Consider the following 57,671-nt stretch of genomic DNA (forward strand, 5'->3'; position numbering starts at 1 on the left):
GATCGCACCAACAATTACTCAAAATCCAGCGCCGGTCTCAAATTTGCCGATCGCACCAACAATTACTCAAAATCCAGCGCCGGTCTCAAATTTGCCGATCGCACCAACAATTACTCAAAATCCAGTGGTTGCGCCTGCTGCTACGCCAATAAATCTCGCACCGATAGCGACACCGGAACTCGCAGCCAACCAGCCACCCAGCACAAATCCTTTATTCGTGCCCAGCTTGGAACAGCAAAACCAGATATCTAATTCCTTGCAACAGCGCAATTCACTTCCCGCGTCTGGGAATATTGACGCTTCCAAGTTGCCAACCAACCTCGACTCCGTTATTTTTCCCGTAGAAGAGAGATTCACCTGGGAGTTTGTCGATTACCTAAATTTGCCATCAACAAATACGATCGCCACCTTAGAAGATGCCCAAAATACCCTTCGCGGTGTCCAACAAGCCACAGGCATCAAACCAGCTCTCATCTATATCGGCTTTGTACCCAAGGGTTCTACAGTCGATCGGCCTTACAACAGTTCGCGCATCTTGCGCGTAGAACAGCAAATTCAAGCCTCTGACGAACTGGAACTGATAACGATCGCCCCAGAAGGCGTACCCGTTCGCCAGCGCATCCCTGGAACCTCTCGCGCCCAGGTAATGGAAGCTGTTCAGAGATTTCGCGATGAACTGACTAATCCGGTAAAGCGCAAAACTAAAAATTATTTGCCCTTGGCTCAGCAACTCTACCAATGGATAGTAGCGCCGCTCGAAGCAGAGCTGCAAGCCCAAGGCATTGAGAATTTATCTTTTATCTCCGATAGGGGGTTGCGATCGATACCGATGGGCGCGCTGCACGACGGCAAAGGCTTTCTGATAGAGCGTTACAGTGTTGGCTCGATGCCGAGTCTGAGTTTGACCGATACCAGCCCCGCCAATTTCAAAAATTCCCAAGTTCTGGCAATGGGGGCGTCGCATTTTTCAGATATGAGTCCTTTACCTGCGGTGGAAATAGAAGTATCGACAATCACGCCGCAGCAGTGGCCCGGCAAGTCTTTCTTGAACGAAGCTTTCACCCTGGCTAATTTGAAATCGCAGCGCCAGCAGCAGCCTTTTGGGATGATTCACTTGGCTACCCACGCCGAATTTCGATCGGGAGATCCCAGCGAATCCTTTATTCAGTTGTGGGATACTAAATTGCGTTTGGATCAGTTGCGGCAAATGAATTGGCACAGTCCGCAAGTGGAAATGTTAGTTTTGAGTGCTTGCAGGACTGCTGTGGGCGATCGAGAAGCCGAGTTGGGCTTTGGCGGGTTAGCCGTGCAAGCCGGGGTTAAATCGGCTATGGCGACTCTTTGGTATGTCAGCGACGAGGGCAGTTTGGGATTGATGTCGGAGTTTTACGCGCAGTTAAAAACTGCTCCGATTAAAGCAGAAGCACTGCGGCAAGCGCAATTAGCGATGTTGCGCCAAGAGGTGCGAATTGAAGGGGGGATGCTGCACACTTCTGGTGGCAATCTGCCGCTACCCCCAGAATTGGCAAACGTGGGGAGTCAGAATTTTTCTCATCCTTATTATTGGTCTGCTTTTAGAATGATTGGTAATCCTTGGTAATGAGGTTTGTTTTAGTCGATCGACTGTTTGACTTTGCGGGCGATCGACTGTTAGCAAATTTTGCGCTATAACTGTCGCATAATCTTCGAGCGACAGTATTATAGTATTATAAAAATCTTGACTTATCGGGAGCGGGAGTATGAGCATTGTTCCACGTGGCATGACAGTCACTGAGGCTTATCGGCTTTATCGGTCAGGTAACTTATTGGTGAACAGAAAGTATCAAAGAAAATTAATTTGGTCGATTGACGAAAAAGAAAACCTGATGGGAAGCATTTTAAAGGGATACCCAATTCCTTTAATTCTATTAGCTGAACGTCCTTTAATTCATGGAAGTGGCAAGTATGAAATCATAGATGGTATGCAGCGACTTAATGCTATTTGTGGTTTTATTGAAAATTTGTTTTCATTTAATAACAGGTATTTCGATCTTAACGAGTTCTCCTATGCTAAACAATTAGCTGATGAGCAAGTATTTGATACTGTAGAAAATTTTGATACTTTATCTAGAACAGAATGTGCAGACATTTTAGATTATCAGCTTGCAGTAACTATCTATAGCGCAATGGATGAAAGCGACATAACAGAGGTTTTTGGTAGAATAAATTCCGGTGGTAAACATTTAAGTAATCAAGAGAAACGACAAGCAGGTGTAACCACACCATTTGCAGAAGTGGTTCGTACAATTGCTATGAAGTTGCGCGGTGATGATAGTCCGAAAACGCTTCGCCTATTTGATATGCCGCAGGTTAGTATTGATTCCAAACCCAATAATCAAGGGTATGGGATTCAAGCAGAAGACACTTTGTGGTGCAAGCAAGGAATTCTTACAATATCTCAACTGCGTGACAGTAACGATGAAGATATGATCGCAGATATTTCAGCATCGATATTACTTAATGAACCCCTCCCAAGAAGCAGAGAGAGGCTAGATAATCTGTACGATGAAGAGAGTAGTTACTTCCAGTCCATAGAGAATGCTCTTGCCATTTATGGCTCAAATAGACTAGAAGAAAATATTGTAAAAACTTTCTCCGTTCTGGCAGAAAGTATTGAAACATATAGCCAGGGTAACAAGTGCTTGGTAAATATCGTAAACTCAGGCAGTAGTAATCCCATTCCCCAGGCATTTTATACAATTTTTATGGCTTTTTTTGAATTAGTAATTGAATCAGAGCTTCTACCTGCTAATCCTCAAGGGATTATGGAGGCACTCAAAAATCTTCAAAATAAGTTAGATCTAAGCCATCGCTATGCAAAGATACAAGATCGTAGAAATAATATTAATCAAACCAAGGGATTGATACAAGACTACTTCGCAAAGCAAGATTCATCAACTTCGGGATACGGTGCAGAGTTGATACAAAATTTCAAAAATTCCTTACTTCGTTCTCGTATAGAAACTGCTAAGTACGAGTGCAAGCAAGGTTTCCTCGATCTGTCACCAACAAGTAGAAAACTAAATGATGGTTTACCCCAGAGACTTGTTGAGACAATTTGCGGAATTGCCAACTCCGATCCCGACACTGATGGATATATTTTCATTGGAGTAGCTGATAAAAAGGAAGATGCAGAAAAAATTAAAATTTTAGATGCAATTAATCCTATTGAAATCAATGATAGATATGTTGTAGGAATTGATAGAGAAGCTAAGGTTTTAGGTAAAACACTAGAGGATCATGTTGGGATATTAATTAATGCAATCAAAAAATCTGCTTTGACAGACCTCTTAAAAACTGATGTTCTGAGGAAAATTGATACTATATTCTACAAGGGATTCTCTGTGATTATCATTAATATTCCATCTCAAAAAGCTGTTTCATTTGTGGGCAAAAAAGCTTTTCTTAGAGAGAATTCTTCAACGGTAGAAGCTGAAGGACCAAAACTACTTGCTGTTTTTGAATGTTTCAAAAAAAGTAGTTGACGAAGATTAGAAAAGTACGATCGCCCAAAACATCTTCCACCATCATCAATCCGCTTCTAATCCGCCGGAATCATCACCGATCGCACCCTTAATATCCTCTCAGCAACGGCGGATGCACCAAAAGAACCCTAAAACCCAGGAAGTAGAGGGGGAGTACGTTTGATGTGTTTGTGCGCGTAAATGGCGCGATCGCCCCCTCAAGTGCAATTCCTAACCTCGTATCAATCTCCCTGCGGCAAATTCTCCAGCCAAACCTCTAAATCCTCGATCGACTGAAAATCTAACAATTCCTCTGCTAGAGTTTCAATTTGCTCGATCGACAAATCAGCAATTCTAGTGGTGATAGATTCCGGTAATGTTCCAACTCGCCGATTTAACAGACGGCGATTTAACTGACGTAAAATCAAGGCTCTTCCTTCTTGTTCCCGCCCTTGCACAATGCCTTGCACAATGCCTTGTTCAATGCCTTGTTCGATGCCTTCTTCCTTCGCTTCCCGATAAAACCGAGTTTCCTCAAGCGTAATCCCTAACATCGCCTCTGCCTCCCTTCGGTTCAAATTTGTAAACTTGTAAACCAGTATTGTCGTCAGCATCTCTATTATGGCGCGACTTGCTGCCTCAGATTCCTCCCGCTGCGATCGCGCCAGCAACAATCGCGCCGCTTCGGGCGTACTCGCTTCGTCGATAGTCGTCAACGCCATCAGCGCCACCCCCAGCGGCAACTGTTCAATCTCCCCCAACTCATCCAAATATACCCGATGCACCTGATTGCAGTTCAAGAGCGATCGATACGGATGGGTTTCTGATTGTTCAGTCGATCGACTCGGATAAATTACCACCGCTTCCCAATCTGTAAATCGCTGACGGTTGCGATAAAAATATAAAAACGACTCACCAAACAATCGCTCATAAAGCAATTCATCCCGCTGAAACTGCACCTCACAGAAATATACAACTCCAGGCTCAGCATCCGGCGGCAAAAACACCCCATCAATTTCAAACTTCGGTTCCTTCACAGCAACGGAGTCAAATCGATACTGTTCCGCATTCGATGGTGACTCTTCCAATAGCTCAAACAGCAGCGTCGGAGCTTCTTGAAATAACTTGTAAAATATTGAATCTCGACGCATTAACCCAACATCTCCTCTAGCCTATGCAACTGCTCGAACCGTCAGTCGATTTTAGATTTTAGATTTTAGAATTGACTCGCCTTGATAAATCTGGGAGGTTGAGCTTTAGTCTAAAATTTGGGGAGTATCCACAACGATTGTCCGGGGCTTCCGTTTTTTTGCTGGTTGCAAAAACAGCAAGTCGGTAATCTGCTCAGTCAATTCTAAAGGATTCCAGATAGCCCCAGATCAAAAAACATCCTATATTTTCAGTCCTAGACGCACTCCCGACAAAGAAACCGGCTTTTTTACTTAATCTTCGAGTACGAACGAAGGATTTTCCTAAAAAAACCCGGTTTCTGGCCCCCCGTGCGTAAGTCCTAATTTTGTTAATGGGCGATCCAATTTCGCCCATCAGCATTCCGTGTTTCCTTACTTTCAACTCGTCCAACCTCAAGCCGTCAGCCAGAATCAACAAGCGTGACTTGACGGGGTGACACTCGTCTGGTGGGTCAATAGTAGCTTGTTTGATGGGTCCGCGCGATCGCCCACTCGCACCTCAACAACTGCCAATCACTCATAATTGCCACAAAAATTCAAAATCCCAAACCCAAAACTGCCCAACCCCAGTACGATCGATCTAGTTAGCAAAAATAAGTAAAAACATTACCGGAGTAATTTTTATGGATCTGGTCGTACTCCAGAACTGGCTGGACAACATCTCCTTTGCCATTTTGTTCTCAACAATGCTCGTTTACTGGGTTGGCGCAGCTTTCCCCGGCATTCCCTACCTGGGGGCCCTAGGAACCGCAGGAATGGCAGTTGCCAACCTATCCATCGCCGCTTTACTCGGTTCTCGATGGATAGAAGCCGGCTACTTCCCCTTAAGCAATCTCTACGAATCCCTATTTTTCCTAGTTTGGGGAATCACCGCCATCCACCTAGTCGCGGAAAACATGAGCCGTTCCCGCTTAGTAGGAGTAGCCACATCCCCCGTAGCAATGGCAATTTCCGCCTTTGCCGCCCTGACTCTGCCCGCAACCATGCAATCTGCAGAGCCCCTAGTACCCGCCCTCAAATCAAACTGGCTGATGATGCACGTTAGCGTCATGATGCTCAGTTACTCAACTTTAATGGTAGGAGCACTACTGGCGATCGCCTTTTTAATCGTCACCCGCGGCCAAAAAATCGAACTCACCGGTAGTTCCTTCGGCACCAACAGCAACCGCAACGGCAACTACCGCCTCCAACGCCCTCAAAACCCCGAATCTCAAATTGCAGAAACCAGCGCCGACAGCGCATTAGCTTTCAGCGAACCCTCTTTCAACTCAAACAATAACGGTTTGGGCACCACCGCAGTGCTCGAATTAGCAACCGTTCAAACCGCATCAACCTCCCAAACTCAAACTGCAAAACTTCTTTCGCCCCAGCGCTTGAATCTAGCAGAAACTCTTGATAACATTAGCTATCGCATCATCGGTTTAGGATTCCCCTTACTGACAGTTGGCATTATTGCCGGTGCAGTTTGGGCTAACGAAGCTTGGGGATCTTACTGGAGTTGGGACCCGAAAGAAACTTGGGCGCTAATTACTTGGTTGGTATTTGCTGCCTACCTGCACGCCCGCATTACTCGCGGCTGGCAGGGAAGACGCCCAGCAATTTTAGCCGCCACAGGTTTTGTGGTAGTTTGGATTTGCTATCTAGGCGTTAATCTGTTAGGCAAAGGTTTACATTCCTACGGTTGGTTTTTCTAATTCCCGATCGACTAATCAGCCACAGAAGAGTATCAATCACAGAACATGGATTAATATCATCTCCGGTTGTAGGGTGGGCTATGCTCACCTTACTGAACTAGCGAGACTGCCAAACTTTACTCCCTATTCTCTCTTCCTGCTTCTCTCTTTTTTCTTCCTTAATTAAAATGACAATTGATATGGACAATTCGCAAATATTTCTCACAGAAGACGATGTGTTGTCAGCTCCTGCCAGCGCTTTGATGTATCAATGTACATTCAAAGTCAGCGAATTTATGACCATTATGCAGTCAAGATTGGTAGAAGAAAATTTATTCTCAGAGGGCATGGACTGCGAGGTGTTAAGTGCCGGGAAAGCCTGGACTAAAGGCAAACTTAGGATGCGTCTGGAGTTTTGCCCTATCGAATCTGAACAAAAAGAACAAAAAGCCCTTCCAGCAGCCCTGGAAGCCTCTGAAACCGACCAAAACTACGGTGAAAATACCTCCGAACAAACGGATACAAATGACGAACCAACTGTCAGCGACTCAACACAAATAAGTAATAATTTTCCTATTTCTAGGTATCCAGATAGCAACCCTCAAAGTCTAGGAATGTGGAGCTAAGCTGCTACTTAGGGGAGAGGGGAAGGGGAATAGTTGAAAGTTTAAAGTTGAGAGTTTTGAGGTGAGGAGAATATGACTGCATCCTTCATACTAATGACTGCTGACTAATGATTTCCCGTTCTTAATCAAAAACTGCCCTTATGGCTGAATCTTCCAATTGGACGCACCTCCACGCTCAACTGCACCGGACGCTGCTTTACAGACAAATATTGCCCTCAAATCAGCGATTGTTAGTAGCAGTATCCGGGGGACAAGATTCTCTGTGTTCGCTCAAATTACTGCTCGATTTGCAGCCAAAATGGCACTGGAATCTAGCGATTGCTCATTGCGATCACCGCTGGCGTTCTGACTCGGAAGCTAACGCAAATCATGTAGAAAATATAGCTAAAAACTGGGGAATCTCATACTATTTACAAACAGCCTCGGACATCCCCAAAACAGAAGCAGCCGCCAGACAGTGGCGATATCAAGCTTTAACCGAAATTGCGATCGCCCACAACTATCCCTACATTGTTACAGGCCACACAGCCAGCGATCGCGCCGAAACTCTCCTCTACAACCTGATTCGGGGCAGCGGTGCCGACGGACTGTCTGCCCTCACCTGGACGCGGCCTCTCGCCGATTTTCGATTGCCGATTTTAGATTTTAGATTGGGGAATTCCGGCGAAAATCCCAACTCCCAAATATCTGCCGATTTTAGATTGGAAAATCAGGATGAAAATTCCCCATCGAAAATCCCAAATCTCAAATCTCAAATCTATTTAGTTCGTCCGTTGCTGGAAATAACCCGATCGCAAACAGGGAAATTTTGTCAAGAGCAAAAACTACCTATTTGGGAAGATGCCACAAATCAAGACTTCAAGTATGCTCGCAACCGCATTCGATCGGAATTATTGCCTTATTTAGAAACTCATTTCAACCCAAAAGCCCAACAAGCGCTAGCTCAAACAGCCGAACTCCTCCGCGCCGACGTAGAATATCTCGAACTTGCAGCCAGCGACTTGCTACAGCGAGCAATGTCTCCAATTGCAGACAGCCCGCAGGTGAATTTTCAACTTCCCGTCAAGTTAAATCGCCCGATTTTGCGCGAAGCACCCCTGGCTTTGCAGCGACGGGCAATGCGGCAGCTACTGCAACAAATATTGCCCTCAGCACCCAGCTTTGAAAGCGTAGAAAAACTAACCAGCTTAATCCCAGCCCCCAACCGATCGCAAACCGATCCATTTCCTGGAGGAGCGATCGCCCGAGTCGAAAACCCTTGGATCGTTATAAATATTTAATTTTAGGCTAAGGCAGATTCAACAAACCCGAAATAACTTGCCGCAACTGAGCTATATCCAGATCTTGCTGCTCTCCTGTCTGCTGCACGCGATCGAGTTCACCCCCCACCGCTTCCAGCTTTTGGCGCAGCCCCTTCAAATTATCCTGCACCGGCTGCAACATTTCTTGATAAACATTCACCCGGCCCCAGAGTTCGGCCACTGCGCCTTTCTGGTTGAACAAATTCTGTTCTAACTGCTTGAGTTCGTAGCGTTTCGCCTCATTTTCCCCATTTTTGCGGTTGACATTTGCCTCAATTTGAGATAAAGCATCCCGCACCTGTTGAATTTCGTTTTCCAATCTTTGCAATTCTTCGCCCTGCTGCTGGCGCTGAGTATTGAGCTGTGCGACGAGCGGCCCCAAATCAATATCTGCTCGATCTTGTTTTGGAGCATTGGCAGTACCCAAGCGACGCCACAGCACCGCCTGATGCTGCTTCAAAACATCTTCCCGTTCCTGCAACCGGAGGCGCTGTCCCACCAAAGTTTCGTTCAACATTTGATAACTTTCGAGTTCATCTGCCATTTCATTTTCCAAAGCCATGCGATCGTACTCGCTAGCAGCTTGAATTTTCCCTTGCAAATCCTCAATTGTCTCCCGCTGCAGAGTCAACTCCTCCTCTTGATCGTTAACAAACCGGAACACCTTTTCCAAATCCTGTTGCAGGTGTTGCACCAGCCCCTGCAACTCCTCAACCGGCATCTTTTCCAGGGCTGACACATCTACTTTTTGCTCAGTACCTGCTGCACCCGAAGCAGATGCGAGCCTGGAAAGTTGCTGGTACAGGTCCTCAACAGCCCGCACCTGAAAAGACACCGACTGAGCCTGCTCCTGCTTAGCGCTGAGGGTACTTTGCTGACCCTTAAGATCTGCCCGAGCTTGCGCCAAAGCATCTTGAGATTGATACCACTCCTGCCAGAGGTTTTGGAGGTTCTGATTTTGTCGATCGACCTCTTCTTGCTGCTGCTGAGCGTTGGCGCGTTTTTGCTCCAACTGCTGCCAGTGAACGTCCAGAATTGCCTGCTGAGCACCCACAACACCAAAAGACTGATTCAGTTGTTCCCGCACCCCTTGGGCCGAAGCAATTGCCCCTCCCAGCTTGTTCATCAACTCCTGAATCCTCCTCGCTTGCTGCTCGTCAACCACCGCGCCCTGTGGAACCTGAGACTCCTGCTGGCTCATCTGCTGCTGCTCGCCCCGCAACTGTTCCCAAGCCGTCTCAATTTCGGCGCGGCTGCGATCGACCTCTTCTCGCAGTCGGTTAGCTTCATCTCGAGTATTTTCAATTTCCGAGCGCTGAGCCTCCAGCCGCTCCAACTCCTCTTCCATTTGAGCCAATTGCTCTTCGCGGGCTTGCATTTCCATTTCCCGGCGATTGAGTTCCTGACTCGAAAACGTCAGAGAAGCCTTCCACTGTTCAATTTCCTCTTCCTTATCCTTAAACTTGTCCTGCAAGCGCGAGAAATTTTGCAGAATGCTCACCAACTGGCGCGCCGCCTCCTGAATGCGCTGCACTTGTTTGCTAGCGCTCAACTCCACCAGCACCAGCGTGCCGTCGTTAAACTTATTAGCTTCCTCAACAGGGATCACGTCATCGCCTGGTACGGCGCTCCAATTGTGTTCGCCCCGCTGACAAGCTAGCAGTTTCAGTTCAGCCTTACCGCCACCGAGACCAAAGCCGCTTCTCTGTTTTTGTACTTCCGCTAGATACAGCACACTAATAGTCCTCTCTTTGGTGTCGTTTGCCCGATCGGGGGATAGCATCCTTTCCCAACTTTAGCAGCACTCATGCACAGCACTGCCTCACGGGGGAGCGTTCAAAAAGCACTTTCGCTGCCCGCTTTCTAGACGAAGGAGAGAGCAGTGTCAATGCCGCTTAATTAAAGACTAGCAAAACTGCGGGGACTGCCATAGCCTAAAGCCGAAAAATGTCAGTCAGTTAAAAACTTTTTCTATTGATTGTACCAGGCTTTAGTTGCTGGTCGATCGCCATCTAACCCCAAGATACGCCAAGGGCGCGCCATCGGCAGGCGGACTAGGGATTTGAACCGCGCTGCCTTAGAATAGGGGAATGACGCGAGCCTGTGACTGAGCTGCGGGCGAGCAAAAAGGTCGATCGGCAGTGAACGTATTCCTGACAATTGCTAACAAATGTTCGTGTTTGAGTGCACGTAATTTTAGGGTTTAAGACACCACTCAACCTACAAGACCAACAGCGCACGGCCACTGTCCAAACACGCCGACACTGCTTGTCACCCTTGGAATTGGGGGCTGTGACCAACCCTAAAAACCTCGCTGGCAACTCATCCAACCCAACATACTAGCCTCAAGTTCCCCTTCGGGATCGATCGGCCAGCGACTGTTGGTAGCAGCGGTAAAACCAGAGAATCCTCAGTATTTTGAAGTTTCCATACGTTAAAGATGTGCTGTATAAACTGACGGCATACTCAGCCAAAAACTTCAAAACTCTTGCGCTCGAAGACTTGAACCTGTCGGGAATGCCAGCGTTGCAAACTCCCTAGCCCATGCAATTGTGCGATGTGGGTGCTACGAGTTGAGGCGACAGTTTGAATACAAGGTGAACCTCTACACTTGGAGAAGGCCGCGAGTTTTGCGGTTTCAGCTTGTGGACTGGTAGCGCTGCAGACTCAAACCAGAGTATCGCCCTTTCGTCAATTCCCAATTGTGAAGCAAATCAAGCGTGAATTATTGACGGAAACTAAAGTCATGTCGCCCCAGCACACAGTCTTTCCGAGCTCAGACGCCAACGGTTTTAAGGAGGACACTTTAGCTGCATGCAGGGAAATTTGAGTGAAATTGACATCCGCAGCATCCTGCAATTAATTGAGTTAGGTCAGCGAACCGGAGAACTGTTCGTAGAGGCCTACAGCTCCACCGGCAGCAGCACGGGTACTCCACCTACCCAGCGCTCCCTTGCAGGACAATCCTGGTATGTCTTCTGCTTCAACGGTCAGATTATTTACGCTACCCAGAGTGCGGGCAGTTTGTTTCGCTTGCGCGACTACCTGCGCCGCTACAAAGCAGACACCGCCCTCGACAAAATCCAAGTTCCCTATATGGCATCTACCAATGCCCCAGAATACGGCTACCTGTGGGCCCTGCTAGAAAACCACATCCTCACCCCAGCTCAAGGGCGCAACATCATCCAAAGCATGATCCACGAAACCCTCTTTGACTTGCTCAGTCTTCACCAGGGTTCCTTCACTTTTGAAATGGGCCCAGCTTTGGCTCCTCAACTGACCAGCTTAGAAATTAGCTCGCTGCTGGCCAAGATTGTCAAACAGGTGCAGCAGTGGAAGCAGTTTCACCCTCACATTCAGTCCCCCAACCAATGCCCGGTGATTTCAGACCCCTCCGAGCTGCGAGTAGCACTGCCTGTCAATACCTTTAATACTCTCAGACGCTGGGCCGACGGCCACACTTCTATCCGCCAAATGGCGCGCTACCTCAACCGAGACGTGCTGACTGTCGCTAAGGCGATTTACCCCTTCGTGCAGCAGGGATTGGTGCAAGTATTTTACGAGCCCTCTGTTGCCCCGGCCAACAACAAAAAAGAATGGTCGTCTCTAGAAACCAAGGTTCCCAGAGTTGTCTGTATTGACGACGACAATATTATTCGCAAAACAGTCGAGTCAATTTTAAACGAACACGGTTACGAAGCTACTGCGATCGGCAATCCCCTCCAAGCTTTGAGTTTGGTTTTTCAACTCAAACCCGATTTAATTCTGTGCGATATCGCTATGCCGGAACTCGACGGCTACGAAATTTGCGCCATGCTGCGCAATTCTACCGCTTTCCGGCAGACGCCGATCGTCATGCTGACGGGCATCGACGGATTTATCGACCGCGTTAAAGCCCGCATGGCCGGAGCTACAGACTTCTACACCAAACCTTTTGGCGAAAGCGAGTTATTGATGCTGGTAGAAAAATATGTGGGCCCGGGCTACCCTCGGGCCAATCTATCGGAAAGATTCTTAGGCCGCTCGCTAGAAGACGAATTAGAAGAAAAATAAATTCCGCATCGGTGGCAGGATAGGAACTATTTTGTACCAGCCAACACAGGACTGTCTCGACCGCCAGAGAGAAAGCTGATGGCTTGGGGCGATCGCACCATAAACTAGAATGTATAAATCCGCGCGCTGGCCATCAAGCGTCGGTAAAACTCTGTTCAATTTCTCGACCCCTGTCGCGCCTAACACGCTCAAAGTGCAAATATAATATACTTGTTCTCCACTTGCAGCCGCTCCGAAAAACCGATGCGCAGAGCCAGTAATTGCTAGGCATTTCTGTACAAAGTCGGAGATTCGATCGAGCGTCTTAACTGACTCGGTTTATGATTATCGCGACATCAGCAATGTCAAAAACCCGTCGTTAATCCGAGTAGCGGTTTAGCATTCATCGTAAAAATTGCCCAGAGTTTTACCAAATTAGCGGCGGTGGGAGTACAAAGTGAAGCTTTACGGTTCCACATTAATTGTTCGCAGTCGATTTGAGCCAATTTGTCAGCAAAGGTCGCGCAAATTATTGATTGCAGCGAATTATTGACGGAGCACATTTATTGCCAAGCACCTCCGGCAGTCGCGCCATTCACCCCTTGGCTGTGTCAAGCTTGGCTGTGTAAAGTTTTGACCGTCAATGTTTCGATCGGGATCGGCTTGGCGGGAAACGTCAACAATTTGCTAGAAATGCAGGTGTCAGAATTATGATTAGCGGCAGCCCAGACTTTATATTACCAGGACTAGGCGTAGATCAGGCTCCGGAATTCCAAGAACTAGAAACTCCCGAAGGCGAACTGCACCTGCGGTTCTACGTTCCTTCGGGCAACGAGTTCGCACTGCCGGCAACAGGGATTAGAGAGGTACTATCGCCGTCACCAGACCGCATGACACCCATCCCCAACGTTTCTTCTTTGCTTTTAGGTACGCTAAACATGAGAGGACGAGTGATATGGGTGGCAGATTTGGGCCAATTTCTGGGAGACCAAACACCTCTGAACACAGACAGACCCGAAATCCCCATCGTGGCTGTGGAAGACCAAGACACGATTTTGGGGCTGGCAGTCGATCGAATTGTGGGGATGGACTGGCTCGACGTAGAACAACTGCACTCTCAGAACAATGCACCAGACGGCATGATTCCTTTTCTGAGGGGAGAATGGATGTTAGGTGCACCAGCTCAGAAAGTGCTCCGACTGCTAGATCAAGTAAAAATTCTGCGCTCTGCGCGGTGGGCAGCGTGAAATCGATTTTAGATTTGCGATTTGCGATTTGCGATTGGGGTCTAACCATCAACAGTCACACGACTTGAGGCGCGCATCTAAACATTCAAGATAAAAATCTAAAATCTAAAATCTAAAATCTAAAATCTAAAGAGGGCGGCAAATGGCAACAAGTACCAACTTTCAGCAGGACTATCAACGGGCAGAAGCGGCATACATGGCTGGCAACTATTCAGAAGCCGCGGCCCTAGTTTATCAATTAGTAGAAGATTTTCCCGAAGACCCCAGCGCTCGCCTGCTGTGCGGACACATCTACTCCTACGGACTGCAGCAGTACGAGGTGGCACGGGAACAGTACACGGTTGTGCTAGGCCTGAGTGACGACCCGAGTTTGGTCGAACACGCTCACAGCGGAATTAACTACACCGACCAATTTTTATCTGGAGAACTGCAAACGGAAAGTTTTGAGGCTTTGTCTGCTGAAACTGAATTGGAATTCTACCCAGACTTATCTCTTGATGAAGGGTTAGAAGAACCGGATTTGGGACTTTTTCAAAAAAATTCCCCCTCCCTGTCCTATGCGAGTCAATCGCCAGAGGATCTGGAAAACTTGGACTTGGCAGACTTGGGCATGAGTGGGTTGGAGTGGGAACCAGAACAGGAAAATCGCGCCGACGCGAGCGAAGATGTAGCCTCGCATTCTAACCCCTTTACTAGCGACAGTGGCGCGATCGCAGCTTATGCTGAGACTTCCGAGGCGCTAGACATGGACGAGTTTAGCGACTCGGACTTTGGAGACCCTTTTGCCTCAGATGAGCCAGGGTTTGATGCTGCTGACTTGTCTAGCGGCAAAGTGTCTGGGAAACCAGCACCTTACTCAGGAGATTTGTTTTCAGAAGCTCCAACTCAGATGCTCAACGGTCAAAGTTTTGCAGCCCCTGAAATGGGGAATTCCTTTGACTCGAAGGAACTAGACTCCCCCACCGGGCCGTATGACAATTTTGCCGAACCTTTTGGGTCGCTCGATTTGCCAGATGAACTCGACGGGAACTCGGACTACGACTACCAAGCTCCGCCCCAGACTGGCCAAAATCACGGTCAGAACGCACCTCCGGCAGAAGAGGCAGACCCCTTTGCCGAGCCGATGTCGGGTTTCGGGTCTTCTCGCTCTCAAAACAAGCAGCCGAATAACGACTCGGACTACTCGTCAAACTATTCGCTGGCAGAAGACGAAACCCTGCTGATGGGAGGTGCTGTCCCCAACTCTCACTCGTCAAGGTCGAGCCGGGGACAATTTAATTCGGTTGATCGCTCCTCCTCCAACAGCAACGGTTACAGCGATTCGGAACCCCCGGCATTTGGATCTAGAAACAGCTTCGACTTAGATGCTTTTGAAGACGACGCTTTTAGCGATTCTTTCTCTTTCGACGACAATGAACAAGCGACAGCTTTCGGGGCGTCTGACAAGAACACCAGCGGCTGGTCGTCAAAAACTGGGAACACTCAAGAACACAGCGACTTTTTAGACGAATTTGACGAGTTTGACGATTTGGGCAATTTGCCCGACTTTGATATCTCAGAAGATGCCACCAGTTCGATCCTGACTAGAGGTAACACCAATTTCGGCAACTCGAGCAGCGGCATGATGGGTACGACCGGCAGCAGCCTGGACTTTGACAACAGCGACGGCTCGGCAATTCGGGATGATGAGATATTTCTCATAAACGGCCCTGCTGATGCCTCGGTGCCGACTTTTGCTCCCACAGAAATAGAAACGCTCGATACTTCGGTAACTGTAGAACAGGGGGGACTGGCTTTCTTGGAAAATGCCCCTTTGTTTACAAAACAGTTGTACACGGCAATCGGGGCGGGACTGGTTTCTCTGGTAGCTGTGGCTTTCGTCACCAACATCGCCTCTTATCAGGCTCTGCAGCAGCAAGACAAGCCGGAGGCGAGCAAGCCCGATGCGATCGTTTACCTGCGCCAAACAGGCTGGGTAATGACCGCAGCCGCAGGCTGTACGAGCTTTTTAACTTCTTGGGGCATCGGCCAGTTGATCGCCAAGCAGGTGCGCAAGTCCTCGGACAATTTGCAAGCTCAGTTCGATGCCGTATCTCAAGGAACTTTGGATGCTCGCGCTACGGTTTACTCGGAAGATGAATTTGGCAAAATGGCTGCTAAATTCAACCACATGGCGAAGGTCATCCAAACGACGATTAGCGATACCAGGCGCAAGTCTGACGAGCAGGAACAGGCAAAAGAAGACTTGCAGCGCCAAGTGATCCGCTTGCTAGACGACGTGGAAGGAGCGGCCCGGGGTGACTTGACGGTGACTGCGGAAGTGACAGCAGACGTTTTGGGTGCTGTTGCTGACTCGTTTAACTTGACAATTCAAAATCTGCGCGAAATCGTCCATCAGGTGAAGCAGGCGGCTCGGGAGGTCAGCAAAGGCGCTACGGATAGTGCCAAGTTTGCGGGCGATTTGTCTTCAGACGCGCTGCGGCAAGCTGAGGAACTGGCGGCAACCCTGAATTCGGTGCAAGTCCTCACAGACGCGATTCAGCGGGTCGCAGAGAGCGCTAGAGAGGCCGAAGAAGTGGCCAGGGGCGCGGCGGCAACGGCTTTAAAAGGGGGCGAGGCTGTGGAGCGGACGGTGGCGGGGATTTTGGAAATTCGCGAAACAGTAGCAGAAACCACGAGAAAAGTCAAGAGGTTGGCAGAAGCTTCTCAAGAAATTTCTAAGATTGTGGCTTTAATTGCGACGATCGCCTCGCGGACGAATTTGTTGGCCCTCAATGCTAGTATTGAAGCCGCAAGGGCTGGGGAAGCGGGCAGAGGATTTGCGATCGTGGCAGACGAAGTGCGACAATTGGCAGACAGATCGGCTAAGTCTTTGAAAGAAATCGAACAGATCGTGATGCAAATTCAAAGCGAAACCGGCGCGGTAATGACGGCGATGGAAGAAGGTACGCAGCAGGTTATTGAGGGGACAAGATTGGCAGAACAAGCGAAGCGATCGCTTGAAGATATCATTCAAGTAACTAATCGAATAGACGTGCTAGTGCGATCGATTACTGCCGACACTGTAGAGCAAAACGAAACAGCTCGCGCCGTAGCTTCTGTTATGCAAGCAGTGGAATTAACGGCTCAGGAAACATCCCAAGAAGCACAGCGAGTTTCCGGTGCTTTGCAAAATTTGGTAGGCGTTGCTCGCGACCTTTTGACATCAGTAGAACGATTCCGAGTAGAAACAGCAGAAAGACAATAATTAATTGTCTAATGCTTTTTAATCGGTTGATTTACAAGCACATTAGTGTGGCAATGATGGCAGACAAAAAGCTACCTCGCAGTTTTGAAACCGCTGCGGGGATGCTAATTCAACACCTAAAAAAAAGTAGGAGTTGCACAGATGGAGGATAACATAGTAGAGGTCATTCCTGGCATCTTTGGTGAAGTTCAGCCGACGGGCTATACGATTACTCTCTCAAAAAACAACCGGGGATATGCCAATAAAAGATTTCGGATAAATGGTGAACGGAAAAGGCTGACTGTCCACTGCTTGGTATTAGAAAATAGCTTAGATAGTCCGATTAGACCAGAATACCTTGCTTGCCATATTTGCGATATCCGTAACTGCATAAATCCTAACCATTTATGGGAAGGTTCTAGGCTAGAGAATTCTCAAGACAGGTTGATAAAAGGACGGATGAAAGATGTCGGAAGTACATCGGCCCCTCAACCTCAAAAACAACTGCGAGGCATAGAAATAATTCCCGGCATTCGGGCCCAAATACAGCCCAATGGCTGCATGGTTTGTACCTGGGCTAACAGAAGTGATGGTTGCTCGGTGAAAACTATCAAGATTAACGGGAAAAATCAAAGTTTCTATCCGCGCAGACTGGTACTGGAACACAAACTTGGACGGCCTGTCAAACCCGGTTCTTTTGCTGGCCACAGTTGCGACGATCGCGGCTGTGTCAATCCCGACCATTTATGGGAAGGAACCCCGGCCGATAACTCCCGCGATGCCAAGCGAAAAAAACCGCTTTTTTTTCATTCCATCTGTCAACTGCAAACTCAAACCCGAACAGGTGCAGGAGATTCGCTATCTTTTAAGTGAGGGCATATCGAAAGCAAAAATAGCCAGGATATCTGCCATATCTCGCAGTCAGATTATTCTCTTGGCAAGGGGCGAGATCTACAAAGAACTTCTCTAGAACTACTAACATAGACCCAATACAATAACGCTTAAAATCAGGAATAAAACTATGCTGCCGGAGCAACAACAGAGGATAATGGGATACTTTATTGAGGAGGCAAAAGACCACCTCAATACGATCGAACAAGGCTTGCTGAATCTGCAAACTACGATCGAAGACCCAGAATTGGTCAACGAAGTATTTAGGGCCGCTCACTCTGTTAAAGGAGGAGCAGCAATGCTGGGGCTGACCAGCATTCAGCAAACAGCTCACCGACTAGAAGATAGTTTTAAAGTTTTAAAAGAGTGCAGCGTTAAAGTAGACCAACAGCTAGAGTCCCTGTTCCTGCGAATTTTTGACACATTGCAAGGGCTGTTAGAGCAACTGTCGGGACCTTTTGGGCTGACAGAGGAGTTGGGAGAACAGATGGTTCGAGAATTAGAACCAGTATTTGAAGAACTCAACGGCCACTTGGGGGGACTCGTCGGATACGGAGAACACCATGCAGACGAGAGCAGCCCTGTGGCAGTACCCGAACCAGTGATGGCAGGGATGGGAATCGCGGCGTTTGGCTCATCGAGGAGCTTTGCGGACTCGGGGTCAGTTTACGCACCTGATGCCAGAGCAACAGAAGAAAGCGCCCTGCAGCTAGTATTTGACTCGGACGTGCCGGCGAGGATGCGGGAAATGCTGCAAGAGTTCAAACAGCCCGAGGGGTCTGAAAGCAGGCGGCAGCTCAAGAGCATTTGTCGGAACTTGCTAAAGGCGGGGGAGGAATTTGAACTGCCTGGCTGGATAGAATTGATCGAAGTTGTAGAAAAGGCGATCGCCAACCCAGAAAATACCTACCGCACCTTAGCCCCAACAGTCATCAAAGACATCAAACAAGCGCAAGAATTGGTACTTTCGGGTCGAGAAGGGTCGATCGCACCGAGCGAAAAACTTCTGGGGCTGCTGCCGGCGGTGGTAATCCCAGAAACGGATTTTGAAGATTTGCTGGCATTCGCTCAACCGGTTGCGTCGGGGAAAAATGCGGTGTCTGTTGAGGATGCGGCCTGGGATCTGGCCGGATCTGGCGATTCCCCGGCGGGGGAACAAATCCTGCCGACTATTTCAGGGCTGAGCCTAGACGAGCTGTTCGACCAACTCGACACCGGCGAGACCAATGATTACAGCAGCGGTCGATCGCCCCAGTTCGACGATTCCCCGGGGTTCGGAGAATCGGATCTGGAGACGAGTGCTTCGGGGCGCTCGACCCGCACCGGCCCGGAAGTGGGCGCGGCAGAACTCAACACTTTAGCTGACTTGTTTGACGGCGAGTCCCCGGATCTCGACGGCGCTTGGGAAGAAGAAGAAGACCTCGACTATGCCCAGTCTTCTAGAATGCTGGCGGAGGGAATGCTGGAGTCAGAGGATGACAATTCCGGCGATTTTACTGATTTGTTGTTTGACGAATACGGTGAGGAAAATTCGGAAGCCAACGCGGGGCCGCCGATTGAAGACCTCACGAATTTGTTTGGGGAGGATTTGCTGTTTGGAGGCGAGCCAGAGGGTTCGGCCGGGGCCGCAGGTCAGGAAAAAGCGGGTTTGAGCCAGCAGTTAACTGGCAAACAGCTTAAAAAGGGTAAAGGTAGGGGCGGTTTGGAGCGGCAAGACGGCACGGTAGCCCCAGCCAGGGGACAAGAAGCTGAGGAAGATGCCCTGGGTACGCTTTTGGACGAAGTGGCGGCTCAAACTTCTGCTGTTGTTGGGGAGAATGGTGATTTGGATGACTTGTTCGGCGATTTAGGCTTATCTGAGGCAGCGGGTGTCCCGGCAGTTGCTTCTGAGGGTTCTCTCAATCCTGACGCTTTCGAGGCAGAATTTTCCGAGCCAGCAGCAGGCGGGGGCAATGATTCAGGGGATGCCGACACGCTCGCTGAATCCGAAATAGATGATTTCGAGTTTCTCTCTGAGCTAGGCGAGGACTCGGATTTGAGCGAGGGGTTCGACATTACTTCTGGTTTCCTGTCTTCAGAAGGCGAAGGTGGGAAGAGCGGGGGCGATCGATCTTTAGCTGCTCGCAGCACACAAAACGAGGAAATTGGCAGCTTTTTTAACATGACACCAAATTCTGATTTAGATATCTCGGCAGATGAAAATTGGCTAGAAGATGCTTTCGACATGGAAGACGAGTCAGTGCCTCCGGCAAACCTGGAGCTGGAGGATACGGATTTAGATGCGCTGTTTGGCGATATCACCTCGGGCCCGATTTCAGGAGATGAGGAGACTGTGCGCGGACAATTCGCTGCTACTTCCCGAGAGGCGGCGGATTTGGCTGAGCTGTTCGGTTCTGTACCTACGGGTACTGAGTATGATGGGGAAGCTTCCGGGCAAGTCCATGGGGATTGGCTGAATTTAGACGGGGATTCAGAATTGCCGAGTGCGGGTGTGGAACCGGATGAGGGCGAGTTGGCGAGTTGGTTCTCAAACAATGCTGCGCCTGTTTCCGACGAAGGCTTGGCAGATTTGGCAGCGGTTGAACTTGGGGCCTTGTCGGGCCCTCCTGATTCGGAAATTTCCAGTGTCGAGTCTGATGGGGGCGCAGCTTTCGATTTGTTGGAAGATATGTTTGGCGAAGGGCTGGTGCTGTCGGCGGATGCGCCAAATCCGGGGGATGAGGTGGAGGCTCTTGATTTGCAGGAGTTGTCGCCCGAAGTTCCCGAGGGCTTGTTGGACGGGGTGGGTGCGGATTTGTTCGATCGACCCGAAACAGATATTGTTGGGGAGTCCGAGGGTAATGATGATTTGTTTGAAGCCCTGGAAACGGATTTTGCTGCTGGGGATTTAGAGCCGCTGTCGGCAGAATCTCTCGATGGTATGTTTGACGGTGATGCTGATTTGCTCGAAGCTCTCGAAACCGGGGCGACTCTCAAGAGCGAAGAGTTGGAGGGTTTTGATGATTTGTTGGATTCGATCGATGCTGAGGTTCTGGTGACTTCGGAACTGACGACGGGTTTTTGGGACGCTGACGAACTACCCGCCCCTGAAGATTCGTCCGAGTCGGAATATGGATCGCTGGCGGACTTTTTTAGCGGTGCCGAATCAGGTGGTGAGGATGCCGAAGACAATTTTGACGATTTAGAAGCGCTGTTAATTGCAGGTGGCGCTGGCGCTGTAATAGCAGCATCTGGGGGAACAAATCAGAGTCCGGTAAATACGGAAGTTTTCTCGGATCTCGAAGAACTCCTCAGCGAGAGCGCAACTATGCCGGAAATTCACGTGGTACCGCCGAAAACAGCCAGCAAAGCTCCGCCCGCTGCTGCCGATCGGAGCGATGACGAATTTGGCGATTTAGAAAAACTGCTGGAAGATTCCAAGGACGGCGGCCGTCAAGGGGAAGGCAATATCGGGTCGTCGGCGCTCAACAGACCGAGGCGGAATGCCCGCGCGGGCGGGTTCGGCGACCAGACGATGCGGGTGCCGGTCAAGCAACTGGACAACCTCAGCAATTTGATGGGGGAACTGGTGGTGAACCGCAACAGTTTGGAGCAAGACCAAGAACGGATGCGGCAGTTTTTGGATAATTTGCTGCACCAGGTGACGCTGCTGAGCGACGTGAGCCAGCGGACTCAGGATTTCTACGAGCGGAGTCTTTTGGAGATTGCTTTGCTGGCAAACCGCCAGGGACACCGATCGGCCTGGCGCTCTGAGGATTCGGCTCACACCCGGGAAAGTGCCTGGAGACCGGAGGAAATGGACAGGTTTACTCCTTTCCACAGTTTGGCTCAGGAGATTATTGAGCTGATCGTGCGGGTGCGGGAGTCGGCGGCGGACATTGAGTTTTTGGTGGATGAGGCGGATCAGGTGACTCGCCAACTGCGCCAAGTCACGACTCAACTGCAAGAAGGTTTGACTCGCGCCCGGATGAAGCCGTTTGCGGAGACGACGGACAGGCTGTTCCGGGCGGTGCGGGAAATTGCGATCAAGTGCGGGAAGCAGGCTCAGTTGCAGGTTGAGGGTAAGGATATTTTGATCGACAAGATGATTGTGGATCAGCTTTATGACCCGATGACTCATTTGGTGAACAATGCGATTACTCACGGGATCGAACCGCCGGAGGTGCGTCTGGCGGCCGGGAAGCCGGCAGTGGGCAGGATTACGATTCGGGCTTTCCACCAAGGGAATCAAACGGTGATTTCGGTTTCTGACGACGGGGCCGGAATTGACCCGCAAAAGGTGAAGGCGAAGGCGATCAAGCAGGGTTTGCTGACGGCGGCTCAGGCTCAGAGGATGTCTCGATCGGAAGTTTACGATTTGCTGTTTATGCCCGGTTTCAGCACTCAGGAACAGGCGACGGAGTACGCCGGCCGCGGGGTCGGTATGGATGTGGTGCGGACTTGTTTGCACGAGATTCGGGGGACGGTGGGGATTGATTCGACGATCGCCAAGGGGACTGTGTTTACTATCCGTTTACCTCTGGTGTTGAGCATTTCTAAGGCTCTGACTTGCATTAGCGATCGGGCTCGGATTGCTTTCCCGATGGACGGAGTGGAGGATATGATCGACGTGCCTCGGGATCAGGTGACGACGGGGGATGACGGTTTACCCTGCATTGAGTGGCGGGGTTCGATTTTGCCGTTCCGGCCGCTGCGCGATTTGCTGGCTTACAACCGCCATTTGGGCCGGGGCAGCGTTTACGGGTTTAATACTGACGATGACATGATTTCGGTGATCGTGCTGCGGTCTGCTGGCAATTTCTTGGCGGTGCAGGTGGATCAGGTTTCGACGGAACAGGAAATCGTGATCAAGCAGTTGGAGGGGCCTGTGCCCAAGCCGATCGGGATTGCGGGTGCTACGGTGCTCGGGGACGGCCGGATCGTCGCGATTGCGGATGTTCTGGAACTGATCGATTTGGCTACGGGAAGGCTGCGGAAGGAAGCTGGCGGTACGCTGTGGGATGAGACCGAGAAGGCCACTAAGGAGGCGGAAACTGAGAAGACTGAGCCGACTGTGCTGATTGTGGATGATTCGATTACGGTGCGATCGCTGCTTTCGATTACTTTTGAGAAAGCTGGCTACCGGGTTGAAGAAGCTCGCGACGGTAAGGAAGCTTGGGAAAAGATGAAATCTGGTTTGCCTTGCGATATCGTGTTCTGCGATATTGAGATGCCGAGAATGGACGGTTTGGAGCTGCTTTCTCGGATGCAGAAGGATGCGGTTTTGTGCGAGTTGCCGATCGCGATGCTAACTTCTCGCGGTGCTGATAGACACCGCCAAATGGCTTACAGTTTGGGTGCGAAAGGCTATTTTACCAAGCCTTATTTGGAGGAGCAATTGCTTGATGCTGCTTCTCGGATGTTGAAGGGTGAGGTTGTTGGTGCTCCGGCTATGGTGTAAGTGGGTGAGGTTTGAAAATATCTGATTCCTGTGAGGGCGATCGCCCTCACAGGACTTGTATTGTAAATATTACATCCGGTCAATTACCAGCAATCAAACCAATTTTATTGTTGATCGTCCACGAGCGCGATCGCACGGCACAATAGCACGATTGTTGAGAAACTGGGTTTTTTATGCAAATACCCGTTGTAGACCGCAGATTCAGTAAAAAACCGGGTTTCTGAGTTCCGATGCGTAAGTCCCGCAGGACTGACAAATATGGTTTTGTTTCCCTCTTTTTTCAGCCATTTTTAGTGATATGGGTGGACTGACAGTCCGGACAAATTATAGGTTTTGTTAGTTGAGTATATCTGTTGAGCCTACCCTAAATGTGCAACGCCGATTTTTTAAGATTCAACTAATATTGATCTATAAATATATAGAGGCAAAATAATAGCAACTCCGGTAACATAGGAATTAATATTACCCACAGTCAGGAAACGGCATCGCCGTTTCCCTACAATTAATTGGAATAGGGACACGGGGCACTGGCGGTGTCATCGGTATCATAAGAAGTGCCACTGGAAACGATATAACTTGGTTTACGGTTGGCAGGTTTTTGACAGGGCGTTGATGGCTTGTTTGGTGTTTGAATGCGGCAGACAAGTGTATTTTGTAGATGGCGCTGATGCAAGTTATGCTTTAGCTGCTAAGGACATGAAAAAAAGATTGAACTCGTAATGGCTATGTTTATAGCGAGGAATTCAGGGCTAAGGTGCGATTGCGCTACATGGCTAAAGTCCCTACAACAAATTTTGATCTGCGTGCCTGTGTTTCGTGCTATGATTTTTTGGCGTTAATTCGCTCTAGCAACTCACGAAATTTTAGCAATTTAACTGTTAGGAGATTTGACTGTGCTGAAACTTTATTACAATCCGCTGTCCACTAACGCTCGCCGCGTCTGGATTGCTTTGCTGGAAAAAGAGATTCCGTTTGAATTAGTAGCGCTCAAATTAAATGGCGATCAATTTCAGCCTGATTTTCTGAGAATTAGCCCTTTTCACCACGTTCCTGTTTTAGCTGATGGGGATTTTCATTTAATAGAAACGCTGGCAATTCTTGATTATCTGGAAGCTAAGTATTCCGCGCCTGCACTGCTACCGGAGGATGCTAAAGAAAGAGCGATCGTCCGAATGGTCCAAATGGTAACAGTCAACGAATTGTCACCCGCAATGAGTCCCTTGGTACGCCAGACTTTCGGTGGCGCGGGCGACCCGGAAAAGTTGGAACAAGCTCGACAGCAAGTGGCGGCGGTACTGAGGTTTTTTGAGGATTTATTGGGCGATCGACCTTTTTTTGGCAGCAGCAGCGGCATTACCCTCGCCGATGTTGTGGCAGGAGTTTCCGTGCCTTGGCTGCCCGAGTTAGGCGTGTCTTTGGAAAAATACCCCAATTTGCAGGCTTGGGGCGATCGGCTAAATTCCCGCGCTTCTTGGCAAAAAACTCAAGCCAGTCCCGAACTGGTGGAAGCCTTTAAATCGCAGATGAAACAGTTGATGAAAGGTCAGCAAAGTTAGCCTTTGAGTGACTAAATCAATTAGTTAAGAAAGACATCGGACAACTGGATTTGATAACCGTGTTTTCCGGCGAAGAGAATTTGCGGTGGCACAAACTATCGTCCCTCTCTAAGAGAAAAAAAAAGAGGCATAGCGAACCAGATTTCTTATGACTAATGACCGATGACTAATGACCAATGACTAATGAGTAATGAATAACTTAATTTACAAATATCCTCCTCTTGTACCAGGAATTCTCATCAAGCGGTACAAGCGATTTTTTGCCGAAATCGAACTAGATTCGGGAGAAATAATCACCGCGCACTGTCCGAATACCGGCCCGATGACTGGTGTTTGCATTCCCGGCAATCCAGTGCTAGTATCTCCCAGCGACAATCCTAAACGCAAGTTAGCTTATACTTGGGAATTAATTAAAGTTTGCGACACTGTGCCAACTTGGGTGGGAGTTAATACTGGGCTGCCAAATCGAGTAGTTAAATTAGCTTTGGAATTAGGTTTGTTTCCCGAGTTGGGTAATTACAGTTTAATTCAACCAGAAGTAGTTTACGGGCTAGACAAAAAAAGCCGAGTAGATTTTTGGTTGACTGGCGATACTAAACCAATTTTTCTAGAAGTTAAAAATACAACTTGGGCAAAAGAAAACTTGGCTTTATTTCCCGATACAGTCACAGAAAGAGGACAGAAACATTTGAAGGAATTGATGGAAGTGGTGCGGCAGGGTTCGAGGGCTGTAATGCTGTATTTTATTAATCGCGGGGATTGTACTGATTTTGCTCCCGGGGACAGTGCCGATCGCCTTTACGGAGAATTGTTCAGACAGGCTATGAATGAAGGTGTCGAAGTTTTGCCTTGCCGGTTTGACGTGACGCCAGAAGGTGTTCGGTATTTGGGCTTAGCAAAACTGGATATTTGAGATTTGGTGCGCTTCATGGGGGCAAACTCAGTCAAACTGGTCAAGCCGACTAAATGCTACTCACCCCCCAACAAGCTGCTGCTTAGCCTCAGATGCGTAAGCCATGAAACTGTCAGAAGTGTTGCTATTCGGAGACTTGAACAGTGATTTGAAATTCCTCAATGGTTGATTCCTCACCAACCCACTCACGCAAGTTTTTTAGTTGTAATTTTACTCGACCGGGATTGTTTGCTTGAAAGGTGAACACGCGCTGCCCGCCACCACCTATCCCTGTATTACTAGGCAGATTAATGTCGTCACTTTTGAATTGTAAAACTTCTGTATCTAAGGCGGGCAGAGACCAGCGGTAGCCTGTTGTTGAATTTTCGTCTAAACGAAGTATGAGTGTCTGTCCGCGCTTGAGGGTTAAAACTGTACCACTATCGGCTTGAGATAAAGTTACTTCAGACATAGATTGTAATGTATGGGGTGATGGAGGTAGCTGTATAGATTGCTGTTTTGGCTGTGCGGTCGGCACTGGAGGAGATGTTGTGCGAGTATGTGAAGCAATGTTAGGAGACAGGGGGGTAAAGGATACTAAATAGGTCGAAAGGATTAAGGCTAAAAACATATTTATGTACAAAAGAAACAGCGATCGCCAAGTTTAGTCGCGCTAGAAGCGGAATTGGCTGGGTGGCGGTTGACGGTTGCATGGTGAACCTTGAAGTTGAACCATCAACCGTCAACATACTAGATGCAAAATCTTTGATTCCAGCGCGGCATAAACTGGGAGAGTCGGCGACAATCAAGCTTTACCAAACGTAAAGGGTGGATACTTTGTTGTCGGCTTCTTCATAGTATTGGACGGGTTTAGCTAACACTTTAGCATGGGCTGCAATGACGTTGAAGGCAACGATCGCAGAGTCAGAATTATCGGCAAATTTGCGCCAACCAATCTGATCCACATACATATAAGCGTTACGAGTTGAGCTGTTTGTCCACAGTCCCAGTACCTTTTTATCAGTTTGCCAAGCTGTGTTGCCTTGACTAACAGCATTTTGAGCGGGGGGATCGAAGGTGGGACGCTCTTCTTGACTTGCGGTTTGCTTCGCAGCTTGAACGGGAGGTTCTTGGGTGGGGTAGGCTTCCATTTTTATTTCCTTGGTATTGGGGTTGAAGGGTTGTACGATCGCCTGACAAGGCAGACAAACCTCATCAGGTGAACCGGCTGGATTGCTGGAATAAGTCATGGTCGTTCCTTAATCTCTAGAAGCGTATCGTTAATTGTTGGACTTGGGATTTTGGACGATCGTCTCAAGTCTGCTGTTTTTTACCAGGCGTAAATTACCAGGCGTAAATTTCTTTGATGATCCCGTTCTCTTGATAGAGGCTGACTGCACGATCGCCGGCTTTAGACGCAGCAAGCTGAATCAACATATCCAGGTTTGTTTCATCGCTAGCATCAGAGAGTTTTCTCCAGCCGATGCCTTCGCTGACATAGACATAAGCATTGCGATCGGCATTATTTGTCCAGAGTCCGAGAATTTTCACATTTGACAACCAGCCGGTTTCAACGATGCCATCCACCGCGAACATACTGGAGTCAATCCCGCACTGCCCGTAAGCGATGCGGAAAAAGCCATTCTCACCAAAGTTCTGTCCCCAGCTATTTTTGGCAATCCAATAGCCTTCGGTGTCGTTGTAACCCACGATCGAGACACAGTGACCACCCTCAACCTTGCCGCTAACCATGCGATAAATGCCGCTTTTGTAAGCGAAGAAATCTGTGTAGACAGTGAAGCAAGCTACCAACGCGCCGCGAGTGGAAAGCCATTCCTTCATATCTGCGATCGATTTAATCTCATGCCACCCGCTAATTTTAACGGCGCTACTTTGCCAGTTACTCGCGAGGTTGCTGCAATTTTGATCGGCTGCGGTGTAAGGGTAAGAAGCTTCGATGGCGAGTCCTGTTTTGGCAGAATCCATTGAGGGTGGCACCCACCAACCGTTCCCGCAGTTACGTCCTAGGGCGCGGGCATAGCAGTAGAACAAGTGAGCTTCGGATAAATCGATCGCCAGCGCCGGATTGTTGCGAATGCGGCGAATGGTGGTTTCGATCGTTGCCACAGTACCAAACGCCACACAAGAACCGCAAGAACCTTGGTCTTTGACTGATGTCACAAATCCACCTGTCCGCATATCGAAGCTAGCGGGATAGCCTGCTGTCTCGCCTTTAATCTGTGCCGACTTAAAGACTTCCTGATTGATCTTGGCAATCTGCTCTTGTTCTTCAAAAGATGGTTCGTTAGGCCCAGGCGTATAACCGAGGCGCAGTTGCTTTTCGGCATCTGAAAGCTGAGTCATGCTCGTTTCGCCAGCTTGCCAAGAGGCACCCGCTAGCTCGATTGCTGCTTGCAATTTAATGGAATCCATGTCATCTCCTTAAAATGTAAAGTAGGTTGGAATCAAACTAAAATCGCTCGTGAGTTGCCGTATTTTGTGCTCTTTTTTCGAGCTGCGATCGAACGCTGGATAACAGCGTTTAATCTAATAGTCTTCCAAATAAACTTTGCGAACAATACGACGATCCGCGTACAGGATTGTGAAGACATTGCAACAAATTTGGCCTGTTTTTGGCATAGCTTTTTCTCACAAGCCTGTAGCGTGAGAAATCTGGGCTTACACCCCAGCGCCAAGCCTTGCGTTTATGGCGTATGGCGTGGGGTTTCCGGCAAAAAAGCTAGCTACAAGCAGATAATCGTGCCGCTCTTAGAAACACACTTCCACGAGGAAAAAGGAGTCGTCCGATAACAAGCCTGTGCTTTATAAGTCAGACACTTACCTTGCAAACACATTTGAATTGATGCCTTAGCTAAAAGGATATTCCCTTGAAGTGTCTGGCACTTATTGAGACCTATATTGGCGCAGGCTACCTCAAGTCCTGCCAGTTTCAGGCAGACTTTAAAGCCATCGCCAACTTTGGAATAGCAAATTGCGATCGGTCCAATGATGTTAAAGCAACCGGAGAGGGCTTCATGCAGTTCTAAAGTTGCTGCCATCTCCTGATCTGCTGCGGCTACTTCCGCAACACCTTCTGGACTAACCAAGGTGGCTAGTCCCTCCCCATCTAGGAATTCCAAAGGATCGTAGTCGAGTTCTATCAATTCATGGTTTGCCATAATCTTGTCGCCTTCAATTAGGTTTTAGTTGTGGTCAATTAGATACTTCAGGCAAACAGCAACTGCGGTGATGCTGTTTGCTTTCTTTGTGTATGCTCTAATTCTCTTCAACATCAACTCGGGCAACAATACGACGATCTGCGTATAGGATTATGAAGATATTGCAACAGATTCGGCTTTTAATAACCCCAACTTTTCCAGAGCAACCATTACAGCAGCAGTCCGGGTTTGTACGCTTAGTTTCCCGTAAAGATGCTCAAGATGTTTTCGCACTGTTCCTTCACTGCAACCGAGAACTTTAGCGATTGCTGCATTGCTTTTATCTTTGGTAATCCAGAATAAAACCTCCGCCTCGCGTTTGGTGAGTCCTAGCAATTCCAGGGCGGAAATAGAGAAAGATTGCAGTTCTTCTTCCTCCAATAGCAACAGATATTGCTCCTTGATGGGATCGGGAATCAGACGGACGCTCAACTGTCTTCCTGCTTGTTGAATGTGCAATGGTAAACAGCGAGATGGAACATCTCCGTTGAACTTGAGTCGCGCAATCTGATCCTTGAACCAATGTTGTAAGGATTCTGGCAATGAATATGGGATGTGGGGTAAAAAATACTGGCTCAAAAGTTCTTCTGCCCGTTGAGTCATGAATTGCACTTGCCCTGCAATCTCCACAACTATCGCCCCTACCCGATCCAAGATTTGTTTGACTATTACGTTAATTAAAGTATCTGGTTCCTTGCCAGTGCGATCGCTCTCGACTTCGAGAGTAGAATCTTGGTAGCAATTTTGGTAACTTTTGGCATCAGCTTTTGCTGCTGGGAATTTATCAATACCTTCTGATGTCAAAATAACTGCGCGCTGACGCTTTTGTGTCTGGGAATTCATGGGAAGTATCTCCATTGGCATACAGGGTGAGAATCACGAAACAAGATACCCTTGCAGTGCGGGTATCTAGCTCATTTCACTCTTGTTGAGGTCTACAACTGTAGAAATGCACTCTGAAATTTTTTGACAGTCCCTGATTTAAGTGGCTTTTCTTAAGTAATCACTAACTAATAACACTCGCTAGCTGTTAGTTACCAGTCGCATAATCGAGTGACTTGCATAAATTTTATTTTTGTGTTAAAGGCAGTATAGGGTATTGTAGAGATTAGCGCTCGGCGAAAAATAAAGTGACAGTCAATCCATTTGAGATTTGAGATTGAAAAAAGCGACCCCAGGGACTTATCGGGGGCTTGTACCCTGGTTGCTTTCTGTCAGGAAAAAATTTTATTACTTAATCCGCAAAATATAAATTTCTACATGGGAGGCGATCGCGCTTTTTGGAAAAATGCGATCGCTTCCAACACCTAGCGCTGTAAAAAACCCTTAGCTAGGCGTTTCTTAATCTTGAAGGCAAACAAGCCTAATCCTGCAACGATCGTGGCAGCCATACTGCTAGGTTCTAGCACTGCTTCAGCAATACTGAGAGAATTGATGCCCACAGCCCGATCGCCCTCAGAACTGCTATAAACGAGCCGCGAGATGTTGGCCGCATCACTGCGAACACCGAGAAATTGAGCCGAATTATCTAGCGCTAATGAGGAGGTTCCTTGGGTTGAAAAACTGGGAGCTATCGGAACTGCTATGCTAATGTATCTTTAGTTACAGAATAGGACATCTATGCAACCCCTTTTCACTAAACTATTAGGTTTGCCGGGAATCGACGTTGAAGACTACCATCTTTTCGATGACAAAATCATTCTTGAAGTTGAGGCTCATCAGGTGAAAGCGGTCTGTCCCCGCTGTCAAATCCCGAGCACCCATCTGCATCAAAATCATGGGTATTACGTGCGAGATTTAAGCCTAATGGGGCGGCTAGTATTGTTAAAAGTAAATCGGCGACAATTCAAGTGTACGACTTGTGGAAAACCGTTTAGTGAGGAACTCGATTTTGTCGGTAAACATCGCTCTCCACACCGACCGATTTGCCGAAATGATTGTCCAACAAGTGATTCATAGCGACCTCCATAATGTCGGGCAACAAAACGATTTAACCGATGAAGAAGTGTGGTCAATCGTTGAGTATATTAGCCCCAAAAAACTGGTGATTGACTTGACGGGCCTACAACGGCTGGGAATGGATGAAATTGCTTTACACAAAGGTGAGAATAACTATATTACAATTTTGGTTGATTTAGATCGTCGTGTACCCGTAGGATTTGTCTGTTCCAGAAAACATAAAGATATCAAGGAAGTCCTGAAAGGATGGGGTCAAGCGGTGCTTAATCAAATTATTGAAGTCAGTATTGACCTGTCAGGCAATTATCGAGGCTTGGTGCAGAAAATGATGCCTGATGCGAATATCATTGCCGATCGATTCCATGTCATGAAGCTGGTTGGATAGGAGTTAAACAAGACAATTATCAAGCAGAAAAAAGCGGCGCTCGCGATGCCAGACCAACCGGAGAAAATGCGAGTTAAGCAGGCATTAAAACAAAGCAAGTATGCCATTCTTAAGCCCGAGGAGAGCTTGACAGAGAGACAGCGCTTAAAGTTAGAAGAAGTGAAGCAAGTTTCACCATTGCTGGTCACAAGGCATCAACAGAAAGAGGCTTTTATAAATATCTTTGAGACGGCAAAAGACTGGTCGGAAGGCACATTTAAGTTGCTCTCTTGGCTGGTGGATGCAGAGACGAACGAGAGCGAACAGTGTGGGAACGATTAAGCGCTGGTTTGGTGAAATAACGGGATACTTTGACAATCGCACGACCAGTGGTGCAGTGGAAGGAATTAATAATCGGTTAAAGCTAATTAAACGATTAGGATATGGCTTCAGAAACTTTGAAAACTTTACATTACGCTGCTTAATCTGCTGGCATTTGAATGTTAGCTCTGCATAGTCTGAACGATAGAACCGAAATTTGTCACAAATCATAATAATTCCTCCAATCAACCTTTCCAAAAATTATTACAAAATTCTGCTTTCGTCCAAACTGAATGTTTAAATTAGGTAGATGTTTAATATACTTTACATCCCGCTCGTCACTTATGATTATTTAACAACGCATAACATTACGCATAATTTTGTAATAGTCGCTGCCATCGACATTTCGTTCAGTCGGTAAACAATGGAAATTCCAGCACAAATCCAGGTAAAACATCTTCTCCAGAAAGTTGTGTTGGTAAAGAGCGAACCTCTTTTGTTTGTCCCTGTCGATAAATTTCTACCTGCTGATTCTGTGGATTAAACAACCAACTCAAGCGCACCCCACTTTGCAGGTATTCCAGCATTTTATCTTGTAAGGTTTGCAGATTATCCGATCGCGATCGCAGTTCAATGACAAAATCCGGCGCGATGGGGGGAAATTTCTGTCGTTGTTCTGGAGTCAGTGCTTCCCAGCGAGACAATTCCACCCATGCTACATCAGGAGAACGAGATCCTCCACCGGGCAATTTGAATAGCGTGGAAGAACTAAACACCTTACCTAGTTGGGTTTTGCGATTCCAAATATAAACTTCACCGCCGATAGCCATCTCGCGACTACCGCTATCGCCGCCAACTGGAGACATCACAATTAACCTTCCTTTAGCATCGCGCTCGATCGTCAATTCAGGATTACTGAGACAGAGTTGATAAAACTGCTCATCGGTAAATTGAACGCGATCGAGATTAACTTGTAGGGGTAACGTCAGCAAGGTCATCGTCATTACTCCCGATTTTTGAAACCTGATAATTTCTATTTTAAGATAATGTTTCGCTTACAATACACTATGTAGCATCTAATAAAAAAGAGCGATCGCACTATGGGAATGACCCTGACCGAAAAAATCTTAGCTAAAGCATCAGGCCGCACTAAAGTTGAGCCCGGAGAAAATATTTGGGTAGAAACAGACGTGTTGATGACCCACGATGTCTGCGGGCCCGGCACCATCGGCGTTTTCAAACGCGAATTCGGTGAGAATGCTAAAGTCTGGAACCCCGACAAAATCGTCCTCATTCCCGACCACTACATTTTCACCAACGACGAACGCGCTAACCGCAACGTCGATATTCTCCGCGATTTTGCCGCCGAACAAGGGATAAAATACTTTTACGACATCACGGATCGATCGGACTTCAAAGCCAACCCCGACTATAAAGGAGTTTGCCACATCGCCCTAGCACAAGAAGGCCACACGCGACCGGGCGAAGTGCTCTTCGGCACCGATTCCCACACCTGCAATGCCGGCGCTTTCGGACAATTTGCCACCGGTATCGGCAATACAGACGCGGCTTTTATCATGGGAACCGGCAAATTGCTGATTAAAGTTCCGGCGACGATGCGCTTTGTACTCAACGGCGAACTGCCGGATTATTTGTTAGCAAAAGACCTGATTTTGCAGATTATTGGTGATATTAGCGTGGCTGGTGCTAACTACCGGACGATGGAATTTGCCGGCGATACAGTTGAGCGTTTGACGATGGAAGAACGGATGACGCTGTGCAATATGGTGATTGAAGCTGGCGGTAAAAACGGCACGGTTGCGCCCGACAAAACTACGTTTGATTACGTTACTTCGCGGACTGACAAACCCTTCGATTCATTTTACAGCGATGGGGATGCTAAGTTTTATAGCGATCGCACCTACGATGTCAGCAAATTAGAACCAGTCGTCGCCAAACCGCACTCCCCGGACAACCGCGAGTTAGCCCGCAACTGCCGCGATGTCAAAATCGATCGAGTTTACATCGGTTCCTGCACCGGCGGCAAAACCTCCGACTTCCTGAATGCCGCCCGCATTCTGAAAGGAAATCAAGTCAAAGTTCCGACTTATTTAGTACCAGCAACTCAGAAAGTTTACGAAGATTTGTTTGTCACAAAATACGAAGGTCAAACACTTTCGGAAATCTTCTTAGCTGCCGGCTGCATCGAACCCGCAGCGCCTTCTTGCGCCGCTTGTTTGGGCGGGCCGAAAGATACTTTCGGGCGGATGAACGAACCGGAAATTTGCGTGTCTACAACTAACCGCAATTTTCCCGGTCGGATGGGGAACAAAGAAGCGCAAGTTTATCTAGCTTCGCCTTACACGGCGGCGGCGTCTGCGCTGACTGGTCACGTCACAGATCCGCGCGAATTCGTATAAAATAGGGGCAATCCCCCCGTGGTTGCCCAGATCGGGGGTAGGAACTCTTGGCACTACCCCTACAAATCTGTATGAATGATGTAGACACGATAACTAGAATAAAATCCAAATAACTATCTATCTCAAAGGTAAAAAATTATGGTGACTCATCAGATTTTACGCAAGATGTCTGCTGCATTTGTCTTATTAGCTGTTGCCCTATCATGCAGTTCAACTACGACAGTAACTCAAGCACAAAAGGTTGCAGAAAAGCCAACATTGTTGCAGGTAGGTTACGGCGGTTTGATATTTGACTATGAATCAGAATATATGATGATTCCCGTTACTTTATCTGGCGATGAAAAACAAGCGGGATTTCCCACTGTATCACCACTATACGATTCTTATGAAGAGTCTAGAGGCAGCGGGATAGTTGGTTATAATATGATTTTTTATAACAAAAATAGCGGACAATCTAATATTTTATTAAACAGAAAAGCGTTAATATCCAAATTTGAATATTTGTTAGGTAAACAAGAACCCGAAAATCCAAGCGAGGGAAATGTACAAACAAATCAACCAAAGCAAAATCGCTCCAAGAAAGTATCCAGCAAGCCTCAGAATCAGTTGCTGTTATTTCATATCATAGATAGCGATACAAATGCTGATGGCAAACTTGACAGGGCGGACGCAATTATTGGATATTTATCTAACTTGGGAGGCAAATCGCTTCAGGCAATAACTCCGCCCGATACCCAGTTAATGAGTTGGGTATTTGATGAAAATAGCGGCGGAATTTTTCTCACTATTAGAAAAGACTCGGATGGCGATCGGAAGTTTACCGAAAAAGACGGTATTGATTTTGTCCGAGTGAATGTCAGCAAACCCAATGTTGGCAAAGAGATAATCGACGGTAAAACTCGGCAAGAATTGCAAAAAATTCTGACCAATTCAAAGTAAAGATCAGGTACGCCACCTAGTTTAATTGACAGGAGATTTGCTTTGAAAACACTATTTTTGGCTTGGCAAGACCCGGGCAGCGGTTCTTGGTTTCCGATTGGTCGATTGACATTTAACGGTAAAGAATACCAGTTCAATTATACAAATGGTGTTCTAGAGGCGAAACTTAAGTGCGGGTTTCTGCCCTTGCCATCTTTCCCTGATTTCAATAATGTTTACACTTCACAGAAACTGTTTCCCTTGTTTTCCAATCGAGTGATGCCGCGATCGCGCCCTGACTACCCTGAATTTGTACAGTGGTTGAATATCCCTCAACACGAAGATGACCCAATTGCTTTATTGGCCCGCAGCGGAGGGAAACGGGTAACTGATAAATTTGAGGTATTCCCCTGTCCCGAACCGGATGAAAATGGACGTTACTGTATCCATTTTTTGGCAGATGGACTGCGATACCTTTCAAAGTCGGCAATTGAACGGATTAATCGGCTTCAAGTGGGCGAACTTTTGTATTTAGCGCACGCATTTCACAATCCGCACGATTCCTCTGCTTTGCTTCTGTGTACGAAAGATCGCGGGATTGTAGGCTATTGTCCGCGCTATCTTTGGGAGGATATTTTTCAAATTATCTCGCAGGATCGAGAATTGGTTCGCGTAGAAGTCGATCGCCTCAACCAACCCCCAACGCCGCTACAGTTCCGCTTGCTGTGCAAAATGACCGCCGATTGGCGAGACTTTCGCCCTTTCCAAGGCCCGATGTACCAGCCGGTTAGCAGTGATGTTTTAGCTGCAGGTGCGATCGGATAATCAGCAACAATAAGTAAAATTACGATCGCATAATTAGGGAAGAAGTCAAGTTAATTATTGTGAATAGAATACAGAAGATTGCACAATTTATACAAATAATTAACTCTATGTTGACATTTTTTCTACAATAGAGTATGTTTGAGCTAATTTATCGATTCCAAATTACACAGTCTCAGTTTAAACCCATAAAATTTATGAAAGTTAGAGCTACACAATGCTAATGATTTCCATTAGCATTGTTCCTCTGCATGAAACAAATTCGAGTTCTACTTTTTATAATTAGAATTCGTCTGGGTGCGAAATTGCTCGATCGTAAACTTCAGATAATTGTGAGTATGAACAAAAAAATAAAGATTGGGGTTGCTGAAGCTTTTGGTACTTTTGTGTTGGTATTAGGTGGATGTGGCAGTGCGGTTTTAGCTGGAGACAAAATCGGCTTTTTGGGAGTGTCGATCGCCTTTGGCCTGTCCCTCTTAATCATGGTTTATACGATCGGCCCGATCTCGGGATGCCACATTAATCCGGCGGTAAGCATCGGTTTAGTAGTTGCCAAACTGATCGATGCTGTTTTGCTTCCTTATTATATAGGAGGTCAGATTGTAGGGGGAATTTTAGGCGGTCTTGTTTTGTACATGATAGCATCAGGAAAACCTGGTTTTGATGCGGCGGCTTCGGGATTTGCTTCTAACGGTTTTGCAGAACATTCTCCCACTGGTTACGGACTTTTGGCAGCAGCTTTGACGGAAATTGTACTGACTGCTTTTCTGTTATTTACAATCATGGGTACTACCCATCCCAAATATCCCGTCGGTTTGGGCGGAATTCCCATCGGCTTGATGCTGGTGTTGATTCACTTAATCGGAATTCCCGTAACCAATACTTCAGTTAACCCAGCTAGAAGTATCGGTGTCGCACTTTTTCAAGGCGGATGGGCAATCCAACAGTTGTGGGCGTTTATTGTATTCCCAGTGATTGGTGGAATTATCGGCGTTTTGGCTTATAATTTCATTAAACCCACTATGGAAGAAATTTGATCGAGAATCAAAAATAAACCGGGTTTATTGAATTTTTTAGGGTGGTAGAATTCATCCGGCAACTTAAGAAACCCGGTTTGTCGATCGCACAACTTGATAAAATTGCAAGTATTCGGTAAATAGGTGCCATGATTACGATCGTGATGGGAGTATCCGGTTCTGGCAAAACTACTGTTGGCAAGTTGCTGGCGCAATCTCTCAATTGGGATTTCAGCGATGCCGACGATTTTCACCCATCAGCTAATATCGAGAAAATGAGTCGGGGCATTCCTTTAGAAGATGCGGATCGCCTTCCTTGGCTTTTACAATTGCAAGCTGCAATAGACAGGTGGCTGTTAGAAAATAAAAATGTCGTGTTGGCTTGTTCTGCTTTAAAAGCATCTTACCGCGAAATGCTCTGCCGCGACCAACAGCGGATGAAAATAGTTTATCTCAAATGTTCTTTTCAGCTATTAATAGCCCGGTTAACAAGTCGCGAAAATCACTACATGAAAGCAGACTTGTTGTTAAGTCAGTTAGACACTCTCGAAGAACCAGAAGATGCAATTATCATAGATGCTTCGCAACCGCTAGAGATAATCTTGCGCCAAATTAGAAATCATCTGATGTGCGGTTAATGGCCCGCAATAAAACCTACAGCGTATTCCAGGTTTATGAAGTGTAGGGACACGGCAATGCCGTGTCCCTACGGGGGTCGATCTATCTGGGGTGTACTTCATAAACGTCGAATCTGCTGTATAATACCAAATCTGGCTTAAATATCCCTTGATTTCTTAGTTTCTCTCAGCTAGGATGAGAGTTTGTATAGTAGCGATTTCAAACGCCTAGTCCGATCGAGGGTTTTTAACGCGGATTTAGTATAAGAGTTATTTTTTTTTTCGGATTAACCGGGCTTCTGAACCACATTTAGCCCCCTCTCCGTTTCCCGGCTTATAGGTTCGGGGTGCTAATTTTTGTACAAATACAAGAAAGCTTCTACTTCAGCGGCGGTTGGTTGAGATCTAATTGCCCCGGGTTTCATAGCTGTCATCGCACCTACCGCACTCGCATAAGTTACAATTTTTTGGGCTATTTTTGGATCTGCTAAATTCTTGATTCCATGCTTGCACAATTGGCGTACAAAACCAGCCAGAAATGCGTCGCCGGCACCTGTTGTATCCTCAACATCTACTGTAAAGGCGGGGATTTTTCCTTCATTTTCCGAGATACAATAGGCGCAACCTTTCTCGCCCGCAGTCACCAAAACGCCTTCTACAGAATCGAGGCGGTAGGTAATAGCTCCAGCGTCGGTAGTTGCAAACAACCATTCGGCTTCTTCCTCAGATAACTTGACAAAATCAACTTTTTTTAATATTTTTCTAATGTGCGCTTTTGCTTCGTCTGGATTTGGCCAAAACACTGGACGCCAATTGATGTCAAGTATAATTTTAACGTCGTACTGTTCTGCTAGTTCGAGCGATCGGGCGATCGCCTCTCGACTTTCAGGATAAGCTAATTCTAAAGTGCCTAGCACTAAAAATTCGGCATTTTCAAACAGCTCCTCGGGTAGTTTTGCAGCGAGGAGACGGGTGTCGGCAAAATCTGCAGTATTGAATTCGCCAAAACCGGCAAAATTTCGATCGCCCGCTTGATTCCGCAAGACATAAACTTGCCGCGTCGGCGCACTCGGATGCCGCTGCACTCCAGCGATATCAACCCCTACTTCTTGCAATACCTGCACTAGGGAATTCCCCAATTCATCCCCACCTACAGCACCGATAAATCCCGCCGCCGTCCCCAATTTAACCAGAGCACAGGCAACATTAGCAGGAGCACCGCCGGGATATGCCGTCCAAGATTCTACCTCTTCGAGAGATACTCCTGGTTTGTCTGCTAAACAATCAAATAAAAGTTCACCCAGACACAGAACGCGAGGATAAGTCATAGGAATTTGAGATTTGAGATTTGAGATTTTAGACCAGCAGTAGACAGGTCAATAATGATTTTTAACCCGTCCCAGAAAAATTGCAAGCTATTTTTTAATGGCTGCTCCTATAATATCAGACCTATCGATACTGGCACTTACTCCCTTAAAACTGAAGTATAGTGCGGGCGTATCAGTTAGTTGTTTGACGCGCAAACATCTGCAGGTTGGGCCCGGATGTCAGATAGGGGCAGGTAAAGGCAGCATCCGGCACCCGACGCACAAGCAGTGCGAGTGGCTGCGCGTCTTGCTGTGTCGGGGCTGGGTTTGCACTCCAGGCGATTCTGCAAGTGAGTTTGTGCTTTGCGCCCGAAAAAGTAGCACAGCAAATTTAATTTTGTCTTCATACTCGATCCCTCATCCTTTAGAATTGTAGATAGGTAAATATGCAGACATAGGAAAAATTTATGAGTGGGAGTGTCTCTGGGACCCCTGTCACGCTGTCGGACAGAGAATTGCAAGTGGTAGAGTTAGTAGCGGCGGGATTGACTAATGAGAAAATCGCCGAAAAGTTAGAGATTAGCAAGCGTACAGTTGACAACCACATTAGCAATATCTTGAACAAAACGCGCGCTGACAATCGAGTTACGCTTGTACGCTGGGCGTTGCAGTGGGGAAAGGTATGTTTGGACAATATTAACTGCTGCCCTCTACCGGGGCCGATCGATAAAGAAGTATCTTAAGTAGGGGATCAGGTTGGGGACAGGCAAAGAAATGATGCAAACGGCACAAGAAAAACAACTCCGCTATCAAATTCAATGCCCTGGATTGCCGTTGGCGGTGTATCGCGAAGTGGCGGTCCATTTGCGTCAAGTTGAAGGGGTGCAAGCCGATTTAATTCCGCAGCAGTCGCAGCGGTTTGATTACAGCGACAGCCAAATTGGGGGTTTGTGGATACAGTATCCTGAAGGGTTCGATTTGGCAGGTCGCGAGCGAGTAGATCGCATTTTGGCTTATTATGGCGATCGTTACGGAGCTTGGGAATTATTAAGTCATTAGTTATTGGGAATTGGGAATTGTTAGCTGTTGACTGTTAACTGTTGACTAATTACTAATGACTAATTACTAATGACTAATTACTAATGACTACTGACAACAGACTAACAAAATGAATGAGTGCAATTAAAACTTTACCGGGAACGCGGGATATTTTGCCCGCTGAAATTCAATACTGGCAAAATATAGAAGAAGTCGCTAGAACAATTTTGAAAAAAGCGGCTTATCGAGAAATTCGGACGCCAATTTTTGAACAGACATCTTTATTTGAACGCGGCATCGGCGAAGCTACCGATGTCGTAGGCAAAGAAATGTACACTTTTAAGGATAAGGGCGATCGATCGACTACTTTGCGTCCAGAAGGCACCGCCGGAGTAGTCCGAGCTTTTATTCAAAACAGTTTGTACGCGGCGGGAGACGTGCAGCGCCTGTGGTATGCGGGGCCGATGTTTCGCTACGAACGCGCGCAAGAGGGAAGACAGCGGCAGTTCAATCAAATTGGCGTGGAAGTCTTGGGGAGTGCGAATCCTCGTGCGGATGTCGAAGTAATTGCGATCGCCTGCGACATCCTGCAAACCCTGGGTTTAAAAAATTTGCGCCTCGATATTAATTCTGTCGGAAATAAGCAAGATCGACAAAATTACCGACAAGCTTTGATCGATTATTTTACACCGCACAAAGACGAATTAGACGCGGATTCTCAAGATCGCTTGACTCGCAATCCGCTGCGGATATTGGACAGCAAAAATCAGCGCACTCAAGAAATTGTAGCTGGTGCGCCGAGCATTTTAGAATATTTGGGAGAGGAATCGCGATCGCACTTCGAGCAAGTGCAGCTTATGCTCACAAATTTAGGAATTAGCTATCAGTTAAATCCCAGATTAGTGCGCGGTTTAGATTACTATACCTACACCGCCTTTGAAATTATATCCGACGATTTGGGAGCGCAAGCAACAGTTTGCGGAGGCGGCCGCTACGACGGTTTAGTCAAGGAATTGGGCGGCCCAGATACGGCGGCAGTCGGTTGGGCAATGGGTATCGAAAGGTTGATTATCTTGCTGCAAAAGTTGCAACCTTTGCCCGCGCAAAAGTTGGATTTTTATTTGGTATCCAGGGGCGAAAAAGCAGAACAGCAATCGGTATTGTTAGCTCAAAAATTGCGAAGTGCCGGGTTTAGTGTAGAGATAGATTTGAGTGCTAGTGCTTTCGGGAAACAGTTTAAAAGAGCCGACAGAAGCGGTGCAGTTGCCTGTTTAGTTTTGGGAGATGCGGAAGCTGAAAACGAGACGGTACAATTGAAGTGGTTGGCGAGTGGTAAACAAAGTGCGATCGGGCAATCGGAACTACTAGCAATGACTGGCGAACTACAGCACAAAATTAACAACCCTTAGAACTCTCGGTTTTAGCCCAGTCTAGATCCCCCTAAATCCCCCTTCTTAAGGGGGACTTTGAATTCCCATCCTCTCGTTACCAGGCTCTGCCCGGTAACGCATATCCAGAGGCTCTGCCTCGTCATTAAGCCATTAACATTAATCCCAAAAACCAAGAGATATAATTTAAGCATTAAAACATTTAACCTCTGATAAACTATGTCTGTAACAACTAAAAACCCAGAAACAAAACTCACAATCACCTGGCCGCTACTACCAGAAGATTTTCAACTACCCGACGACCCCGTGGAAGACGAAAGCCAACCATTATTAGCCGCCGCTTTGCGCCAGCCGCTAACAGCATTTCCTGAATTAATGCAGGATGCCTTAATTGTTTCCAACTTTGCCTTGTGTGCCGGCATAAGTTTCCCAGGTTCAAGCAGCGACGAACAGCGTATTATCTGCAAAGCACCAGATTGGATGTACGTGAAACCCGTCAATCCAAAAAATATCTCTCAAGTCCGCCGTAGTTACACGCCACACACAGAAGGAACCATCCCCCAAATCGTGATGGAGTTTCTTTCAGAAACCTATGGAGAAGAATACTCCGTTGAATTTACCTCGCGGGTGGGAAAGTGGTATTTTTACGAGCAAGTAATCAAAGTCCCCAGATACGTCATATTCCGAGCAAAAACAGGTCATTTAGAAGTTTACGCTTTAGAATCAGATCACTACAACTTGCAAAAACCTGATGAAAACGGACGTTATTGGATACCGGGATTAGATTTGTTTTTAGGTATTTGGGAAGGAACGCACGAAGGGAGAACAGGCTGTTGGTTGAGATGGTGGGATGCAGAAGGCGAGTTGTTGCTGTGGTCGGAAGAACGAGCCGATCGCGAACGACTGCGCGCTGAAAAATTGGCCGAAAAACTGCGTCAAGCTGGAATCGAGTTAGATGATGAAGAGTGAAATATCAATTGATGAGTCGAGTTCGATCGGGTTTTGGTATGATGACACTCTTGTGGTGCCGGCATCCAGCCCGCCCTTGGCTAACTTTACACTCCTATGTTAATCGAACGTCTCCAGCCGATCGCCTGGACAAAAAAACCGCGACTCATATCCTTATTTTCTGGTTGCGGCGGCATGGATTTGCCATTCCACCAAGCCGGATTTGAGGTAGTTTGGGCGATCGACTCCAATAAATACGCCTGCCAAACATTCAGCAGAAACATTGCTGATGTCATCATCAACGACAGCATAGAAAATATAGACATTGTACAAGTTCCCGAAGCAGAAATATGTATAGGAGGGTTCCCCTGTCAAGATTTCTCCCTAATTTGGAAACGTCCGGGACTTGAAGGAACCCGAGGTAATTTATATACATACTTTCTCGATTTTGTAAATAAAAAAAAGCCCAAAGCTTTTGTAGCAGAAAACGTCAAAGGCTTATTAAGTGCAAATAATTATCAAGCAATAAAACAAATAATCTACGACTTTGAAAGTATCGCTCCGGGCTACTTAGTTAAACCTAAACTCTACAACTTTGCTGATTACGGAGTTCCCCAATTTCGCCAAAGAGTGTTATTAGTTGGCATTCGGATGGATACAGGATTTAACTTTGTGCATCCTCAGCCAGAATACGGTCAAAATCGCAAAAATCCTTATCGAACTGCGGGCGAAGCACTCAAAAATGTGGAAGCAGTTCTTGACAATAACAAACATCATAAAATTCAATCCCGCACCGTGGAAATTTTAAATCGAATTAAACCGGGAGGCAATTTCTCTGATATTCCCAAGGATAGTCCCTACTATGTCAAAGGCATGATCAGTCACGTTTATCGGCGAATTCATCCAGATAGACCATCCTCGACAATCATTGCTGGTGGAGGTGGCGGGACTTGGGGTTATCATTATTTAGAACCGCGTTCTTTGACAAATCGTGAAAGGGCAAGATTGCAAACATTTCCAGATGATTTTGTTTTTGAAGGTTCTACGACTGAAGTGCGGCGGCAGATTGGCAATGCAGTGCCGCCGCAGGGAATCGCTGCTGTTGTGGAGGCTTTAATTCCGCTATTTAAGGGGGATTATCCGCAAGTGGATTTATATGAAATGAGTAAAAAGTTGCAGGAAATGTCAATTCAACAACGATTAAAATGGGCTGAATTAGAGGTGTGGGAGCAGAGTTTGCAGTTAATTTGAAAGTGTAGTAGAATTAAAATACCTGAGTCAGACGAGGCTTTAAGCTTATGTCTAAGTCAGGTTATATGCAAATTTTTATAAAAAAATAAAATACCTCGCGTGAAATAAAACTTAACTACAGGAAACCCCTATAGAAACGCACGTCATTACCAGTATCCCCAAGAGATACTTGATTGCCATCGGGATATGGTAGAGGAACTGCGGACTGAGGCTCAAGATGTTCGATCGAGGCATATTGGAAAACCCAGTTCTGGTAATGCTGCGGTTGCCAAACTAGAACTCGCAATGGGTAGACTTTATAGCGAAGAAGCTACCAGCAAGAAAAAGCCTCTCAATATTCCAGGCGAAGACAATGGGCCAAAGTTGTTTTTTCAGGCAAGGATTGACAGAGCAGCATTCCCTAATAATTTCAATGAAAAACACGCGGAGTACAAGCTCTTCAATGCACTTGCAGCAGAGTTGGAACGAGATAGTGTACCTTCTGAGGCGACAGGAAGGCTTTACATTTACACGGAGATGGATATGTGTTCGGGCTGCAACACTACCTGCGATGAAGACTTTGCTAGGTGGTTCCCCAACATTGAAGTGATTATCTTCTACGAGGAGCCATATCCGTAGAAATATAGGATAAAAAGCCAGTAGAGCCAAGGAAGGCTTTACTGGCTTCTCTGGGTAAGGTACAATGGAGGTGATATTAGTCTTAAAATTAGCTCGATCTTGGTTGACGATCGAGGAAAATACATAAGGAGGGAAAGTCAATGATAAAGTTTGCTCTAGGTCACTACACCGATTTTAAATTGCCCAGCAACTTAACTATTCCAGAGCAATTACAGCAAACACTTCAGACGGTTTGGGACAGAAAATATGACGATTTATACGAACGAGGTGGAAAGTGCAATGTAGAAGAAGCTTTTGTAGAAGTAATGACAGCCTTTGGAATGCCTAATGATGCAATATCCCATCAGCGATACGTCTATATGGCTTATGGAATAGCATTAGCCGCTAAACCGACTATTAAACATTACTTTCCTGAAGAACACAAAGCTGATATCGTTGAAGGAATTGTATCTTGTTGGCTGAAGAATAGTTGTGAAATCCCAGAAACTTGGGCTGATACGTTGTTTCCTAATATCAACAAAATCGGAAAATATCAAGCTAGTAACGAAGCTTATAATATCTTCTACGGCTTGCTGCAAACACTCAACAGCAAAACAGCCTATAATGCCATCTTGGATATTTTGTATGATGCCATTACCGGAGATGCTATTTCTGGTTTTGCTGCGGCTCAACGAGATATGTTTAATTGGTGGTTGATCGAGGTGATTCCTGCTGCCTATTGTTTAAAGCTACCATCTACTTTATATTCGGGAAAATGGGAATTTCCGCCACTGAGTCAGTGCGCTTAAGTGATGACCAAGGTAATTGGTAAAGCTTAATTAGTTAATAATCATGGGAATCCAGTTATTAACAATTACGAGCGCTCTCATTCATACTATAACTAAGCGTTGTAGGAGCTAACTTTAATGTCGGAGCTATTCGCAAGGATCACGGTTAATCCTAGACAGTGCGGCGGTCGCCCTTGCATTCGCGGCATGAGAATTCGGGTATCAGACGTACTGGACTTATTTGTGGCTGGTTTGAGTGCGGAACAAATACTAGAAGAAATGCCCGATCTTGAAGCTGACGATCTGAAAGCATCTCTTTTGTATGCTTCGCGCAAACTCAATCATCCGGTATTGGTTGCATGACAATAATTTGGGTAGATGCACATCTGTCACCGGCGATCGCAACCTGGATTACAAACACATTTGGTGTCACAGCAGTAGGCTTGCGCGAGATTGGCTTGAGAGATGCCGAAGATCCTGAAATTTTTGAGGCATCGAGAGCGCAGGGAGTTATCGTAATGACTAAAGATAGTGACTTTGTTGATTTGGTCGATCGCCTGGGTTCACCGCCACAGATTATTTGGTTGACGTGCGGCAATACATCAAACGCTCGGTTGCGAGAGATTTTAAGTGCAACATTACCTGAAGCTTTGGAGATATTGAAAGCAGGTGAACCACTGGTGGAGATTAGTGGAAATTAAACTTTTAATCACTAATCAGGCACCATCAAACCCTTCAATATTCTCCCCTTCTCCTCCTCCCTCAACCCCTTACACTGCACCAAAACCCCAAAACCCCCCAAACCCATCGGATCGATCAATTGATGCAAAGCCTCCCGTCGGCGCAAAAACGTTGCCACATCCAATACTTCCGCATCATTTGTAGACAGAGAAGCAATACGATCGCCCAAACCCAACGCCATCAAAAACAAAGCCTGCTGAGTAAACCCTACCACATCCAAACCGCACAATTCACCCTGCCTTTCCAGCGCCGTAAAATTAACATGAGCCGTTAAATCCTGCCGCCCCACATTAATATAAGGATTATTGTGATATCGGTGCAGATAATAACACTGTAGCGTCCCCTCCCTGCGCCTCGGATTGTAATAGCGGTGCGCCGGATGGCCGTAATCAATAGTTAACAAATATCCCCGCTGCAACTTTTGAGCAACTGTACTCATCCAGTCCAAAGCCGCCAAATTCACCTCACTGCGATAACCATCCCCATAAACACTCGCCGACAAATCGATGCCCACAAAATCCAAATATTCACCAATTTTCTGGGTGGAAACTTCGCCAACTACCTCAAACAATTTTATTTCTTCTTGTATATTGTTATGAGTTTCGGCAGCAACGTAAATCTCCATAACTTGCCCTTCTTCCAGAATGAATTGATGCACGGGCAAAGCATCCACTAACTCATTAGAAAAGAAACAACCGATTATTGAATTATTAACTATCTCATCCCAATTGCACCACTTAACGCACTTGATATCACATAACTTTTGGCGTTGTTCCGCTTGAAGTCTTGGCGAAATTTCAACAATTATGTATGTTAAATTTTTAAATAAGTCGGGATGTTGCCGTTGCAGATATTGCAGTACATTTTCGGCAAAAATTCCCCGCCCAGCGCCCATTTCTACGATCGCGAAGTTTTGAGGGCGATCGAGCAATTCCCACATTTCCACAAACTGCTCTGCCAAAACCTCCGCAAAATCAGCACTCCAATGAGGCGACGTGATAAAATCGCCTTGTTTGCCGATCGACTGGCGATCGCTATTGTAATAACCGTGCTGCGGATGATATAATGCCAAATCCATATATTCAGCAAAAGTAATTCGCTGCTGGGGACTGGCGGCAATTCTTTCGCAGATTAAAGCACAGAGCTCCGGATTGCTGTCATTGATATCTGGTTGCTGGACTTTCATAATTTATCGAATCAAAGTTGATGTTATTTCATTTGTGAAGGAGAGATTTTTTTTATTAACCGCAGAGGGCGCAGAGGGCACAGAGGAAGAGAGAAGAGAGAAATCAGGTATATTTTAGCTACCTTAACAGCAAAATTAATCGATATCTATCCGCGTTGATCTGGGGTTCAAAAAAATCAACCCGGTTCCCAAAAAAAACCGGGTTAATTTCTTAGATAAAAACCGACAAAACCTACCTGTCAACCGAGCCCATAATAATGTCGATACTCCCCAAAATTGCCACCAAATCCGCAATCTTCACGCCGCGCACAATGTGAGGCAAAATCTGCAAATTATTAAAATCTGCAGCCCGAATCTTCCAGCGCCAAGGAAACACACTATCATCCCCGATAATATAAATCCCCAACTCACCCTTGCCGCTTTCAACGCGGACATAATGTTCGCCCTTGGGAATCTTAAAAGTCGGCGCTACTTTTTTGCCAATAAACTGATAGTCAAAACCATTCCATTCTGATTTGGGACCGCTTTCGAGTCGCTTCGCTTCCAAATTCTCGTAAGAGCCGCCGGGGAGTCCTTTCAAGGCTTGATAGATAATCTTAACAGACTCGCGCATCTCCCGAATCCGTACTAAATACCGGGCTAAACAATCGCCAGCAGCTTCGGTACAAACTTCCCAGTCGAAGTCGTCATAACATTCGTAATGGTCAACTTTCCGCAAATCCCAATTTACGCCGGAACCGCGCAACATAGGGCCGGATAGTCCCCAGTTAATCGCTTCTTCGCGAGAAATAGTACCCAGGCCTTCAATCCGGCGGCGGAAGATTGGATTGTTGGTAATTAAACGTTCGTACTCGTCAATTTTGGGAATGAAGTAATCGCAGAAATCTTCGCACTTATCTACCCAACCGTAAGGCAAATCTGCGGCGACTCCGCCAATGCGGAAATAGTTATTATTCACCATGCGATAACCTGTGGCTGCTTCCCACAAGTCGAGAATTGGTTCGCGATCGCGCATAGTATAGAAAAAAGGAGTTTGCGCGCCCACGTCCGCCAAAAACGGCCCTACCCACATCAAGTGGTTAGCAATCCGGTTCAACTCCAGCATAATTACCCGAATATAACTAGCCCGTTTCGGGACAGCAATATTTGCCAACTTTTCCGGTGCATTCACTGTCACTGCTTCGTTAAACATCCCCGCAGCGTAGTCCCAGCGGCTCACGTAGGGCACGTACATCACGTTGGTGCGATTTTCGGCAATTTTTTCCATCCCCCGGTGCAGATAGCCCAAAACAGGCTCGCAGTCCACCACATCTTCCCCGTCCAGGGTGACAATTAACCGGAGTACCCCGTGCATGGATGGGTGGTGCGGCCCCATGTTGAGCACCATCGGTTCGGTTCTAGTCTCAATTCTTGACATAATTAAATGAATTAATGATTACTGACTATTGTTGATTTTTGTTTCGCTTTATAGATTATGAAGGATATCGAGCTCTCTGAGAAGGATACCCCTGGATCGGATGTCAGTATTGACACCTATCACGTTCCAGTTTTGGGTCAAGAATTAATTGCGGGTTTGGCTGTGCGTCCAGGCGGACACTATTTGGACGCGACGCTTGGGGGCGGCGGACACACGAGTTTGATTTTAGCGGCGGCGGCTGATGTTACAGTGGTGGCGATCGACCGCGACGAACAAGCCATCCGTTTTTGCCAAGCCCGATTTGCCAACTCGCCCGTTGAGTTTTGGCACGGCAACTTTGCTGAATACAAGTCCCCAGATGCCGAATTTGATGGTATCATAGCAGACTTGGGCGTCAGCTCGGCTCAGTTCGATACACCGGAACGAGGATTTAGTTTTCGCCACCCAGCTCAACTAGATATGCGTATGAACCAGCAGCAATCTTTGACGGCAGAAGAGATTATCAATCACTGGGAAGAAGTTAAACTAGCAGATATTATTTATAAGTACGGCGAGGAGCGACTGTCGCGGCGCATCGCGAGGCGGATTGTGCAAAGCCGTCCTTTTCAAACTACAACAGAACTTGCAGGGGCGATAGCCTCCAGCTTCCCCCCCAAGCAGCGCAATGGCAGAATTCATCCAGCCACCCGTACCTTCCAAGCTTTAAGGATAGCTGTCAACTCCGAACTCGCTTCTTTAGAAACTTTCCTCCACCTTGCGCCAAGGTGGTTAAAACCAGGCGGGAGAATCGGAATCATTACATTTCACAGTCTCGAAGACCGACCAGTCAAGCACCAACTCAGAGGAACACCCAGTTTGCAGGTACTTACAAAAAAGCCGATCGGGCCGCAATCCGAAGAAGTAGCTAGAAATCCCCGCTCTCGTTCTGCTAAGCTCAGACTGGCAGAAAGATTAACTTGATTCGGCAGTAGTAATATGCTTGCTGCAAAAAGTTCAGAGATTAGGGGGACTTGAATGCAGCAATCAAGTACGGTTCGGCAAAGATGTAGGGAATAGCGCCAACAACCCACCGCTAACCCTCCGGGTACAGTGGGGCTTGAAATAGAGCCGGTTTTGACCACACTCAGGTAGCAATACAGGAGTTAGTAGTAAGTGTTAAAAATCACACCGAGGAGAGTGCGCAGCTAGTTAAGAACTCTGCAATCAGAGCATTAATTAGTCATTTGGGAGGCTGGTGTGTTTATAAAAGTAGCGACTGCTAACACGGTCGTTGCTCCTATCAAAGCACGAAAGCTGACTCGGGAATTTTCCCTATTGAAGCGGCCTACCGAGGCGGGTTACAGTATCAAAAGCCTCTCATCTGTTGTGCGAACAGATGGTGCGAAAGGAATGCTCACCTTAAGGTAAAACGGGTTTCTTTAACTCAACTTGACGTAACTGATATGTTGCATATATCCAGCCCCCCTTTTCCTCCCGCCACCTTGCTGAATACAGCTATGGTGGGGGTTTTCAAGGGGGAAGAAAGATGAGTCGGGGAGATGGAAGCAAGCTGAAACTGATGGTAGTCGATGACGAACCCGATAACTTGGATTTATTGTACCGGACGTTTCGACGCGACTTTCAAGTTTACAAAGCAGATAGCGCCCTCAGCGCCCTGGAAGTTCTAGACGAACAGGGCGAGATGGCGGTGATTATATCTGACCAGCGGATGCCAGAAATGAATGGCACCGAGTTTTTGGGGAAAACTGTCGAGCGATTTCCCGATACGATTCGGATTCTGCTAACGGGATACACCGATGTTGAAGATTTGGTTGAGGCCATCAACTCAGGTCAAGTTTTCAAATACATCACCAAACCGTGGAATCCAGAAGAACTCAAATTGGTGATCAATCAAGCCTCAGAAACTTACAAATACTACAAGCAGCGCAGCGTTGCACTGCGTCGCGCTTTGCGCAAGGAATCTCTGTTCAATGAGGTCATGAGCGTGATTCGCGGGTCGCTAGATTACTCTAGTATGGTACAAACTATTGTTCAAACCGTAGGTCAAACTTTTGAGGCCAACTATTGTATGCTGCGGCCGGTAGAGGCCGATCGACTATTGCCGAGTACCTTCCCCTACCAAGCCCAAACCGACGAGGCCATTCACTTTTCTTTTGATGAAAATTTGCTGGTTCAAGCCGTAGCCAGCCGCCAAACTCAAGTGAACCCAAACAGTGGGGGGGACGGTAAATCGGTTGAGATTGCCGTGCCCCTGACTTACCAGCAAGAATTGCTGGCGGTACTCGCACTGTGCCAGATTGGGGGCACTAACCCTTGGTCGGCAGAAGATATAGAGTTAATAGAAGGTGTAGCAGCTCAAGCTGCTCTGGCCCTGTCTCAAGCTAAGCTCTACCAGCGCACTCTGGATTTAGCCAAGCAGATGCAAAACGAGTTGGAAGTGGCTCGCCAAATCCAAACAAACTTGTTGCGCCAAAGTTGGCCGGATTTTGAAACTGTCAGAGTGCAAGCTTGCTGCTATCCCGCGCGGGAAGTTGGCGGCGACTTTTTTGAAGTCTACGTCCACTCCCAAGGGGATATTTGGATCGCGGTGGGAGATGTTTCGGGTAAGGGAGTTCCGGCTGCTCTATTTATGGCCAGCGCGATTTCGGTGATGCGGCGGGAACTTTCCCAAGAAGTTTCTCCAGAGCCCGATCGAGTTATGCACAATATGAATAGCAGTATGTCTGACGACCTGATCGGCAACAACCATTTTATTACAATGGTTGTTGCTCGTTACACTCCGTCAACGGGACACCTCGCCTTTGCTAATGCCGGTCACATTTACCCGATCGTTTGGTCTCACTCGGAGGTGAAAGCTCAAGCCGCTAGCGGTAAAACGCCAGCCGAGCCGAATTTCCTGAAAGCTCGCGGCATTCCCTTAGGGATACTGCCAGTTTGGAGGGGCAAAGCAGGTACGATCGAATTAAAGTCAGGAGATGTATTTCTGCTGACGAGTGACGGAATTACTGAAGCTAGCGTGACCACAGAAGCGGTAGCAGGGGGTGTACCAACCCGTTCTATGCTACAACAAGAAGGGCTTTGGCAACTCTTGATTCAGGAACCTGGTTCTTTCAACTTGGACAATTTGTTGGCTCACATCAGAGCTGACAATCCCGTTCAGGAAGACGACCAAACCATACTCTCTCTGGAGGTTCTTTGAATCTGTCAGCGACTCCCGACTATGCGTCGGGAGTGAGAGCCTAAAAAACTTAAGCCCTGCTTGTTGACGGCCCATAGAGTAGTCCTGCAAAGGACGGCGTTATCGTCAACAGTAAAAAACCTAGCCGGCGATGGCGCAGCTAGTTTCCTGAATCGCTTTCCTGGGGGATTAAATACCTGTCAAGGGTTAAGGTAGAAGGCATTCGTCAGAAAAAACCAACGCTTAAAAGCCAAGGATTGAAACACAGATTTTTTATACCTCACTGCTTGCAGTCTCGGTATAATTATCAATTGTTAATGGGCTTTAAGACCCTAACAAAAGTTTTCAACTATACTCTTAACTTCTGCCTTCTACCGACTGACGAATGCCTGATTTTTAAACAGAAAAGGCTAGTATCCCCCGAGTAGCAACAAGTCTTGAGGCCGAATCAATTCGGCGCGTCGTGTTTTATACCTGGTGTCTAGACACAGGGTTTTCAAACTTACGGGATTTTTTTATGAATACTGAGCTTCATGTGCCAAGCGACTTGCGGTTTTTAACAATTGTTGAAAATTGGTTGCTGAGCAGTTTGGAAGTAGAGCTAGGAGAGCACGTCGATTGGCCGCGTCAGTCGAATCGTTTGCGCTTGGTGTTAGCAGAAGCCTATTCTAACGTGATCCGCCATGCTCACAAAGATCAACCCAATTTGCCCGTGTTAATTCGCTTGAATTTAAAAAATAGGGATATTGGTTTAGAAATTTGGGATTACGGTAAAGGTTACGAAATGGATACTTACAATCCCCCGAGGCCGGAAGCTAAACAGGAAAGCGGCTACGGCTGGCTGATTATGAGCAGACTTATGGATCGGGTGGACTACACTTTGCAAATAGACGGTCGCAACTGTCTGAAGTTAGAAGCTAGTTTGCCGGAAAAATCTTAATTAGTCATGAGCCATGAGTCACGAGTCATGAGTGATTGGCAATGCACTTTTTGACTCCCTTTGGCTGTCTGTCGCACGGTGCGGTGACAGCCTCTTTTTCGTGCAGTATCGTCCCCGCAAGGCAAAACTGTAAGATTGTAGGGGTAAAGTCCCGATCGCACAAATACCGAAGAAACGGGGTTTTTATAATGTTAGCGGCACTTCACCAGAGATTTGGGTAAAAAACCCGGTTTCTGCCTCATTGTGGCGATAAAAAGTGTTTTGACTCAGATATTGCACCATTTTCAATTAGCCAGTCCAGGACGCAAAAACCCGGTCTCTGCACGTAATTTGGTCGTATACGCTCGATTGCGACAACGAGAAACCGGGTTTTTTTGGGAAGCGTGCGATCGCGAACTGTTAGCCTTTTACGGGCGGGCTATCAGAGCAACGGCCCACAATCAAACTCACTCTTGGCTTCACCGACCGAAAAGCCTGTTAAGCGAGAATGGTGGAATACGGGAGTTTTGAGCTGTTGATAGCGTGACTTTAGGCCCTACCTGCGCTCAACAGGTCAAACCCAAATATGCAATTTAAATGTGAAACAGCTTATTAAACATCAAATTTCTTATGTGGCCGCAGATTTAGCAATTCTTGGGGAGAAGCTAACAGCTTGACGGTGACAGAAAGGATTTGTTGGTGAGAATTGAACACGAACCGCCATCCGACATTAATACCAAATATGGATGTTTGCACCCTGCCGCTAACCTGAACTTCAACTTGGCCATCTTCTAAAGTTTTGCTTACACCTTGCTGGGGTTGTAGCTGCATTCCTCGCGCTTCTGTTTTTAGATAAGTGGCGATCGAGCTTTTACCGATAATTGGCTCCTCAAACGGCGCGTGCAGAACCCCGTCATCAGCAAACAAATTAGCAGTCGCTGCAAAATCGCCCGCGTTTAAAGTTTCAAAATATCGCAGTACCGCTGGGTTTGTGATGCCTGCAATCTTTATAGAGCTAGTTAAAATAGGTCGAGTTGTGGCGGTCATAAAACAAGTGATTTCAGATGAATGAGTATACTGTAATCATTCTCTTTGTCGCAGCAAATCCCTCAAAAGATATAAGTAGAGCCAGGAAAATAATTCTCCGAAAAAAGGAGGAACCGGAGAAGGTCGATCGCAGCTTTCAGAGCGATCGACCACAATCAATACTACTTTCAAAAAACGCAAGTGTAAGCAAGCTGCAAACCCTTATGCCATCAGTCATTTCCAATCCTTCAATTCTTGAATCTAAAATCTAAAATCTAAAATGATATAAACCCAGACACCTGCCGGCATCTGGGTTTTTGTAGAGTCTATTTGACTGACCGAACCAGAATATCCTATTTGCGCATCAAATTGAGCAATTCTTTAGGAGATGCCAACAAGTCGATCGCCACAAAGAAAATTTGACCTTGGGGATCTAGCAAAAACCGCCACGCGATGTTCATGCCCACATTCGCGCCAAACCAGGGAGTTTCGACTTTGCCGGTGACTTTCACTTGTCGGTAGCCATCTTCTGCGGGCTCGGACACGCCTTGCTGCGGCATCATTTTCAGTCCGACGCACTCTTCCCGCATATAGTTGAGGATGGCTTCGCGACCGACGATCGGCTTTTGGAAAGGCGGTTGCAGGGCACCTTCTTCAGCAAATAAACCGACGGCTGGGGTGAAGTCGAAAGCGTTCATGTAGTCGATGTAGTTGAGGACAGTCTGCTCGCTGATACCCTCAATTTTGGTTTTCACCCGCTCTTCTGGAGCGGTGGGAGTGCTGCGGGGGGCCAAGCGTTTGCCGTACTCTTGGCTGAAATCGGGGTCGTAGCCCATGTGAACTACGGTATTGCGAAGTACGGTAATTTGCTGGCCAGGATCTAGTTTCTTAATGGTTTCAAGAACTGTGGTGGCTTCGGGAGACATTTGATAGCCAGGGGGGATCGGAGCGACAAGGCCCTGTTTCATCAACTGTCCCAACTCGTACCAGAAACCGAGTTTGGTATTGACGCGCAAGGAAGTGTAAATCCGGCCGATCGGGGTGTCGGCGTTGCTGGCTAGGTCAAACATGGTTTTGCTTTGCTCAGCCGCCGACATCTGCTTAATGTCGTTGAGGACGCCTTCGACAAGCGCCATGCTGGCTACTCCTGGGGCGGCGGCGGTGATGGAAACACCCATTTCGGTGTAGGCATACCAGAGCAGTGCCAGTTGGTCTTCAACGCTGAGTTTGTAGAACGCTTCGGTGGTAGCCGGAACAATGCTAGCAATCTCGGTGTTGGAAAAAATAGATTGAGCTGATTGAATGCTAACTGCCATGTGTCTTTTGTGAGATTTGTGATTTTAGTGAGGTACTTGAGTTAGGGACTCTCAAGCTGCCTTGATTAAAATTATGTAACGTTTTGTTAACTTTTGCAAATATAAATTACATATGGCTGAGTTACAAAACAATAATCAATAATTTGGTAAAGTGCGATCGGGGTCACTAGAGTGTACGCCGAATTAGTTTATTTAAGAAGCCTGCTGTTAAAATCGCTTTGCTTATCATATAAATAGGACTTACGCAAGGGAGCAATTTTTACACTATCTATGGGGGTAAGGTGCAATTGCGTACAATACAGATAGTGTCTATGCGTAAATTCTGATAAAATCAAAATAGTCAATACAAAAGGTAAATATTTGCCTGGTCTCAAATGAAAGCGCCAATTAGCAGCATTTTGGTGAAGCAAAAAGCCTTAGAGTTGGGATTTCACAAGGTTGGGATAGCCTTGGCAGAAGAGGGCACCGACAGGGAGGCACAAAGGTTGCAGGCATGGTTGGAGAAAGGCTATCAAGCGGATATGGGATGGATGGCTAACCCGAAACGTCAGGATATTCGCGCTTTAATGCCAGAGGTGAAGTCCTTAATATGTCTCGCCATCAATTACTACACGCCTCACCAACGCCCGGGCGGTTCCGAATATGCGAAAATCTCTCGTTACGGCTGGGGAAGGGATTATCATAAAATCCTGCACAAAAAACTTAAGGTTTTGGCAAATTGGCTGCGATCGCAAGGCGAGGGAATTGAAGCGCGGTATTATGCTGATACTGGCCCCATTCAGGATAAGGTGTGGGCGCAGCGGGCTGGGATTGGCTGGATTGCCAAAAATGGTAACGTAATTTCGCGCGAATACGGTTCTTGGGTTTTTTTGGGCGAAATCTTGACTAATTTGGAGTTAGCGCCGGATGAGTCCCATACGGAACATTGCGGTACTTGCACTCGCTGCATTGAGGCGTGTCCGACGGGGGCAATTACTGAGCCTTTTGTGGTGAATGCCGATCGATGTATAGCCTATCACACGATCGAGAATCGAGCCGAAAAATTGCCCGACGAAATTGCATCTAATTCACAAGGTTGGGTAGCAGGTTGCGACATTTGTCAGGATGTTTGTCCTTGGAATCAGCGATTTGCCAAACCAACTGATGTTGCAGAATTTGAGCCTTATCCTGAAAACATAGCGCCGACACTTGCAGAATTAGCAGAAATTTCCGATGAAGAGTGGAACCGCAGATTTACAGCTTCGGCGCTGCGGCGAATTAAGCCGGAAATGCTGCGGCGGAATGCGAAAGCAAATCAAATTAATAGTCAGTAGTCAAAAGTCATCAGTCATTAGTTAGTTGTTATTTTTTACTGTTCTTTATTGGTTGTAACTCCCAACTTCCCGATCCCAATTCCCATTAATAAAGACTAGATTTAACAAATGTCAGCCAATGAACCTAGAGAATACGATGCAGTTTTGGGCGCGAAAAATCCACCTCCAATTAATGCTGAAGTCTTGGACGGCATCGCAGGATTCAAAAGCCGCTTAGCAAGTCCGTCAGTTGAAGCAAAGCTAGCAGCGCTTTGCGATGCCATAAACTACGGAGATGCTGGTTTAGAAGCAGCAATTGCAGTTTTTGACGACGACGATGCGGAGGAGCGGGTGCTAGCTACTGCTGCTGCGATATTTGGCCGGGAAGAACAAATCAGTTTGCTAAAAAAAAGTGCATCAAATTGGAATAAATGGAGAGTCAACAACCAACTTTTTTTGGGTGGTTTTGTAGACTTGAGTTGGGCAGATTTGAGCGAAGCTAATTTGAGCGGCACCAACCTGAGAGAGTCTAATTTAGCCGGAGGAAATTTTGAAAACAGCAATTTGCAAAAAGCAAAAATATTTCAGAGTAATTTGGAGGTAACTAATCTGAGGAAGGCCGATTTGAGCGGAGCGAACTTGAGAAAAGCTAATCTCAGCGGGGCTGATTTGCAAGGAGCTAATCTCAGTTTAGCCAACCTCCGATCGGTTAATTTGCGGGAAGCTAATTTATCTCAAAGCATTTTGAAAAAAGCTAAACTCTGCGGGGCTGATTTGAGCGGGGCGGATTTGACTGGTGCTGACTTGAGCGGGGCTGACTTAAGTGGGGCCAAGCTGGACGGGGCTAATTGTGCAGGAGCTAATCTGGCCGGTATTAAACTAATTAGATCGAATTGGAACGGGTGTAATTTTACCGGGTTTGTATTTAAAGGAGCTAATTTTCGGTGGAGTAAATTCGCTAGAAGTTGTTTTCATGGAGCTAATTTACAGGGTGCTAATTTAGAGAGAACGGATTTTACAACTGCTGATTTATCCGGCGCAGACTTGACTCAAGCTAATCTTTGCGATGCTGATTTGAGTAGAGCTGTTTTGACGGGTGCTAATCTGAGCGGTGCTGTTGCTAAAAGAGCCAATTTTTTGAAAGCAAATCTCAGCGAGGCTAATTTCAATGGGGCTAATCTGAGCGGTTCTATTCTTAAAAAAGTTAGTAACATCGATCGCGCGAGTTTTGCTGGAGCTAATCATACCGGATGTAGCTGGACATGATATTATTTACAGCACTAGAGATTTAAAATGAATAAACCGCAGCGCTGTTTTGTGTGCAAGGATAGTTTTCAAGAAGGACATTGTTTTTATCGGGGTTTGTGTTTTAATTGCGGCGAAATTAATTATGCAAAACGCAACCAAACTGCTAATTTGCAGGGGTTATTTGCTTTGGTAACAGGAGCGAGGGTGAAAATTGGGTATGCTGTAACTTTGAGGTTGTTGAGGGCTGGTGCTGCTGTAGTTGCTACTACTCGTTTTGCTCGAAACGCTGCTAGGAGATATGCGAAAGAAGCGGATTTTTGCGAGTGGAGCGATCGACTGCACGTTTACGAGTTAGATTTGCGGTATATTGCCGGCATTCAGCGATTTGCAGAACACGTCATCTGCTGCTATCCGCGACTTGATATTATTGTCAACAATGCTGCTCAAACTGTTCGCCGCCCTCCTGAATTTTACCAGCATTTGAGGGATTTTGAAGCTCTGCCTTTTGAGGATTTGCCTGCTGAAATTCAGCGCCTGCTGGCGCGATCGCACTTTTTAACTGAAAGTGTTGCTGAGGATATCCCAAAGTCGATCGCAGAATCGGCTCCAAATCGCCACAGTGAAATCCCCACGGTTTTTAAGATGGAGCGAGAGAATCAATTATCCGAGCCATCTGATTTTAGTTTGTTTCCGGCCGGAATGTACGATCGCGACGGACAGCAACTCGATTTGCGTCCTTTCAACAGTTGGCTGATGAAGGATGATGAGGTGAGCATTTTGGAATTGTTGGAAGTTCACG

Annotated in this window: 52 protein-coding genes and 1 pseudogene (1 of these 53 only partly in view); 37 read left to right on the forward strand and 16 right to left on the reverse strand. The window is 46.9% G+C overall.

The annotated features are described in order from the left end of the window. Both QUB30_RS14660 and QUB30_RS14665 read left to right on the forward strand, forming a co-directional pair. Positions 1-1,600 (forward strand): CHAT domain-containing protein (locus QUB30_RS14660; protein ID WP_333334406.1); only part of this gene is annotated, 1,600 nt, incomplete at its 5' end. A 139-nt stretch (positions 1,601-1,739) separates the two neighbouring features. Beyond that, positions 1,740-3,524, forward strand: coding sequence for a GmrSD restriction endonuclease domain-containing protein (locus QUB30_RS14665; RefSeq protein WP_333334408.1), 1,785 nt, complete (start codon positions 1,740-1,742; stop codon positions 3,522-3,524). 221 nt (positions 3,525-3,745) lie between these two features. Here QUB30_RS14665 and QUB30_RS14670 read toward each other — a convergent pair whose 3' ends face one another. Then, on the reverse strand, positions 3,746-4,654 hold the full coding sequence (locus QUB30_RS14670; RefSeq protein ID WP_333334410.1) for an Rpn family recombination-promoting nuclease/putative transposase: 909 nt from the start codon (positions 4,652-4,654) through the stop codon (positions 3,746-3,748). A 662-nt stretch (positions 4,655-5,316) separates the two neighbouring features. Between QUB30_RS14670 and ccsB the strand changes: the two genes are divergently transcribed. From ccsB to tilS, 3 genes are all read left to right on the forward strand, one after another. Further along, positions 5,317-6,387 (forward strand): c-type cytochrome biogenesis protein CcsB, encoded by a 1,071-nt coding sequence (ccsB, locus tag QUB30_RS14675; RefSeq protein ID WP_333242184.1) that lies wholly within the window; start codon positions 5,317-5,319, stop codon positions 6,385-6,387. 179 nt (positions 6,388-6,566) lie between these two features. After that, positions 6,567-6,992, forward strand: a complete 426-nt coding sequence (locus QUB30_RS14680) for a KGK domain-containing protein (protein ID WP_333334412.1) — start codon at positions 6,567-6,569, stop codon at positions 6,990-6,992. 140 nt (positions 6,993-7,132) lie between these two features. Beyond that, complete coding sequence (gene tilS / locus QUB30_RS14685) at positions 7,133-8,272, forward strand: tRNA lysidine(34) synthetase TilS (protein ID WP_333334414.1); 1,140 nt, start codon at positions 7,133-7,135, stop codon at positions 8,270-8,272. A 7-nt stretch (positions 8,273-8,279) separates the two neighbouring features. Here tilS and hmpF read toward each other — a convergent pair whose 3' ends face one another. Beyond that, a complete protein-coding gene (hmpF, locus tag QUB30_RS14690; RefSeq protein WP_333334416.1) occupies positions 8,280-10,076 on the reverse strand; it encodes a pilus motility taxis protein HmpF in 1,797 nt (598 codons plus the stop codon). A gap of 1,031 nt (positions 10,077-11,107) precedes the next feature. On the opposite strand from hmpF, the gene QUB30_RS14695 reads away from it, so the two are divergent. Further along, positions 11,108-12,346 carry a response regulator gene (locus QUB30_RS14695; protein WP_333334418.1) on the forward strand — a complete coding sequence of 413 codons (1,239 nt, stop codon included), beginning with the start codon at positions 11,108-11,110 and terminating at the stop codon, positions 12,344-12,346. Here the strand turns inward: QUB30_RS14695 and QUB30_RS14700 are convergent. Then, positions 12,332-12,505: a hypothetical protein gene (locus QUB30_RS14700; protein ID WP_333334420.1), complete on the reverse strand. Its 174-nt coding sequence runs from the start codon at positions 12,503-12,505 to the stop codon at positions 12,332-12,334. The two genes, QUB30_RS14695 and QUB30_RS14700, sit on opposite strands and share 15 nt — an antisense overlap. A 327-nt stretch (positions 12,506-12,832) precedes the next feature. On the opposite strand from QUB30_RS14700, the gene QUB30_RS14705 reads away from it, so the two are divergent. The 10 genes from QUB30_RS14705 to sfsA all read left to right on the forward strand — a co-directional run bounded on the left by QUB30_RS14705 (position 12,833) and on the right by sfsA (position 25,598). Further along, the gene (locus QUB30_RS14705) at positions 12,833-13,039 is read left to right on the forward strand and encodes a hypothetical protein (protein WP_333334422.1); all 207 of its coding nucleotides are present in this window, start codon (positions 12,833-12,835) and stop codon (positions 13,037-13,039) included. Beyond that, the gene (locus QUB30_RS14710) at positions 13,039-13,572 is read left to right on the forward strand and encodes a chemotaxis protein CheW (RefSeq protein ID WP_333242214.1); all 534 of its coding nucleotides are present in this window, start codon (positions 13,039-13,041) and stop codon (positions 13,570-13,572) included. The genes QUB30_RS14705 and QUB30_RS14710 overlap by 1 nt, the downstream gene beginning before the upstream one ends. 142 nt (positions 13,573-13,714) lie before the next feature. Next, the gene (locus QUB30_RS14715) at positions 13,715-16,819 is read left to right on the forward strand and encodes a methyl-accepting chemotaxis protein (RefSeq protein WP_333334424.1); all 3,105 of its coding nucleotides are present in this window, start codon (positions 13,715-13,717) and stop codon (positions 16,817-16,819) included. A gap of 141 nt (positions 16,820-16,960) precedes the next feature. Continuing rightward, the gene (locus QUB30_RS14720) at positions 16,961-17,671 is read left to right on the forward strand and encodes an HNH endonuclease (RefSeq protein WP_333334426.1); all 711 of its coding nucleotides are present in this window, start codon (positions 16,961-16,963) and stop codon (positions 17,669-17,671) included. Further along, positions 17,643-17,768, forward strand: a complete 126-nt coding sequence (locus QUB30_RS33855) for a helix-turn-helix domain-containing protein (protein ID WP_445300501.1) — start codon at positions 17,643-17,645, stop codon at positions 17,766-17,768. The genes QUB30_RS14720 and QUB30_RS33855 overlap by 29 nt, the downstream gene beginning before the upstream one ends. A 51-nt stretch (positions 17,769-17,819) precedes the next feature. Then, entirely contained in the window at positions 17,820-23,129 is a 5,310-nt protein-coding gene (locus QUB30_RS14725) for a response regulator (protein ID WP_333334428.1), read from the forward strand. An 11-nt stretch (positions 23,130-23,140) separates the two neighbouring features. Continuing rightward, on the forward strand, positions 23,141-23,275 hold the full coding sequence (locus tag QUB30_RS14730; RefSeq protein WP_333334430.1) for a hypothetical protein: 135 nt from the start codon (positions 23,141-23,143) through the stop codon (positions 23,273-23,275). A 430-nt stretch (positions 23,276-23,705) separates the two neighbouring features. After that, positions 23,706-23,849: a DUF3095 family protein gene (locus QUB30_RS14735; protein ID WP_333334431.1), complete on the forward strand. Its 144-nt coding sequence runs from the start codon at positions 23,706-23,708 to the stop codon at positions 23,847-23,849. Positions 23,850-24,022: 173 nt separating this feature from the next. Further along, positions 24,023-24,685 carry a glutathione S-transferase family protein gene (locus QUB30_RS14740; RefSeq protein ID WP_333334433.1) on the forward strand — a complete coding sequence of 221 codons (663 nt, stop codon included), beginning with the start codon at positions 24,023-24,025 and terminating at the stop codon, positions 24,683-24,685. A 190-nt stretch (positions 24,686-24,875) separates the two neighbouring features. After that, entirely contained in the window at positions 24,876-25,598 is a 723-nt protein-coding gene (gene sfsA, locus QUB30_RS14745) for a DNA/RNA nuclease SfsA (protein WP_333334435.1), read from the forward strand. Between the two features lie 124 nt (positions 25,599-25,722). Here sfsA and QUB30_RS14750 read toward each other — a convergent pair whose 3' ends face one another. The 6 genes from QUB30_RS14750 to QUB30_RS14775 all read right to left on the reverse strand — a co-directional run bounded on the left by QUB30_RS14750 (position 25,723) and on the right by QUB30_RS14775 (position 30,237). After that, positions 25,723-26,049 (reverse strand): protease inhibitor I42 family protein, encoded by a 327-nt coding sequence (locus tag QUB30_RS14750; RefSeq protein ID WP_333234383.1) that lies wholly within the window; start codon positions 26,047-26,049, stop codon positions 25,723-25,725. A gap of 340 nt (positions 26,050-26,389) precedes the next feature. Continuing rightward, positions 26,390-26,827 (reverse strand): hypothetical protein, encoded by a 438-nt coding sequence (locus tag QUB30_RS14755; protein WP_333334437.1) that lies wholly within the window; start codon positions 26,825-26,827, stop codon positions 26,390-26,392. A gap of 94 nt (positions 26,828-26,921) precedes the next feature. Then, positions 26,922-28,010, reverse strand: coding sequence for a C1 family peptidase (locus QUB30_RS14760; RefSeq protein WP_333334439.1), 1,089 nt, complete (start codon positions 28,008-28,010; stop codon positions 26,922-26,924). A gap of 311 nt (positions 28,011-28,321) precedes the next feature. Further along, positions 28,322-28,756, reverse strand: coding sequence for a hypothetical protein (locus QUB30_RS14765; protein WP_333334441.1), 435 nt, complete (start codon positions 28,754-28,756; stop codon positions 28,322-28,324). A gap of 150 nt (positions 28,757-28,906) precedes the next feature. Next, entirely contained in the window at positions 28,907-29,638 is a 732-nt protein-coding gene (locus tag QUB30_RS14770) for a helix-turn-helix transcriptional regulator (protein ID WP_333334443.1), read from the reverse strand. 464 nt (positions 29,639-30,102) lie between these two features. Next, positions 30,103-30,237: a PEP-CTERM sorting domain-containing protein gene (locus tag QUB30_RS14775; protein ID WP_333334445.1), complete on the reverse strand. Its 135-nt coding sequence runs from the start codon at positions 30,235-30,237 to the stop codon at positions 30,103-30,105. A gap of 178 nt (positions 30,238-30,415) precedes the next feature. Between QUB30_RS14775 and QUB30_RS14780 the strand changes: the two are divergent. Further along, positions 30,416-31,635 (forward strand): annotated as a pseudogene (locus QUB30_RS14780) (ISL3 family transposase). A 214-nt stretch (positions 31,636-31,849) separates the two neighbouring features. Here QUB30_RS14780 and QUB30_RS14785 read toward each other — a convergent pair. Continuing rightward, on the reverse strand, positions 31,850-32,437 hold the full coding sequence (locus QUB30_RS14785) for a Uma2 family endonuclease (protein WP_333334447.1): 588 nt from the start codon (positions 32,435-32,437) through the stop codon (positions 31,850-31,852). A gap of 102 nt (positions 32,438-32,539) precedes the next feature. On the opposite strand from QUB30_RS14785, the gene QUB30_RS14790 reads away from it, so the two are divergent. From QUB30_RS14790 to QUB30_RS14810, 5 genes are all read left to right on the forward strand, one after another. After that, entirely contained in the window at positions 32,540-33,859 is a 1,320-nt protein-coding gene (locus QUB30_RS14790; RefSeq protein ID WP_333334449.1) for a 3-isopropylmalate dehydratase large subunit, read from the forward strand. Positions 33,860-33,997: 138 nt separating this feature from the next. Next, positions 33,998-34,798, forward strand: coding sequence for a hypothetical protein (locus tag QUB30_RS14795; RefSeq protein ID WP_333334451.1), 801 nt, complete (start codon positions 33,998-34,000; stop codon positions 34,796-34,798). Between the two features lie 42 nt (positions 34,799-34,840). After that, entirely contained in the window at positions 34,841-35,602 is a 762-nt protein-coding gene (locus QUB30_RS14800; protein WP_333334453.1) for an HIRAN domain-containing protein, read from the forward strand. Positions 35,603-35,937: 335 nt separating this feature from the next. Next, positions 35,938-36,636 carry an aquaporin Z gene (gene aqpZ / locus QUB30_RS14805; RefSeq protein WP_333234393.1) on the forward strand — a complete coding sequence of 233 codons (699 nt, stop codon included), beginning with the start codon at positions 35,938-35,940 and terminating at the stop codon, positions 36,634-36,636. Positions 36,637-36,764: 128 nt separating this feature from the next. Continuing rightward, positions 36,765-37,253: a gluconokinase gene (locus QUB30_RS14810; protein WP_333334455.1), complete on the forward strand. Its 489-nt coding sequence runs from the start codon at positions 36,765-36,767 to the stop codon at positions 37,251-37,253. Positions 37,254-37,582: 329 nt separating this feature from the next. On the opposite strand, the gene QUB30_RS14815 is transcribed toward QUB30_RS14810, so the two are convergent. After that, positions 37,583-38,560, reverse strand: coding sequence for a carbohydrate kinase (locus tag QUB30_RS14815; protein ID WP_333334457.1), 978 nt, complete (start codon positions 38,558-38,560; stop codon positions 37,583-37,585). A 176-nt stretch (positions 38,561-38,736) separates the two neighbouring features. Further along, positions 38,737-38,946, reverse strand: a complete 210-nt coding sequence (locus QUB30_RS14820; RefSeq protein WP_333334459.1) for a hypothetical protein — start codon at positions 38,944-38,946, stop codon at positions 38,737-38,739. Positions 38,947-39,006: 60 nt separating this feature from the next. Between QUB30_RS14820 and QUB30_RS14825 the strand changes: the two genes are divergently transcribed. From QUB30_RS14825 to QUB30_RS14865, 9 genes are all read left to right on the forward strand, one after another. Beyond that, positions 39,007-39,282, forward strand: a complete 276-nt coding sequence (locus QUB30_RS14825; RefSeq protein ID WP_293251134.1) for a photosynthetic electron transport-dependent transcriptional regulator PedR — start codon at positions 39,007-39,009, stop codon at positions 39,280-39,282. Between the two features lie 34 nt (positions 39,283-39,316). Continuing rightward, on the forward strand, positions 39,317-39,598 hold the full coding sequence (locus QUB30_RS14830) for a hypothetical protein (protein ID WP_333334557.1): 282 nt from the start codon (positions 39,317-39,319) through the stop codon (positions 39,596-39,598). A gap of 113 nt (positions 39,599-39,711) precedes the next feature. Then, positions 39,712-40,986 carry a histidine--tRNA ligase gene (gene hisS / locus QUB30_RS14835; protein ID WP_333334462.1) on the forward strand — a complete coding sequence of 425 codons (1,275 nt, stop codon included), beginning with the start codon at positions 39,712-39,714 and terminating at the stop codon, positions 40,984-40,986. A 198-nt stretch (positions 40,987-41,184) separates the two neighbouring features. Continuing rightward, positions 41,185-41,934: a Uma2 family endonuclease gene (locus tag QUB30_RS14840; RefSeq protein ID WP_333334464.1), complete on the forward strand. Its 750-nt coding sequence runs from the start codon at positions 41,185-41,187 to the stop codon at positions 41,932-41,934. A gap of 96 nt (positions 41,935-42,030) precedes the next feature. Continuing rightward, the gene (locus QUB30_RS14845; RefSeq protein ID WP_333334466.1) at positions 42,031-43,164 is read left to right on the forward strand and encodes a DNA cytosine methyltransferase; all 1,134 of its coding nucleotides are present in this window, start codon (positions 42,031-42,033) and stop codon (positions 43,162-43,164) included. A gap of 186 nt (positions 43,165-43,350) precedes the next feature. Further along, positions 43,351-43,782 (forward strand): deaminase domain-containing protein, encoded by a 432-nt coding sequence (locus QUB30_RS14850; RefSeq protein WP_333334468.1) that lies wholly within the window; start codon positions 43,351-43,353, stop codon positions 43,780-43,782. Positions 43,783-43,922: 140 nt separating this feature from the next. After that, entirely contained in the window at positions 43,923-44,570 is a 648-nt protein-coding gene (locus tag QUB30_RS14855; RefSeq protein WP_333334471.1) for a hypothetical protein, read from the forward strand. Between the two features lie 117 nt (positions 44,571-44,687). Then, complete coding sequence (locus QUB30_RS14860) at positions 44,688-44,912, forward strand: DUF433 domain-containing protein (RefSeq protein WP_333137150.1); 225 nt, start codon at positions 44,688-44,690, stop codon at positions 44,910-44,912. Further along, a complete protein-coding gene (locus QUB30_RS14865; protein WP_190734538.1) occupies positions 44,909-45,250 on the forward strand; it encodes a DUF5615 family PIN-like protein in 342 nt (113 codons plus the stop codon). The genes QUB30_RS14860 and QUB30_RS14865 overlap by 4 nt, the downstream gene beginning before the upstream one ends. Before the next feature lie 11 nt (positions 45,251-45,261). Here QUB30_RS14865 and QUB30_RS14870 read toward each other — a convergent pair whose 3' ends face one another. Together QUB30_RS14870 and QUB30_RS14875 are read right to left on the reverse strand one after the other, a co-directional pair. Then, on the reverse strand, positions 45,262-46,476 hold the full coding sequence (locus QUB30_RS14870; RefSeq protein WP_333334472.1) for a class I SAM-dependent methyltransferase: 1,215 nt from the start codon (positions 46,474-46,476) through the stop codon (positions 45,262-45,264). A 232-nt stretch (positions 46,477-46,708) separates the two neighbouring features. Next, on the reverse strand, positions 46,709-47,893 hold the full coding sequence (locus QUB30_RS14875; RefSeq protein ID WP_333037518.1) for an NAD(P)H-quinone oxidoreductase subunit H: 1,185 nt from the start codon (positions 47,891-47,893) through the stop codon (positions 46,709-46,711). Between the two features lie 57 nt (positions 47,894-47,950). On the opposite strand from QUB30_RS14875, the gene rsmH reads away from it, so the two are divergent. The 3 genes from rsmH (at position 47,951) to QUB30_RS14890 (ending at position 52,011) form a co-directional block, all read left to right on the forward strand. Then, the gene (gene rsmH / locus QUB30_RS14880) at positions 47,951-48,853 is read left to right on the forward strand and encodes a 16S rRNA (cytosine(1402)-N(4))-methyltransferase RsmH (RefSeq protein WP_333334473.1); all 903 of its coding nucleotides are present in this window, start codon (positions 47,951-47,953) and stop codon (positions 48,851-48,853) included. A 565-nt stretch (positions 48,854-49,418) separates the two neighbouring features. Further along, positions 49,419-51,092 carry a SpoIIE family protein phosphatase gene (locus tag QUB30_RS14885; protein WP_333334474.1) on the forward strand — a complete coding sequence of 558 codons (1,674 nt, stop codon included), beginning with the start codon at positions 49,419-49,421 and terminating at the stop codon, positions 51,090-51,092. Positions 51,093-51,588: 496 nt separating this feature from the next. After that, positions 51,589-52,011, forward strand: a complete 423-nt coding sequence (locus tag QUB30_RS14890; RefSeq protein ID WP_006633914.1) for an ATP-binding protein — start codon at positions 51,589-51,591, stop codon at positions 52,009-52,011. A 591-nt stretch (positions 52,012-52,602) separates the two neighbouring features. Here the strand turns inward: QUB30_RS14890 and QUB30_RS14895 are convergent. Next, on the reverse strand, positions 52,603-53,037 hold the full coding sequence (locus tag QUB30_RS14895) for a nuclear transport factor 2 family protein (protein WP_333334475.1): 435 nt from the start codon (positions 53,035-53,037) through the stop codon (positions 52,603-52,605). A 332-nt stretch (positions 53,038-53,369) separates the two neighbouring features. After that, positions 53,370-54,332: an orange carotenoid protein N-terminal domain-containing protein gene (locus QUB30_RS14900; protein WP_333334476.1), complete on the reverse strand. Its 963-nt coding sequence runs from the start codon at positions 54,330-54,332 to the stop codon at positions 53,370-53,372. A 374-nt stretch (positions 54,333-54,706) separates the two neighbouring features. Between QUB30_RS14900 and queG the strand changes: the two genes are divergently transcribed. The 3 genes from queG to QUB30_RS14915 all read left to right on the forward strand — a co-directional run. Then, positions 54,707-55,645, forward strand: coding sequence for a tRNA epoxyqueuosine(34) reductase QueG (queG, locus tag QUB30_RS14905; protein WP_333334481.1), 939 nt, complete (start codon positions 54,707-54,709; stop codon positions 55,643-55,645). A 108-nt stretch (positions 55,646-55,753) separates the two neighbouring features. Beyond that, positions 55,754-56,890, forward strand: coding sequence for a pentapeptide repeat-containing protein (locus QUB30_RS14910; protein WP_333334497.1), 1,137 nt, complete (start codon positions 55,754-55,756; stop codon positions 56,888-56,890). A gap of 27 nt (positions 56,891-56,917) precedes the next feature. Further along, positions 56,918-57,671: the 5' portion of an SDR family oxidoreductase gene (locus tag QUB30_RS14915; RefSeq protein ID WP_333334499.1), read on the forward strand. The gene runs 419 nt beyond the window's last position; only the first 754 of its 1,173 coding nucleotides appear in the window; its start codon is at positions 56,918-56,920; its stop codon lies off the right edge, out of view.

This window comes from Microcoleus sp. BROC3, from assembly GCF_036702515.1.
Lineage (GTDB): Bacteria > Cyanobacteriota > Cyanobacteriia > Cyanobacteriales > Microcoleaceae > Microcoleus.

Coding starts and splice junctions, on each gene's coding strand:
- QUB30_RS14665 (WP_333334408.1), top strand. CDS start 1,740: ATGAGCATTGTTCCACGTGGCATGACAGTCACTGAGGCTTATCGGCTT.
- QUB30_RS14670 (WP_333334410.1), bottom strand. CDS start 4,654: ATGCGTCGAGATTCAATATTTTACAAGTTATTTCAAGAAGCTCCGACG.
- ccsB (WP_333242184.1), top strand. CDS start 5,317: ATGGATCTGGTCGTACTCCAGAACTGGCTGGACAACATCTCCTTTGCC.
- QUB30_RS14680 (WP_333334412.1), top strand. CDS start 6,567: ATGGACAATTCGCAAATATTTCTCACAGAAGACGATGTGTTGTCAGCT.
- tilS (WP_333334414.1), top strand. CDS start 7,133: ATGGCTGAATCTTCCAATTGGACGCACCTCCACGCTCAACTGCACCGG.
- hmpF (WP_333334416.1), bottom strand. CDS start 10,076: ATGCTATCCCCCGATCGGGCAAACGACACCAAAGAGAGGACTATTAGT.
- QUB30_RS14695 (WP_333334418.1), top strand. CDS start 11,108: ATGCAGGGAAATTTGAGTGAAATTGACATCCGCAGCATCCTGCAATTA.
- QUB30_RS14715 (WP_333334424.1), top strand. CDS start 13,715: ATGGCAACAAGTACCAACTTTCAGCAGGACTATCAACGGGCAGAAGCG.
- QUB30_RS14720 (WP_333334426.1), top strand. CDS start 16,961: ATGGAGGATAACATAGTAGAGGTCATTCCTGGCATCTTTGGTGAAGTT.
- QUB30_RS14725 (WP_333334428.1), top strand. CDS start 17,820: ATGCTGCCGGAGCAACAACAGAGGATAATGGGATACTTTATTGAGGAG.
- sfsA (WP_333334435.1), top strand. CDS start 24,876: ATGAATAACTTAATTTACAAATATCCTCCTCTTGTACCAGGAATTCTC.
- QUB30_RS14750 (WP_333234383.1), bottom strand. CDS start 26,049: ATGTCTGAAGTAACTTTATCTCAAGCCGATAGTGGTACAGTTTTAACC.
- QUB30_RS14755 (WP_333334437.1), bottom strand. CDS start 26,827: ATGACTTATTCCAGCAATCCAGCCGGTTCACCTGATGAGGTTTGTCTG.
- QUB30_RS14760 (WP_333334439.1), bottom strand. CDS start 28,010: ATGGATTCCATTAAATTGCAAGCAGCAATCGAGCTAGCGGGTGCCTCT.
- QUB30_RS14765 (WP_333334441.1), bottom strand. CDS start 28,756: ATGGCAAACCATGAATTGATAGAACTCGACTACGATCCTTTGGAATTC.
- QUB30_RS14770 (WP_333334443.1), bottom strand. CDS start 29,638: ATGAATTCCCAGACACAAAAGCGTCAGCGCGCAGTTATTTTGACATCA.
- QUB30_RS14785 (WP_333334447.1), bottom strand. CDS start 32,437: ATGACCTTGCTGACGTTACCCCTACAAGTTAATCTCGATCGCGTTCAA.
- QUB30_RS14790 (WP_333334449.1), top strand. CDS start 32,540: ATGGGAATGACCCTGACCGAAAAAATCTTAGCTAAAGCATCAGGCCGC.
- QUB30_RS14795 (WP_333334451.1), top strand. CDS start 33,998: ATGGTGACTCATCAGATTTTACGCAAGATGTCTGCTGCATTTGTCTTA.
- aqpZ (WP_333234393.1), top strand. CDS start 35,938: ATGAACAAAAAAATAAAGATTGGGGTTGCTGAAGCTTTTGGTACTTTT.
- QUB30_RS14810 (WP_333334455.1), top strand. CDS start 36,765: ATGATTACGATCGTGATGGGAGTATCCGGTTCTGGCAAAACTACTGTT.
- QUB30_RS14815 (WP_333334457.1), bottom strand. CDS start 38,560: ATGACTTATCCTCGCGTTCTGTGTCTGGGTGAACTTTTATTTGATTGT.
- QUB30_RS14820 (WP_333334459.1), bottom strand. CDS start 38,946: ATGAAGACAAAATTAAATTTGCTGTGCTACTTTTTCGGGCGCAAAGCA.
- QUB30_RS14825 (WP_293251134.1), top strand. CDS start 39,007: ATGAGTGGGAGTGTCTCTGGGACCCCTGTCACGCTGTCGGACAGAGAA.
- QUB30_RS14830 (WP_333334557.1), top strand. CDS start 39,317: ATGCAAACGGCACAAGAAAAACAACTCCGCTATCAAATTCAATGCCCT.
- hisS (WP_333334462.1), top strand. CDS start 39,712: ATGAGTGCAATTAAAACTTTACCGGGAACGCGGGATATTTTGCCCGCT.
- QUB30_RS14840 (WP_333334464.1), top strand. CDS start 41,185: ATGTCTGTAACAACTAAAAACCCAGAAACAAAACTCACAATCACCTGG.
- QUB30_RS14845 (WP_333334466.1), top strand. CDS start 42,031: ATGTTAATCGAACGTCTCCAGCCGATCGCCTGGACAAAAAAACCGCGA.
- QUB30_RS14850 (WP_333334468.1), top strand. CDS start 43,351: ATGGTAGAGGAACTGCGGACTGAGGCTCAAGATGTTCGATCGAGGCAT.
- QUB30_RS14855 (WP_333334471.1), top strand. CDS start 43,923: ATGATAAAGTTTGCTCTAGGTCACTACACCGATTTTAAATTGCCCAGC.
- QUB30_RS14860 (WP_333137150.1), top strand. CDS start 44,688: ATGTCGGAGCTATTCGCAAGGATCACGGTTAATCCTAGACAGTGCGGC.
- QUB30_RS14865 (WP_190734538.1), top strand. CDS start 44,909: ATGACAATAATTTGGGTAGATGCACATCTGTCACCGGCGATCGCAACC.
- QUB30_RS14870 (WP_333334472.1), bottom strand. CDS start 46,476: ATGAAAGTCCAGCAACCAGATATCAATGACAGCAATCCGGAGCTCTGT.
- QUB30_RS14875 (WP_333037518.1), bottom strand. CDS start 47,893: ATGTCAAGAATTGAGACTAGAACCGAACCGATGGTGCTCAACATGGGG.
- rsmH (WP_333334473.1), top strand. CDS start 47,951: ATGAAGGATATCGAGCTCTCTGAGAAGGATACCCCTGGATCGGATGTC.
- QUB30_RS14885 (WP_333334474.1), top strand. CDS start 49,419: ATGAGTCGGGGAGATGGAAGCAAGCTGAAACTGATGGTAGTCGATGAC.
- QUB30_RS14890 (WP_006633914.1), top strand. CDS start 51,589: ATGAATACTGAGCTTCATGTGCCAAGCGACTTGCGGTTTTTAACAATT.
- QUB30_RS14895 (WP_333334475.1), bottom strand. CDS start 53,037: ATGACCGCCACAACTCGACCTATTTTAACTAGCTCTATAAAGATTGCA.
- QUB30_RS14900 (WP_333334476.1), bottom strand. CDS start 54,332: ATGGCAGTTAGCATTCAATCAGCTCAATCTATTTTTTCCAACACCGAG.
- queG (WP_333334481.1), top strand. CDS start 54,707: ATGAAAGCGCCAATTAGCAGCATTTTGGTGAAGCAAAAAGCCTTAGAG.
- QUB30_RS14910 (WP_333334497.1), top strand. CDS start 55,754: ATGTCAGCCAATGAACCTAGAGAATACGATGCAGTTTTGGGCGCGAAA.